At 71.4% G+C, this 44441-nt stretch carries 46 protein-coding genes and 3 pseudogenes; 9 read left to right on the plus strand and 40 right to left on the minus strand.

The window, feature by feature from the left end:
- The coding region (locus ACRDTB_RS17540; protein WP_431431535.1) for a cobyric acid synthase at positions 1–644 on the minus strand (644 nt) is incomplete at its 3' end.
- 78 nt (positions 645–722) lie between these two features.
- Here ACRDTB_RS17540 and ACRDTB_RS17545 point away from each other — a divergent pair.
- Positions 723–1619 (plus strand): hypothetical protein, encoded by an 897-nt coding sequence (locus ACRDTB_RS17545; protein ID WP_431431537.1) that lies wholly within the window; start codon positions 723–725, stop codon positions 1617–1619.
- On the opposite strand, the gene map is transcribed toward ACRDTB_RS17545, so the two are convergent.
- The 3 genes from map to ACRDTB_RS17560 all read right to left on the minus strand — a co-directional run bounded on the left by map (position 1606) and on the right by ACRDTB_RS17560 (position 5231).
- Complete coding sequence (gene map, locus ACRDTB_RS17550) at positions 1606–2463, minus strand: type I methionyl aminopeptidase (RefSeq protein WP_431431539.1); 858 nt, start codon at positions 2461–2463, stop codon at positions 1606–1608. The two genes, ACRDTB_RS17545 and map, sit on opposite strands and share 14 nt — an antisense overlap.
- A gap of 74 nt (positions 2464–2537) precedes the next feature.
- Complete coding sequence (locus ACRDTB_RS17555; protein WP_431431542.1) at positions 2538–4346, minus strand: penicillin-binding transpeptidase domain-containing protein; 1809 nt, start codon at positions 4344–4346, stop codon at positions 2538–2540.
- Positions 4347–4376: 30 nt separating this feature from the next.
- The gene (locus ACRDTB_RS17560; protein WP_431431545.1) at positions 4377–5231 is read right to left on the minus strand and encodes a GNAT family N-acetyltransferase; all 855 of its coding nucleotides are present in this window, start codon (positions 5229–5231) and stop codon (positions 4377–4379) included.
- Between the two features lie 144 nt (positions 5232–5375).
- Here ACRDTB_RS17560 and ACRDTB_RS17565 point away from each other — a divergent pair, with 144 nt between their 5' ends.
- Positions 5376–5741: a YciI family protein gene (locus tag ACRDTB_RS17565; protein WP_431431548.1), complete on the plus strand. Its 366-nt coding sequence runs from the start codon at positions 5376–5378 to the stop codon at positions 5739–5741.
- 58 nt (positions 5742–5799) lie between these two features.
- Complete coding sequence (locus tag ACRDTB_RS17570) at positions 5800–6363, plus strand: dihydrofolate reductase family protein (RefSeq protein WP_431431551.1); 564 nt, start codon at positions 5800–5802, stop codon at positions 6361–6363.
- 17 nt (positions 6364–6380) lie between these two features.
- Here the strand turns inward: ACRDTB_RS17570 and ispG are convergent, their stop codons facing one another.
- The 3 genes from ispG to dxr are packed head-to-tail and all read right to left on the minus strand — an operon-like array spanning position 6381 to position 10006.
- On the minus strand, positions 6381–7535 hold the full coding sequence (gene ispG, locus ACRDTB_RS17575) for a flavodoxin-dependent (E)-4-hydroxy-3-methylbut-2-enyl-diphosphate synthase (RefSeq protein ID WP_431431552.1): 1155 nt from the start codon (positions 7533–7535) through the stop codon (positions 6381–6383).
- A 10-nt stretch (positions 7536–7545) separates the two neighbouring features.
- Positions 7546–8769, minus strand: a complete 1224-nt coding sequence (locus ACRDTB_RS17580) for a M50 family metallopeptidase (RefSeq protein ID WP_431431554.1) — start codon at positions 8767–8769, stop codon at positions 7546–7548.
- Positions 8770–8773: 4 nt separating this feature from the next.
- Positions 8774–10006 carry a 1-deoxy-D-xylulose-5-phosphate reductoisomerase gene (gene dxr / locus ACRDTB_RS17585; RefSeq protein ID WP_431431555.1) on the minus strand — a complete coding sequence of 411 codons (1233 nt, stop codon included), beginning with the start codon at positions 10004–10006 and terminating at the stop codon, positions 8774–8776.
- A gap of 102 nt (positions 10007–10108) precedes the next feature.
- Between dxr and ACRDTB_RS17590 the strand changes: the two genes are divergently transcribed.
- Positions 10109–10372, plus strand: a complete 264-nt coding sequence (locus ACRDTB_RS17590; RefSeq protein WP_431431557.1) for a DUF2631 domain-containing protein — start codon at positions 10109–10111, stop codon at positions 10370–10372.
- Positions 10373–10424: 52 nt separating this feature from the next.
- On the opposite strand, the gene ACRDTB_RS17595 is transcribed toward ACRDTB_RS17590, so the two are convergent.
- The 3 genes and pseudogenes from ACRDTB_RS17595 to ACRDTB_RS17605 form a co-directional block, all read right to left on the minus strand.
- Positions 10425–10784, minus strand: coding sequence for an arsenate reductase family protein (locus ACRDTB_RS17595; protein WP_431431558.1), 360 nt, complete (start codon positions 10782–10784; stop codon positions 10425–10427).
- Positions 10785–10809: 25 nt separating this feature from the next.
- Positions 10810–11076: an amphi-Trp domain-containing protein gene (locus ACRDTB_RS17600; RefSeq protein WP_431431560.1), complete on the minus strand. Its 267-nt coding sequence runs from the start codon at positions 11074–11076 to the stop codon at positions 10810–10812.
- A 171-nt stretch (positions 11077–11247) separates the two neighbouring features.
- Positions 11248–11562, minus strand: a pseudogene (locus ACRDTB_RS17605) (23S rRNA (adenine(2503)-C(2))-methyltransferase RlmN); the annotation flags it as partial.
- Between the two features lie 91 nt (positions 11563–11653).
- Here ACRDTB_RS17605 and ACRDTB_RS17610 point away from each other — a divergent pair.
- Both ACRDTB_RS17610 and ACRDTB_RS17615 read left to right on the plus strand, forming a co-directional pair.
- Complete coding sequence (locus ACRDTB_RS17610; RefSeq protein WP_431431562.1) at positions 11654–12115, plus strand: prevent-host-death protein; 462 nt, start codon at positions 11654–11656, stop codon at positions 12113–12115.
- Positions 12112–12537, plus strand: coding sequence for a cytotoxic translational repressor of toxin-antitoxin stability system (locus ACRDTB_RS17615; RefSeq protein WP_431431564.1), 426 nt, complete (start codon positions 12112–12114; stop codon positions 12535–12537). Before ACRDTB_RS17610 ends, ACRDTB_RS17615 begins: the two co-directional genes overlap by 4 nt.
- An 11-nt stretch (positions 12538–12548) precedes the next feature.
- On the opposite strand, the pseudogene ACRDTB_RS17620 reads toward ACRDTB_RS17615, so the two are convergent.
- Positions 12549–12903 (minus strand): annotated as a pseudogene (locus tag ACRDTB_RS17620) (23S rRNA (adenine(2503)-C(2))-methyltransferase RlmN); the annotation flags it as partial.
- A gap of 372 nt (positions 12904–13275) precedes the next feature.
- Positions 13276–14382: a 23S rRNA (adenine(2503)-C(2))-methyltransferase RlmN gene (gene rlmN / locus ACRDTB_RS17625; protein WP_431431566.1), complete on the minus strand. Its 1107-nt coding sequence runs from the start codon at positions 14380–14382 to the stop codon at positions 13276–13278.
- A 115-nt stretch (positions 14383–14497) separates the two neighbouring features.
- Here rlmN and ACRDTB_RS17630 point away from each other — a divergent pair, with 115 nt between their 5' ends.
- Complete coding sequence (locus tag ACRDTB_RS17630; RefSeq protein WP_431431568.1) at positions 14498–15247, plus strand: PadR family transcriptional regulator; 750 nt, start codon at positions 14498–14500, stop codon at positions 15245–15247.
- A 3-nt stretch (positions 15248–15250) separates the two neighbouring features.
- On the opposite strand, the gene ACRDTB_RS17635 is transcribed toward ACRDTB_RS17630, so the two are convergent.
- The 6 genes from ACRDTB_RS17635 to rpsB all read right to left on the minus strand — a co-directional run bounded on the left by ACRDTB_RS17635 (position 15251) and on the right by rpsB (position 20038).
- Positions 15251–15976: a class I SAM-dependent methyltransferase gene (locus ACRDTB_RS17635; RefSeq protein ID WP_431431613.1), complete on the minus strand. Its 726-nt coding sequence runs from the start codon at positions 15974–15976 to the stop codon at positions 15251–15253.
- Positions 15977–16028: 52 nt separating this feature from the next.
- Positions 16029–16916, minus strand: a complete 888-nt coding sequence (locus ACRDTB_RS17640; RefSeq protein ID WP_431431570.1) for a phosphatidate cytidylyltransferase — start codon at positions 16914–16916, stop codon at positions 16029–16031.
- A 13-nt stretch (positions 16917–16929) separates the two neighbouring features.
- Positions 16930–17487 (minus strand): ribosome recycling factor, encoded by a 558-nt coding sequence (gene frr / locus ACRDTB_RS17645; RefSeq protein WP_431431572.1) that lies wholly within the window; start codon positions 17485–17487, stop codon positions 16930–16932.
- Between the two features lie 32 nt (positions 17488–17519).
- Entirely contained in the window at positions 17520–18254 is a 735-nt protein-coding gene (gene pyrH, locus ACRDTB_RS17650; protein WP_431431574.1) for a UMP kinase, read from the minus strand.
- Between the two features lie 93 nt (positions 18255–18347).
- Positions 18348–19163: a translation elongation factor Ts gene (gene tsf / locus ACRDTB_RS17655; protein WP_431431614.1), complete on the minus strand. Its 816-nt coding sequence runs from the start codon at positions 19161–19163 to the stop codon at positions 18348–18350.
- A gap of 38 nt (positions 19164–19201) precedes the next feature.
- Positions 19202–20038: a 30S ribosomal protein S2 gene (gene rpsB / locus ACRDTB_RS17660; RefSeq protein ID WP_431431576.1), complete on the minus strand. Its 837-nt coding sequence runs from the start codon at positions 20036–20038 to the stop codon at positions 19202–19204.
- Positions 20039–20391: 353 nt separating this feature from the next.
- Between rpsB and ACRDTB_RS17665 the strand changes: the two genes are divergently transcribed.
- A complete protein-coding gene (locus ACRDTB_RS17665; RefSeq protein ID WP_431431578.1) occupies positions 20392–21048 on the plus strand; it encodes a M23 family metallopeptidase in 657 nt (218 codons plus the stop codon).
- On the opposite strand, the gene ACRDTB_RS17670 is transcribed toward ACRDTB_RS17665, so the two are convergent.
- The 20 genes from ACRDTB_RS17670 to ACRDTB_RS17765 form a co-directional block, all read right to left on the minus strand.
- Positions 21045–21896 (minus strand): FliA/WhiG family RNA polymerase sigma factor, encoded by an 852-nt coding sequence (locus tag ACRDTB_RS17670; protein WP_431431580.1) that lies wholly within the window; start codon positions 21894–21896, stop codon positions 21045–21047. The two genes, ACRDTB_RS17665 and ACRDTB_RS17670, sit on opposite strands and share 4 nt — an antisense overlap.
- 43 nt (positions 21897–21939) lie before the next feature.
- Positions 21940–22962 carry a tyrosine recombinase XerC gene (locus tag ACRDTB_RS17675; protein WP_431431582.1) on the minus strand — a complete coding sequence of 341 codons (1023 nt, stop codon included), beginning with the start codon at positions 22960–22962 and terminating at the stop codon, positions 21940–21942.
- Between the two features lie 59 nt (positions 22963–23021).
- Positions 23022–24116 carry a DNA-processing protein DprA gene (gene dprA / locus ACRDTB_RS17680; RefSeq protein ID WP_431431616.1) on the minus strand — a complete coding sequence of 365 codons (1095 nt, stop codon included), beginning with the start codon at positions 24114–24116 and terminating at the stop codon, positions 23022–23024.
- 1886 nt (positions 24117–26002) lie between these two features.
- Positions 26003–27529, minus strand: a complete 1527-nt coding sequence (locus ACRDTB_RS17685) for a YifB family Mg chelatase-like AAA ATPase (protein WP_431431584.1) — start codon at positions 27527–27529, stop codon at positions 26003–26005.
- Between the two features lie 76 nt (positions 27530–27605).
- The gene (locus ACRDTB_RS17690) at positions 27606–27986 is read right to left on the minus strand and encodes a YraN family protein (RefSeq protein ID WP_431431586.1); all 381 of its coding nucleotides are present in this window, start codon (positions 27984–27986) and stop codon (positions 27606–27608) included.
- A gap of 88 nt (positions 27987–28074) precedes the next feature.
- Complete coding sequence (locus ACRDTB_RS17695; protein ID WP_331084111.1) at positions 28075–28398, minus strand: DUF2469 domain-containing protein; 324 nt, start codon at positions 28396–28398, stop codon at positions 28075–28077.
- On the minus strand, positions 28395–29153 hold the full coding sequence (locus ACRDTB_RS17700) for a ribonuclease HII (RefSeq protein ID WP_431431618.1): 759 nt from the start codon (positions 29151–29153) through the stop codon (positions 28395–28397). Before ACRDTB_RS17700 ends, ACRDTB_RS17695 begins: the two co-directional genes overlap by 4 nt.
- A gap of 20 nt (positions 29154–29173) precedes the next feature.
- Complete coding sequence (lepB, locus tag ACRDTB_RS17705) at positions 29174–30169, minus strand: signal peptidase I (protein WP_431431588.1); 996 nt, start codon at positions 30167–30169, stop codon at positions 29174–29176.
- A 102-nt stretch (positions 30170–30271) separates the two neighbouring features.
- A complete protein-coding gene (gene lepB, locus ACRDTB_RS17710; RefSeq protein WP_431431590.1) occupies positions 30272–31357 on the minus strand; it encodes a signal peptidase I in 1086 nt (361 codons plus the stop codon).
- Positions 31358–31403: 46 nt separating this feature from the next.
- On the minus strand, positions 31404–31763 hold the full coding sequence (gene rplS / locus ACRDTB_RS17715; RefSeq protein ID WP_431431592.1) for a 50S ribosomal protein L19: 360 nt from the start codon (positions 31761–31763) through the stop codon (positions 31404–31406).
- A 165-nt stretch (positions 31764–31928) separates the two neighbouring features.
- On the minus strand, positions 31929–32675 hold the full coding sequence (trmD, locus tag ACRDTB_RS17720) for a tRNA (guanosine(37)-N1)-methyltransferase TrmD (protein ID WP_431431594.1): 747 nt from the start codon (positions 32673–32675) through the stop codon (positions 31929–31931).
- Positions 32675–33193 carry a ribosome maturation factor RimM gene (rimM, locus tag ACRDTB_RS17725; protein WP_431431596.1) on the minus strand — a complete coding sequence of 173 codons (519 nt, stop codon included), beginning with the start codon at positions 33191–33193 and terminating at the stop codon, positions 32675–32677. Before rimM ends, trmD begins: the two co-directional genes overlap by 1 nt.
- Positions 33194–33433 carry an RNA-binding protein gene (locus ACRDTB_RS17730; protein WP_431431597.1) on the minus strand — a complete coding sequence of 80 codons (240 nt, stop codon included), beginning with the start codon at positions 33431–33433 and terminating at the stop codon, positions 33194–33196. It lies immediately after the preceding gene.
- Positions 33430–33909: a 30S ribosomal protein S16 gene (gene rpsP / locus ACRDTB_RS17735; protein WP_431431598.1), complete on the minus strand. Its 480-nt coding sequence runs from the start codon at positions 33907–33909 to the stop codon at positions 33430–33432. The genes ACRDTB_RS17730 and rpsP overlap by 4 nt, the downstream gene beginning before the upstream one ends.
- A gap of 148 nt (positions 33910–34057) precedes the next feature.
- A complete protein-coding gene (locus tag ACRDTB_RS17740) occupies positions 34058–34810 on the minus strand; it encodes a CPBP family intramembrane glutamic endopeptidase (protein ID WP_431431600.1) in 753 nt (250 codons plus the stop codon).
- A 173-nt stretch (positions 34811–34983) separates the two neighbouring features.
- Positions 34984–36048 (minus strand): amidohydrolase family protein, encoded by a 1065-nt coding sequence (locus ACRDTB_RS17745; RefSeq protein ID WP_431431602.1) that lies wholly within the window; start codon positions 36046–36048, stop codon positions 34984–34986.
- A 112-nt stretch (positions 36049–36160) separates the two neighbouring features.
- On the minus strand, positions 36161–37717 hold the full coding sequence (gene ffh / locus ACRDTB_RS17750) for a signal recognition particle protein (RefSeq protein ID WP_431431604.1): 1557 nt from the start codon (positions 37715–37717) through the stop codon (positions 36161–36163).
- Positions 37718–37765: 48 nt separating this feature from the next.
- Positions 37766–40198 carry a [protein-PII] uridylyltransferase gene (locus ACRDTB_RS17755; RefSeq protein ID WP_431431606.1) on the minus strand — a complete coding sequence of 811 codons (2433 nt, stop codon included), beginning with the start codon at positions 40196–40198 and terminating at the stop codon, positions 37766–37768.
- Positions 40198–40536 carry a P-II family nitrogen regulator gene (locus tag ACRDTB_RS17760; RefSeq protein ID WP_075128704.1) on the minus strand — a complete coding sequence of 113 codons (339 nt, stop codon included), beginning with the start codon at positions 40534–40536 and terminating at the stop codon, positions 40198–40200. Before ACRDTB_RS17760 ends, ACRDTB_RS17755 begins: the two co-directional genes overlap by 1 nt.
- Before the next feature lie 4 nt (positions 40537–40540).
- Positions 40541–41836: an ammonium transporter gene (locus tag ACRDTB_RS17765; RefSeq protein WP_431431608.1), complete on the minus strand. Its 1296-nt coding sequence runs from the start codon at positions 41834–41836 to the stop codon at positions 40541–40543.
- A 167-nt stretch (positions 41837–42003) separates the two neighbouring features.
- Between ACRDTB_RS17765 and ACRDTB_RS17770 the strand changes: the two genes are divergently transcribed.
- Positions 42004–42624: a (2Fe-2S)-binding protein gene (locus ACRDTB_RS17770; RefSeq protein ID WP_431431609.1), complete on the plus strand. Its 621-nt coding sequence runs from the start codon at positions 42004–42006 to the stop codon at positions 42622–42624.
- Here ACRDTB_RS17770 and ACRDTB_RS17775 read toward each other — a convergent pair.
- Together ACRDTB_RS17775 and ACRDTB_RS17780 are read right to left on the minus strand one after the other, a co-directional pair.
- Positions 42600–44132, minus strand: a complete 1533-nt coding sequence (locus ACRDTB_RS17775) for a bifunctional phosphatase PAP2/diacylglycerol kinase family protein (RefSeq protein ID WP_431431611.1) — start codon at positions 44130–44132, stop codon at positions 42600–42602. The two genes, ACRDTB_RS17770 and ACRDTB_RS17775, sit on opposite strands and share 25 nt — an antisense overlap.
- Positions 44133–44269: 137 nt before the next feature.
- A pseudogene (locus tag ACRDTB_RS17780) lies at positions 44270–44441 on the minus strand (IS30 family transposase); the annotation flags it as partial.

The following is a 44441-nucleotide window of genomic DNA, read 5'->3' on the forward strand; positions in this document are numbered from 1 at the left end:
CCGGTCAGCTCGGTCAGCCCCGTGAGGCCCGGCGCGAGCAGGTCGAGCGAGCCGCGGAACTTGTTGATCACGAAGCCGGCGACGAGCGCCTGGTCGGCCGGGTCCAGCACGGCGAGCGTGCCGAACAGGTGCGCGAGCACGCCGCCGCGGTCGATGTCGCCGACCACGAGCAGCGGCAGCCCGGCGGCCCGCGCCAGGCCGAGGTTCGCGATGTCGCGAGAGCGCAGGTTGATCTCCGCGGGCGAGCCGGCGCCCTCGCACACCACGACGTCGAACTCCGCACGTAGACCATCCAGTGTGGACATGACCACGTCGAGCAGCTCGAACCGCCGGTAGGACAGCGCGTCCGCCACCCCGACCGGCCGGCCGAGCACCACGACCTGCGAGCTGTCGTCCGCGCCGGGTTTGAGCAGGACCGGGTTGAACCGCACGCTGGGCTCGAGCCCGCAGGCCGCCGCCTGCATGGCCTGCGCCCGGCCGATCTCGCCGCCGTCCGGCGTCACGACGGAGTTGTTGGACATGTTCTGCGCCTTGAACGGCGCGACCCGCACGCCCTCGCGCGCGAGCCAGCGGCAGAGCCCGGCCACCAGCACACTCTTGCCCGCGTCCGAGGACGTTCCGGCGACCAGCACCGCTCCACGCATCCCGCCATCCTCTCCCGCGCCGGACCGCGCCACGGTCCTCCCGCCGGGCGACTCGCGTCACCTGCCATCATCGCGGGCATGGCCGCGTCCCCGATCACCATCGTCCTCGTGCACAGCCCGTTCCTCGGGCCGGCGAGCCTGCGCCCGCTCGCCGACGCGCTCGCCGCGCACGGCCGCGACCTGCTCGCCGGGCCGGACATCGACGTGGTCCTGCTCGACCTGCGGCCCAGCGTGGTGTCCGCGCCGGTGCACCAGGTGCTGGTCGGCGCGTTCGCGGATGCCATGAGCGAGCGTGCGAGCGAATCATCGGACACCGGGCGACCGCGAGCGGCGTCACCGAGCCTGCGAGGGGACGTCGGGAGCGAGCGTGCGAGCGAATCATCAGACACCGGGCGACCGCGAGCGGCGTCACCGAGCCTGCGAGGGGACATCGGAAGCGAGCTTGCGAGCGAGACATGGCCCACCGGGCCGGTCGTGCTGGTCGGGCACAGCGGCGCCGGCCCGCTGCTGCCGGCGTTCGCCGACGCGCTGGAGGACACCGTCACCGGGCTGGTGTTCGTCGACGCCGGGCTGCCGACACCGGGCCGGACCTGGCGCGACACGGTGCCCGCGGAGCTGTACACGCAGCTGAAGTCCGCGTCCCGGGAGGGCCGGCTGCCCCGCTGGCAACGGTGGTTCGACCCGGACCCGCTGGTCGAGCTGGTCGCCGACGAGGAGCTGCGGGCCCAGATCGCGGACGAGGCACCCGAGGTGCCGGTCGCGTTCCTCAAGGAGCCGCGGCCGGACGTCGAGTGGTCCGGTCCGGCCGGCTACGTGGCGCTGTCCGAGCCCTACGCCGAGGACGTCGCCGGGGCCGAGGCGCTCGGCTGGCCCGTGCGCCGGCTCGACTCCCACCACCTGGCGCCGGCCACCGACCCCGATCCGGTCGCGGTGGCAGTGCTGGAGGTGCTCGGCGAGCTGCTCAGGGCAGGGTGAGGATCTCGGCCCCGCCGTCGGTGACCACGAGGGTGTGCTCGAACTGGGCGGTCCAGCTCTTGTCCTTCGTGGTGACCGTCCAGCTGTCGTCCCAGATGTCGTAGTCGATGCCGCCGAGGGTGATCATCGGCTCGATGGTGAACGTCATGCCCTTCTCGATCGGCGTGTCGACGCTGGGCTCCTCGTAGTGCAGGATGACCAGCCCGCTGTGGAAGGACCGGGCGATGCCGTGCCCGGTGAAGTCGCGGACGACGCCGTAGCCGAACCGTTTGGCGTACGACTCGATCACGCGGCCGATCACGTTCAGTGCCCGGCCGGGGCGGACGGCCTTGATGGCGCGCATGGTCGCCTCGTGGGTCCGCTCGACGAGCAGCCGGACGTCCTCGTCGACGTCACCGGCGAGGAAGGTCGCGTTGGTGTCGCCGTGAACGCCGCCGAGGTAGGCGGTGACATCGATGTTGACGATGTCGCCGTCCTGGATCTGTGTCGTGTCCGGGATGCCGTGGCAGATCACCTCATTGAGAGAGGTACAGCACGACTTGGGGAAACGCCGGTAGCCCAACGTGGAGGGGTAGGCGCCGTGGTCGAGGAGGAACTCGTGCACCACGGCGTCGATGTCATCGGTGATCGCGCCTGGCTTGACGGCCTTGCCGCCCTCCTGGAGTGCCTGCGCGGCGATCCTCCCGGCGACCCGCATGGCCTCGATGGTCTCGTCGGTCTGCACCCACGGCTCGGTGTTGCGTTGTGGCGCGGGCTTGTCCACGTACTCGGGACGCGCGATGGACGACGGAACCTGCCGACGCGGCGACTGGACGCCGGGCTTGAGCGGAGCACGTACGGGCATGGCCCCACCCTACGATGCGCTGCTCGGGGCCCGGTGCGGAATGGGCAGCGTCCGGCGTCGTGGCGGGCGGACCGTCAGCGGAGTGCGGCGAGGAAGCGGGTCGCCGCCGCCACCGCCTTGGCCGACTGGCCGGCGTCGGTGATCAGGATGGCGAAGGCCAGGTCGTCCCGGAAGCCCACGTACCAGCCGTGTGCGCGCTTGCCGTCGCCGAACTGGGCCGTGCCCGTCTTGCCGCGGACGTCCGGGTACGGCGCGAGCGCGGAGGTTCGCTGGGTGACCTCCCGCATCATCGCGTGCATCGCGGTCAGGACCTGCGGGTCGACCGGCTCGGGGTCCACCGTGTCCGACTCCGTGCGGGAACCGGCCAGCAGCGTCGGCGTCGGCATCGTGCCCGCGGCGACCGTCGACGCGACCAGGGCCATACCGAACGGACTCGCCACCACCTTGCCCTGGCCGAAGCCGTCCTCCGCGCGCTCCACCACGTTCGTCGCCGGCGGCACGGAACCGGTGACCGTCGTGGCGCCGCTCATCACGAAGTCGGCGCCGAGGCCCAGCCGGCGGGCGGTGTCGGTCAGCGCGGACGGCTCGAGCTTCGCCGCCAGCTCCGCGAAGGTCGTGTTGCAGGAGAACGCGAACGCGCTGTGCAGCGGGATCACGCCCTTGTCGAACTCGTCGTTGTTCGGCACCACCCGGCCGTTGATCTTCACGGTTCCCGGGCAGCCGACGCGGGCATTCGGCTGAGTCTTGCCCGCCTCGATGCCGGCGATGGCCGTCACGATCTTGAACGTCGACCCGGGCGGGTAGCGGCCGGTCAGGGCCACCGCGCCCTGCTCGTCCGCCGCCGGATTCTGGGCCACGGCCAGCAGCTCACCCGTCGACGCCTCCATCGCCACCAGCATCGACGGCGTCCGCTCCGCCGCGAGCGCCGCCTGTGCCGCGGTCTGCGACTTCGTGCTCAGCGTGACCTCGGCCGCCTCCGCGGGCTCCGCCGCCTTCGAGTACAGCTCGGACACCTCGGCGCCCGACGCGTCCGTGGTGATCACCCGCCAGCCGGCCTTGCCGATCAGCTCGTCCTCGACCAGCTTGCGGATCCCCGGAAGCAGCGTCGGCGCCACCTTCTTGTCCGCCGGGAGCAGGCGCGGCGACGCGGTGAACCGCACGCCCGGCAGTTCGTAGATCCGCGGCTTCACCCGCTCGTAGTCGTTGGAGCGGAGCGCGACGACCTGGTAGGGCTGCCCCTCCGGCACCTCGCTCGCACCGTCCAAAATAGACTTCTGGGTGATCGTCCGGTCGAACCCCGCCAGCGCCGTGGCGAGCGAGCCGGCCACCGCGCCCGGGTCGCCGCCGGTCTTCCCGGGTTCGAACAGGACGGAGACGACACGGTCGGGCGACATCAGCGGGATGCCCTCGCGATCCAGCACCGGCGCCAGCTCCGGCTGCTCGTTCTGCACCGCGATCGACTGCTGCGCGGCCAGCTCGGGGTGCACGACCGTGGTGGACCAGTGCACCTTCCACGCGTCGTCCTGCTGGCGCAGCTCCATCCGGCCCTCGTACTCCCACCGGCGGTCGTGCCCGAAGTCCCACGTGACGTCGAACCTCGCCTTCGCCGTGGTGTCGCTGGTCTCGACCTCGCCCAGCTGCGCGGCGACCGCCTCCGGCGCCAGCTCCTCCCGCAGGACGGCCAGCAGTGCCTTCGCCGAGTCGGGCGAGTCGGTCAGGTTCGCGGCCGCCGCGCCGTCGCCCCGAGCGAACGCGCCCAGGTAGTCGTCGGCGACGTCCTGCGGCTGCGGCCCGGAGTCGCCGAAGAGCCCGCACCCGGCGACGGGCGCGACGAGCAGGACGGCGGCGAGCAGGACGGCGGCGCGGCGGAAGACAACAGGCACGCGGGCGAGTATGGCCGACCCCACCGACAACTAGAAAAGCACGGTCGCGTACTGCCCGACCCGCGTGAAGCCGATCCGGTGGTAGGCCGACTGCGCCACCGCGTTGTAGGCGTTGACGTACAGGCTCGCGGTGCGCCCGAGCCCGCGGACCAGCCGGTCCACGACGGCGGCGGTGCCGGCCGTGCCGAGTCCGTGCCCGCGCCGGTCGGGATGCACCCACACGCCCTGGATCTGGCCGACCGCGTTGGACAGCGCGCCGATCTCCGCCTTGAACACCACGTCGCCGCCCTCGAACCGGGCGAACGCACGGCCGGCCGCGATCAGCTCGGCGACCCGGGCGCGGTAGCTCGCCCCGCCGTCGCCGATCCGCGGATCGACGCCGACCTCCTCGATGAACATCGCGACCGCCGCCGGCAGGTAGCGGTCGAGCTCGTTCGGGCGCACGGGGCGGACCAGCGGGTCCGCCGGGATGCGGGGCTGCCTGCCGGTCGACATCAGCGGCTGGTCGTCACGCACCTCGCGCGCCGGGCCCCAGTCGAGCTCCAACTCGGACCACAGGCCGAGGACCTGCTCGGCCGGCCCGACGACCGACGAGCACATCCGCCGCCGGCGCAGCGCCCGGTCGGCGAAGGCCCGCAGCGCGGACCGGCTGCCCTGCAACGGGATCAGGTTCGAGCCGGCGAAGCAGAGGGAGTCCAGCCGGCCGCTGCGGAACCCGCGCGGCTCGCAGCCCCACAGCTCACCGCCCAGCCGCCACGGGTCCATGCCGAGCGTCTCGATCCGTGAGGCGACCATGCAGGACGCGACCGGGTCCGCCGTGAGCATCGCGCGCACGGCCATCCGATCCCGCTCGTCGAGCAGCCGCGCTCCAGCAAGCCGCAACACGTGGTCAAGCGTGCCAGATGTCCGGCTCCCGGGACAGCAAAGACCCGCCGGCCGCGAAGCGGGCCGGAAATTCCACCGATGGTGTCGATTTGGCGCCGCTCGCCTCGACGTGTCAGTGCGGAACCCGAACGGAAGGAGCCCGCCATGCGGTTCATGGTCCTGGCCACGCCGGCGGAGGGTGCCCCGCCCACGGCGGCCGCGCTATGGCGGTACAACGAGGAGCTGGTGCGGGCCGGCGTGCTGCTCGTCTCGGACGGGCCGGCCTCCAGCGCGCGCGGCGCCCGGGTCCGGTACACCGGCAGGCGGGTGGTGTTCGAGGAGGGCGACGACCGGTCGTCGACCGCCTACTGGCTGATCGAGGTCGCCTCGCGCCGGGAGGCGGTCGAGTGGGCGCACCGCTGCCCGTGCACCGGTGAGGTCGAGATCCACCGGGTCCGCGAGCCGGCCGAGTTCACCGCGCTCAGCCCCGAGCACGAGGACTACCTGCGGGCACAGATCGCGCACCGATGAGTTTCGGGTGCCGGCATGGTCGGTATACATGAGACCGACACGCTGGGAGGCTGGCACCGTGCGAAAGCTGATCTACTCGATGAACATGTCCCTGGACGGCTACGTCGCCGCGCGCGGCGACGACATCGGCTGGAGCGGGCCGAGTGTCGAGCTGCATCAGTGGTTCAACGACCGGGCGCGCGAGATCGGTATCTCGCTGTACGGCCGCAAGCTGTGGGAGCTGATGAGCTCGCACTGGCCGACCGCCGACAAGCAGCCGGGCGCGACGCCCGTGGAGATCGACTTCGCCCGCGTCTGGCAGAAGACGCCGAAGGTGGTGTTCTCGTCGACCCTCGACCGGGTCGACGGGAACGCGCGCCTGGTCACCGGCGACGCCGTCGCCGAGATCACCCGGCTGAAGGCCGAGGACGGCGCCCCGATGGAGATCGGCGGCGCCATCCTCGCGGGCACGGCGATGCGCGCCGGCTTGATCGACGAGTACGAGGTGGTCACCCACCCGGTTCTGGTCGGCGGCGGCACACCGTTCTTCAGCTCGCTCGACAGCTGGGTGAACCTGCGCCTGCTGGAGACGCGGACCTTCCCGGAAGACGTGACCCTGTCCCGCTACGAAACCAAGCGCTGACCGAGTCGGTGCGGTGGTCAGCCGACGGTGACCACCGGCTCGCCGGGGGCGGACCCGCCGGACTCCTCCGCGATGCGCATGGCCTCCTCGATGAGCGTCTCCACGATCTGGTGCTCGGGCACGGTCTTGACGACCTCGCCCTTCACGAAGATCTGGCCCTTGCCGTTGCCCGACGCGACCCCGAGGTCGGCCTCGCGCGCCTCACCCGGGCCGTTCACCACGCAGCCCATCACCGCGACCCGCAGCGGCACCTCCATGCCCTCCAGCCCCGCGGTCACCTCGTCGGCCAGCTTGTACACGTCCACCTGCGCCCGCCCGCACGACGGGCACGACACGATCTCCAGCTTGCGCGGCCGCAGGTTCAGCGACTGCAAGATCTGCGTGCCGACCTTGACCTCCTCGACCGGCGGCGCGGACAGCGACACCCGAATCGTGTCGCCGATCCCCTGCCGCAGCAGCGCACCGAACGCCACGGCCGACTTGATCGTGCCCTGAAACGCCGGCCCCGCCTCGGTCACGCCCAGGTGCAGCGGGTAGTCGCACTGCTCGGCGAGCAGCTCGTAGGCCCGGACCATGGTCACCGGATCGTGGTGCTTCACCGAGATCTTGATGTCGTGGAAGTCGTGCTCGGCGAACAGGGACGCCTCCCACATCGCCGACTCCGCCAGCGCCTCCGGCGTCGCCTTGCCGTGCTTCTTCAGCAGGCGCGGGTCGAGCGAACCGGCGTTCACCCCGATGCGGATCGGCGTGCCGTGATCGCGCGCCGCGGCGGCGATCTCGCGCACCTTGTCGTCGAACTTCTTGATGTTGCCGGGGTTGACCCGCACGGCCGCGCAACCCGCCTCGATCGCGGCGAACACATAACGCGGCTGGAAGTGGATGTCCGCGATCACCGGGATCTGCGACTTCGCCGCGATCGCCGGCAGCGCTTCGGCGTCATCCTGCGACGGGCACGCCACCCGGACGATGTCGCAGCCGGTCGCGGTCAGCTCGGCGATCTGCTGCAAGGTCGCGTTCACGTCGGCGGTGTTCGTGGTGGTCATCGACTGCACCGAGACCGGGTGCTCGCTACCGACACCGACCTTGCCGACCTTGAGCTGCCTGGTCGCGCGGCGCTCCGCCAGCACGGGCGGCGGAGTCGCCGGCATGCCCAGCATGATGCCTTCGGTCATGACACCAAGCCTACTGAGGTAGGCGAATCGGGTTGACGATGTCCGCTGTGACGGTCAACAAGACGACCGCACCGCCGATGAGGATGAACACCATCGTCACCGCGGACAGCTTGGAGTAGTCGACCGGCCCGCCCGCCGGCTTGCCGCGCAGCCGCCGCAGCCAGTCCCGGACCTTCTCGTAGAACAGGACCGCGATGTGCCCGCCGTCCAGCGGCAGCAGCGGCAGCAGGTTGAACACGCCGACGAAGAAGTTCAGCGTGGCGAGCAGCAGCAGGAACAGCTCCCACAGCCCGCGCTCCACGGCGTCGCCGCCGATGATGCTGGCGCCGACCACGCTGATCGGCGTGTCGTCGGGGCGCTCCCCGCCGCCGATCGCCTCGATGACCTTCGGGATCTTCTCCGGGAACGCGAGGATCCCGTTCCAGACGCCGACGAACATCTCACCGGTGAAGCTCACGGCGCCGCCGACCCCGTCGCCAGCGCTGTAGTGGTTCACCGGGGGCGGCAGCACGTCCTGCGACAGGGACACGCCGATCGCGCCGACCTTGCCGTCGTCCGTCGAGACCTGGGCGACGTCCACGGTCAGCGTGACCGTCTCGCTCCCCCGCCTGACCACGAACTCGGCAGGGCCGGACAGGCCCTCCACCGTCCTGACCATGTCCCCCCACGACGGCGTCGGCGTGTCGTCGATCGACTGCACGACATCGCCGGGTCGCAGGCCGGCGTCCTTGGCGGGGGCGGCCGCGTCCGGCGGGCACTCGTCCGTCGACTCGCTGTTCTTGTCGACCACGCAGTCGTTGACGGTGCCGATCAGCGGCCTCGCGGTGTTGCTGTCGAAGTTCCTGAGATCCAGGTTTGGCAGGCCCATCGAGATGGCCATCAGGTAGAGGATGATGAACCCGATGATGAAGTGGGTGATCGAGCCCGCGGCCATCACCACGAAGCGCTTCCACGTGGCGTAGCGCCACATCGCCCGCGGCGCCTCCTCCGCGGTGACCTCGTCGAGCGCGGTCATGCCGGCGATGTCGCAGAACCCGCCGGCCGGGATCGCCTTCAGGCCGTACTCGGTGTCACCGCGGCGGAACGACCAGATCGTCGGGCCGAAGCCGATGAAGTACCGGCGCACCCGCATCCCGAACATCTTGGCCGCGCCCATGTGGCCGGCCTCGTGCAGCGCGATGGAAACGCATATTCCGAGCGCGAAGAGGATGATCCCCAGGATCCACGCGAGCACGTCGTCAGTCCTCTCCCCGCCCGGTGGTCCCGAGCTCAGCCGTTGCCCCGAGCCGCTGCCTGGCGTGGGCGCGGGCCCAGCTCTCCGCGGCGAGCACCTCTTCGACCCCGGACGGCTCGGCGTGCCAGCCGTCCGCGTCGTCGAGCACTCGGTGCACAGTGTCCACAATGTCGGTGAAGGCCGTGTGTCCTTCCGCGAAGGCGGTGACCGCCTCCTCGTTCGCCGCGTTGTACACCGCAGGCAGGCAGCCGCCCGCCTCGCCGGCCTGCCGCGCGAGCCGCACGGCCGGGAAGGTGTCGTCGTCCAGCGGCTCGAACGTCCAGGCGGACGGGTCGCCGAACGTGACCGGGCGGGCCGCGGCCCGGACGCGGTCCGGCCAGCCGAGCGCGAGCGAGATCGGCAGCCGCATGTCGGGCGGGCTGGCCTGGGCGAGCGTGGAGCCGTCGGTGAACGTGACCATCGAGTGGATCATCGACTGCGGGTGGACGACCACGTCGATCCGCGCGTAGGGCACGCCGAACAGCAGGTGCGCCTCGATCAGCTCGAGGCCCTTGTTGACCAGGGTCGCGGAGTTGATCGTGATCACCGGGCCCATGTCCCACGTGGGGTGCGCCATCGCGTCCGCGACGCTCACGCCGGCCAGGTCCGCACGGCGCCTGCCGCGGAACGGCCCACCCGACGCGGTCAGCACCAGCCGGTCGACCTCGGTCTCGTGGCCACCACGCAGGCACTGCGCGATCGCCGAGTGCTCGGAGTCGACCGGCACGAGCTGGCCCGGCTTGGCGGCACGAAGCACCAGCGGGCCACCGGCGATCAGCGACTCCTTGTTGGCGAGCGCGAGTGTGGCGCCCGTGGCCAGCGCGCGCAGCGTCGGCTCGAGCCCGCGGGAGCCGGTGATCGCGTTGAGCACGACGTCAGCGGCCGTCGAGTCGATCAACTCGGCGACCGCCTCGGGACCGGCGAGGATGCGGGGCATCGGGAACCCGCCGCGCTCGTAGCCGCGCCGCTTGGCCTCCGCGTACAGCGCGAGCTGGACGTCCTCGGCGGCGGTCGAGCGGGAGACCGCGACGGCCCGCGCACCGGAGGCGACGGCCTGGGCGGCCAGCGTCGCCGGGTCGGCGCCGCCGGCCGCGACACCCACCACCTCGAACCGGTCGGGGTTGGCCGTCACCACGTCCAACGCCTGGACACCGACCGAGCCCGTGGAGCCGAGAACGAGGACGGTACGTCTGGTCATCGCCGCCCATTGTTCCTGATGGGTGCCGAGCGCCCTCCGCACGGGCGGTGTCGGGACCGTGTGGGAACATGTGCGTAAGAATCGCAGGTGCAGGGAGGGAACGTGGCTCGCTCACAGCTGGAGAGGCGGCCGAGGAACGCGGTCGACCCGCATGAGGAGCCGTCCGCCGAATGGGGCTGGCACGGCCGGTTCCCCCGGGGCCGCGAGATCGGCGGCTGGATCTCCGCTATCGCGATGTTCATCATGGCGTTCGTCGGCAACAACGTGGCGCAGACCGAGCGGCTGTGGCTGCTCGCCGTCGGTGTCGGCCTGGTCGCGCTCCTGGTCGGGTACCGGGTGCGCCAGCGCACCGCCTGGCGCCGGTAGCGGCGGTCCGTCGGCGAGGGCGTTGCGAGGACGCCATCGCCGGACGTTCGGGTCATCCGCGCAGCACCGACCGCACCGACTCCGGTGAGCGGCCGACGACCGCCGTGCCGTCGTCCGCGGTGATGATCGGCCGCTGGATGAGGATCGGGTGCTCGACCATCGCCTCGATCCACCGCCCGCGATCGGCCGCCGTCCGCGGCCAGTCCTTGAGGCCCAGCTCGGCGGCGACCGCCTCCCCGGTCCGCTCGACGTCCCACGGCTCGAGTCCGAGCCGGCCCAGCACCTCGCCGAGCTCGGCCGCGGTCGGCGGGTCCTCCAGGTAGCGCCGCACGGTGTACCGCGCACCCGCCTCGTCCAGCATGGACAGCGCCGAGCGGCACTTCGCGCACCTCGGGTTGACCCAGATCTCCACGTCGCTCCTCGCCCTGGTCCCGCGGTCAGACCACGCGGTCCCCGTCGTCGGCGTCGGAGTCGTCCAGGGTCCACTTGAGCTGGAACTCGATCTCCTCCTCGCCGTCGCCGCGCTCGTGCTCGATCGAGAACTGGGCACGCGCCGGGACGCGGATCCGCTCGTTCGCGATCTGGATGCGGAAGGACGTCTCCGTCTCCAGGGCGTCGGCGAGACGGCGCAGCTTCGCGACCACCTCGGCCGTGGAGTAGATGCGCTCGATGTCGCGCGCGGTGTCGGCCACCTGACCTCCCATCTCCGGGCGCCGCTCTTCCCGGGCGCCGATGCGTCATTCAACCGTGCCGCGACGGCCCGGGTTCCCCGGGGCCGGGCATGCGCACCTCGTCGTTCGGCATGTGCTACCACACCGTCGCCACGATGAGCCTCCGGAGCGAGGCGCGGCCGGCGGGCTACGCCGATCGGCGGCCAGGTGCTCACGCAGCCGCTTCGCGAGCAGGTCCGCCCGCCACGGCCGGTCGTTCACGTCGCGGATGAGGGCGTACTCGATCGACACCCGGCGACCCGTGGTGTCCGCGTAGTACCGCGCCGCCGCCAGGACCTCGTCCACCGACCAGCGCGTGTTCACCGGCACCAACGTGTCCCGCAACTCGTCGTCCGGCGTGTGCGGCGACACCGTCGACACCGTCACCGCGCGCTGCGAGACACCCAGCCCACCCGGCGCCGGATCACAGATCCGGTGCACCGCGTCGACCGCACGACGGTAGTTCGCCGGCGGCTCGCCAGTGACAACGGACTGGCAACGGACTGACAACTGCCACTTCTGCCGTCCGCTCAACTCAGCCAGCCTGACGTACTTAGCGTACTTGACGTACTTGGCCGACAGTGAGACGCTGCTGATGACCGATTGGGAGGCCGGCATGTCCGCTGTTCACTACGACAGCTACACCGAGGCTCGCGCACACCTCAAGGACCTGCTGGACGCCGCGGAGAGGGGGCGCGTCGCCACGGTTCGGCGCGACTCAGCCACGACCGCCGTGGTGGACGTCGAGCGCCTGCGCCACTTTCTCGCATCGATCGTTCCGCCGCGTGCCCAGGTCGTTCCGGAGGCCGATGGCTGGTCGGTGTTCATTCCAGGATTGCCGGTGGCCGCCGATGGTGCGTCGTTCGACGAGGCGATCGACGAGATGATCGATGCTCTGCGGGAGTACGCGGAAGACTGGCAAGAACGTCTGCTGGACGCTCCGAACCATCGGGACCACTGGGGACTGGTCCAGTTGATCAGCTTCAGCACTGACGACCAACTCCGCGACTGGCTCGTCGGTGCCGCGCGGTGACCTGGCCTCAGCCGACGCGCAAGGACCACGAGACCTTCTGTCAGATCGAGCAATGGCGTGACGTGCGAAACGCTCGGGGTCGAACCGGAACACATCACGTCACCTATGAGCTCGACCTCGTCGACGGCAGGATCTTGCGGACACGCATCTCCCACCCGGTGGACCGCAGCGACTACGGGCAGAGTATGTGGAAACACATCCTCCGTGATCAACTCGAGGTCAGCGATTCGCAGTTCTGGGCCTGTGTGAAAGATGGCGCCAAACCTGACCGTGGACTGCCCGAGCCGCCGGCAGCGGCGCTACCTGCTGACCTCGTGTACATGCTGCTCTCGCGCGTCGGCCTCAGCGAGTCTGAAGTGGCTGGCATGAGCAAGGACGAGGCGATCGCCAGGCTGCAGCGCCACTGGACCGAACACACGTAACACGGATGACAAGCGGCGATTTCCTTGCCGCGCGTGTCGCGGACGGTGCAGGCACTCCCCCGGCGTCGGGTTCAACGGGATCACGTTCACATGCACCAGCTGCGCCAGATGCTCACGCAGCCGCGTCGCCGGCGGATCTGCCCGCCACGGCTGGTCGTTCACGTCACGGACCAGCGCGTACTCGATCGACACCCGGCGGCCCGTGCTGTCCGCGTAGTACCGCGCCGCCTCAAGCACCCCGTCCACCGACCACCGCGTGTTCACCGGCACCAGTGTGTCGCGCAACTCGTCATCCGCGGTGTGCGGCGACACCGCCGAGCGGACCGGCGCCGGGTCGCAGATCCGGTGGACCGCGTCGACCACCCTCGGTAGCCAGCCAGCCCACCTCTCGCAACGGACCTACTTACGATGATCTTGGTCGCCGTCGGGCGAGCCACGCCCGACCGCTGGCGCTCAGCTTGTGACGAGGTCGTCGACGAGATCGTCGAGCAGGAGCTCCTCCTCGATACGGACGCTTGGGCCATGGCCGGGGCGAGATCGGCGTCCCACCGGGCGGCCACCCGAGCGCCTGTGAGTGGCCGGCCGGACTGCCCGGCCAGCATCCGGAGCACCTGCAGCACGGCAACGCTCGGTTGTCCGGACGTGCACACCGGCGGATGGCGGACGAGCTGGCGCAGAGTGAGAACCGCCGGCTGGCCGGCGTCCCGGAGAGCGTTCAGGGCCTGCCCTGTCGCCTGCTCAGCCCTCGGCGGCGGCGAGCTGCCCACAAGCAGCGGCGATCTCCTGACCACGGGTGTCACGCACCGTGCACGCCACTCCCCCGGTATTGACCCGCCGCACGAACTCACGCTCCACCGGCTTCGGGGACGCGTCCCACTTTGAACCCGGCGTCGGGTTCAACGGGATCACGTTCACATGCACCATCTGCTTCAGGTGCTTCCGCAGCCGCTTGGCCAACAGGTCTGCCCGCCACGGCTGGTCGTTCACGTCCCGGATCAAGGCGTACTCGATCGACACGCGGCGACCGCTGACGTCCGCGTAGTACCTGGCGGCCTCCAGCACCTCGTCGACCGACCAGCGAGTGTTCACCGGGACCAGCGTGTCCCGCAGTTCGTCGTCCGGGGTGTGGAGCGACACCGCCAAGCGGACCTGCATCTTCTCGTCAGCCAGCTTCCGGATCGCCGGCGCCAAACCCACCGTCGACACCGTCACCGAACGCTGCGCGATCCCCAGGCCATCTGGGCGCGGATCAGTGATCCTCCGTACCGCAGCGATCACTCTCCGGAGATTGCCTAAAGGTTCGCCCATGCCCATGAACACGATGTTCGACAGCCGGCCCGGCGTGCCGAGCTCGCCGTCGCGCATGGCGGCGGCCGCGGCACGTACCTGGTCCACGATCTCCGCGGTCGACAGGTTGCGCTGCAGCCCGCCCTGACCGGTCGCGCAGAACGGGCACGCCATGCCGCAGCCGGCCTGGCTCGACACGCACAGCGTGACGCGGTCCGGGTAGCGCATGAGCACGCTCTCCAGCAGCGTCCCGTCGTGCGCGCGCCACAACGTCTTGCGCGTGGTGCCCTCGTCGCAGCTGACGTGGCGGACCACCGACAGCAGCGGCGGCAGCAGCCCCTCGGCGAGCCGGCCCCGACTCGCGGCCGGGATGTCGGTCATCAGCTCGGGATCGGCGGTCAGCCGGGCGAAGTAGTGGTGCGAGAGCTGGTTCGCGCGGAACGGCTTCTCCCCCAGCTCGGTCACCGCCGCGCGCCGCTGCGCGGCGGACATGTCGGCGAGGTGTCGTGGCGGGAGGCCGCGTTTGGGCGCGTCGAAGACGAGGGGAAGTGCGGTCATGGCGCCGCCATTCTCCCATGAGGCCGAATCCGGGAATGAGGTTGTATCGCGATACGTTCCGATATATCGTAAACCTATCGCGATACCACGCGATGACTACAGGGAGGAAATGATCATGCGTCCATCATTCGGACATCGAGAGCATCACCACCGTCGCGGGCGGCCGTCGTTCGCCGACCCGCACGCGGCCTTCGGCCCGGAGGGGCCGTTCGGGCCGGAGGGGCCGTTCGGGCCGCCACAGGCGCACGGGCCGTTCCCGCCGCCACCGCCACCGCCCCAGCCGCCGTACGGTCCGCCGTGGCCAGGCATGCCGGGCTTTCCCGGCTACCCGGATGCGCGCGACATGCGACGCGGCGGGCGGCGCCGGGGTCCCGGGGGTGGCCGGCGCAGCAGGCGCGGCGACGTTCGGGCGGCGATCCTCGCCCTGCTCGCGGAGCGACCCATGCACGGCTACGAGATGATCCAGGAGATCACCGAGCGCAGCGGCCAGTTCTGGCGGCCCAGCCCCGGCTCGGTCTATCCGACGCTGCAGCTGCTGGCCGACGAGGGGCTCATCAGCAGCACCGAGGGCAGCGGCGGCAAGCGCCGCTACGAGCTCACCGACGAGGGGCGCGAGGCGGCCCAGAAGCACGCCACCGCTCCCCCGTGGGAGGAGATCGCGCAGGACGTCGACCCCAACGACGTGCACCTGCGCAACGCGATCGGCCAGCTCATGGGCGCGACCATGCAGGTCGCGCACGCGGCCTCGGAGAACCAGAAGCAGCGCGCGATCGAGGTTCTCAACGAGGCCCGGCGGGAGGTCTACGCGATCCTCGGCGAGGTCGAGCCGCCCCCGGTCGCCGACAGGGACGAGGAGGAGGACTGAGCCTCACGGCCTGAGCAGCCCGGCCGGCCTACGCCGGTGCCGCACCCGGTAGCCGACCGGCACGCTCAGGCCGACCACCTCGGCGAGCGCGCGCTCGGCCACCCTCGCGGAGAACTCGATCCGGAACACCGCGGCCAGATCGGCACGGTCGGCGAACCGCCAGACCGTCTCGACCTGGCGGCTGGCGAAGCCCTGGCGGTCGAAGAACTCGTCCACCTCCACGATGTCGTAGCGCGGCAGGTCGGCGCGCATCCAGTCGCCGTAGGGCCGGTGCCGCACGTCGAGGTCGACGATCAGGAGCGAGCCGCCGGGGCGCAGCACCCGGTCCGCCTCGGCGAGCCCCGGTTCGCAGCCGGGGCCGAAGAAGTACGCGGTCCGCGCGTGCACCACGTCCACGCTCGCGTCCGGAAGCGGCATCCGCTGGGCCGAGCCGGCCAGCACCGCGACGGTGTCCAACCGGGCTACGCGGGCGCGGGCGCGGCCGACCAGCGGCGGATGCGGCTCGACGCCGACCACCCGGCGCGCCGTCTCGGCGAAGCGGGGCAGGTGGAAGCCGTCCCCGCAGCCGACGTCCACGACGTCCTTGCCGCTCCAGTCGACCAGGTGGCCGAGGACCCGCCAGATCTCGCCGTCGGCGTCCTGTGCGCGGTTCTCGACCTCGTAGACCTCGGGCCAGTGCCAGATGTTCGGGCTCGGCACGGTGTCCTGCCCGCGCCGGACCTCGCCCATCACCCTGGCGAGCGCGCGCCCCACCATTCCCACGTCCACCAGCAAACCAGGCTCAGTGCGGTACGAACAGCCGCAGCAGCAGCCACGAGATCACCGCGGCCGGCAGCAGCGAGTCGAGCCGGTCCATCACCCCGCCGTGGCCGGGCAGCAGCTGGCCCATGTCCTTGATCTTGAGGTCCCGCTTGATCAGCGACTCGACCAGATCGCCGATGGTCGCCGTGCACACGAGCGCGGCGCCGAACAGCGCGCCCTGCCACCACTGGCCGTCCAGCAGCAGCGTGACCGACAGGATTCCGGCGACGACGCCCACGACCATCGACCCGGCGAAGCCCTCCCACGACTTCTTCGGGCTGATGACCTTGGCCATCGGGTGCTTGCCGAGGAACACGCCCGTGATGAAGCCACCGGTGTCCGAGCAGACCACGAGGATCAGGAAGCACAGCACCCGTGCCACGCCGTCCTCGGGCACCACGAGCATCGCCGCGAACGAGGCGAGCAGTGGCACGTACGCGGCGGTCAGCACCGACGCGCTGAGGTCTCGCAGGTAGCCGTCGATGCCGCCGGCGAAGCGCCAGACCATGCACGCGAGGACCGTCAGCACGAACCCGGCGAGCAGGCCGTTGCGCTCGAATGGCCACGACAGCCACACCATCGCCTGCCCGCCGACGAGCACCGGCCAGACCGTGACCCGGATGTCCGAAGCCCGCTTGAGCGCGCCGGCCAGCTCGTAGGTGCCGACCGCGACCGCCACCGCCACGACGCCGACGAAGATCTGCCGCACGGTGAGCAGCGAGACCAGCACGGCCGCACCGAGCACGACGCCGACGGCGATCGACACCGGCACGTTGCGGCCGGCACGCGACCGCGCGGCGGCCGGTTCGGCGGGGTCGGGCCGTTCTCCGGCCGCGTCGGCGGTTTCGCCGGTCCTGTCGTTGGTCACTGGAGCGAACTTCTCAGACTTCGAGCAGTTCGGCTTCCTTGTGCTTGACGAGCTCATCCACCTGCGCGACGTACTTGTCGGTGATGTGCTGGAGCTCCTTCTCCGCGCGGACGACCTCGTCCTCGCCCGCCTCGCCGTCCTTGACGATGCGGTGTAGCTCCTCGTTGGCCTTGCGGCGCACGTTCCGGATGGCGATCTTGGCGTCCTCGCCCTTGCTCTTCGCCACCTTGACCATCTCGCGGCGGCGCTCCTCGGACAGCTGCGGGATGACGACGCGGATGATCGTGCCGTCGTTGGTCGGGTTGACCCCCAGGTCGGAGTCGCGGATCGCCCGCTCGATCGAGGCCAGCTGGCTCACGTCGTAGGGCTTGACCACCGCCATCCTGGCCTCCGGGATGGAGATGCCGGCGAGCTGGTTCAGCGGCGTCGGCGAACCGTAGTAGTCGATGACGATGCGCGAGAACATGGCCGGGTTCGCACGGCCGGTACGCACCGTGTTGAGCTCCTCCTTTGCCACCGACACGGCCTTTTCCATCTTCTCCTCGGCGTCGAGGAGTGTCTCGTCGATCAAAGCTGCTCCTGTTGTTGTCTCCCCGGCCGCTGTCAGGGAGTGCTGACGACCGTGCCGATCCTCTCACCACGCACCGCGCGCGCGATGTTCCCCTCGACCAACAGGTTGAACACGATGATTGGCATGTTGTTGTCCATACAGAGGCTGAACGCCGTGGCGTCGGCGACCGCCAGCCCCTGTTCGAGCACTTCGCGGTGGGTGATGTGCTCGAACATCTTCGCGTCCGGCGTCGTCTTGGGGTCCGCGGTGTAGACCCCGTCGACGGACTTCGCCATGAGCACGACCTCGCAGCCGATCTCCAGCGCGCGCTGAGCGGCCGCGGTGTCGGTGGAGAAGTAGGGCATGCCGACGCCGCCGGCGAAGATCACGACCCGGCCCTTCTCCAGGTGCCGCTCGGCACGGCGTGGGATGTACGGCTCGGCCACCTGGCCCATGGTGATCGCGGTCTGGACCCGGGTGTCGATGCCGAGCTTCTCGAGGAAGTCCTGTAGCGCCAGACAGTTCATGACGGTGCCGAGCATGGCCATGTAGTCGGCGCGGTCCCGGTCCATGCCACGCTGCGAGAGCTCCGCGCCGCGGAAGAAGTTGCCGCCGCCGATGACCACGGACATCTGCACGCCGTCGCCGACGACCTCGGCGATCTGGCGGGCCACGGCCTGGACCACGTCGGGGTCGACGCCCACCTCCCCGCCGCCGAACATCTCGCCGCCCAGCTTGAGCAGCACACGTCGGAACCCGTGGCCCCTGCCCTGCCCCTGGCCTTCCATCACGTCCTCCCTCGCGTCCGACTTACACAGGACTGTGCCCCGCCCTCGGCGAACGCGAGGGCGGGGCACTGCCTGGGGTCCGGGATGCTCCGATCAGGACTGGCCGATCTCGAAGCGGGCGAACCGGGTGACCGTAACGCCGGCCGCGTCGAGCACGGCCTTGACGGTTTTCTTGGAGTCCTGCACGGAGGACTGCTCGAGGAGCACGGCGTCCTTGTAGAAGCCGTTGACCCGGCCCTCGACGATCTTGGGCAGCGCCTGCTCCGGCTTGCCCTCCTCGCGGGCGGTCTCCTCGGCGATGCGCCGCTCCGTGGCGATGACGTCGGCGGGGATCTCGTCCCGGGTGACGTAGCGCGGCTTCATCGCGGTGATCTGCATGGCCGCGCCACGAGCCGCCTCCGTGTCGTCGCCGGTGAACTCGACGAGCACGCCGACCGTCGGCGGCAGGTCGGGGTCGCGGCGGTGCAGGTAGGTCGCGACCGCACCGTCGAACACGACCATCCGGCGCAGCTCCAGCTTCTCACCGATCTTGGCGGACAGCTCCTGCACGGCGTCGGCGACCGGCTTGCCGTCCAGCTCGGCCTGTGCGAGCGCGTCGAGGTCGGCCGGCTTGGCGGCCTTCGCGACGTCGACGATCTTGTTTGCCAGCCCTTGGAAGTCGGCGTTCTTCGCGACGAAGTCGGTCTCGCAGTTCAGCTCGACCATGACGCCGCCGTCCGCGGCGACGAGACCGTTGGCCGTGGTGCGCTCGGCACGCTTGCCGACGTCCTTGGCGCCCTTGATGCGCAGGATCTCGACGGCCTTGTCGAAGTCGCCGTCGGCCTCGTCGAGGGCGTTCTTGCAGGCCATCATGCCGGCGCCGGTGAGCTCACGGATCCGCTTGACGTCGGCCGTGGTGTAGTTCGCCATCGTGGCTCTATCCATCCTTCTTTCGCTGTGCTGGTGGCTCAGGACTCGGTGGGCGTCTCGGCCGGCTTGGACTCGCCAGCGGCCGGTGCGTTCTGGCCCACGAGGAGCTCCTGCTCCCACTCGGGCAGCGGCTCGTCGGTGGCGACGGCCGGCTTGTCCTCACCGTCCGGCACGCCGTTGCGCACGCCCGCGCGGGCCATGAGGCCGGCGGCCGCGGCCTCGGCGACGACCTTGGTCAGCAGCGCGGCCGAGCGGATCGCGTCGTCGTTGCCGGGGATCGGGTAGTCGACCTCGTCGGGATCGCAGTTGGTGTCGAGGATCGCCACAACGGGGATGTTGAGCTTGCGTGCCTCGCCGACGGCGATGTGCTCCTTCTTGGTGTCGACGATCCACACCGCGGAGGGGACCTTCGCCATGTCCCGGATGCCGCCGAGCGTGCGCTCGAGCTTGTCCTTCTCGCGGGTGAGCATGAGGATCTCCTTCTTGGTGAGACCCTGGAAGCCGCCCGTCTGCTCCATCGACTCGAGCTCCTTGAGCCGCTGGAGGCGCTTGTGGACAGTGGAGAAGTTCGTGAGCATGCCGCCCAGCCAGCGCTGGTTGACGAACGGCATCCCGACCCGCAGCGCCTCGTTGGCGATGGCCTCCTGGGCCTGCTTCTTGGTGCCCACGAAGAGGATCGAGCCCCCGTGCGCGACGGTCTCCTTGATGAACTCGTACGCGCGTCCGATGTAGGACAGGGTCTGCTCGAGATCGATGATGTAGATGCCGTTGCGCTCGGTGAGGATGTAGCGCTTCATCTTCGGGTTCCAGCGGCGTGTCTGGTGCCCGAAGTGGACGCCGGAATCGAGCAGCTGCTTCATGGTGACGACGGCCATGGCCTGCTTCGCACCTCTTCTGTCTGCGCGCCGGGTGTCCCCCACGGCGCGATGTCGGTTGTCGCTCCCTCTGCCTTCGAGAGGTCGCCCTGGTACCGGTACCGGCAGCCGGACCCGTATCTCGATCTTCTTGTCGTGATTCGGGACCGCCGGATGCCGCTTTGCCGTAGCTGGTGCACCGGTACGCGAAGTCGACCCGTGTTGCCACGGATCGCGCATTGCAGTCTACGCGGTCACGGAGACGGCCTTCGACCAGGCCACCCCGGTGCCGTCATTTGTCCACAACCTGCCCGCCTGTCCACAGATTCTCACCACCGGCCCCAACCATCGGACGCCCGCACGAGGCTGGACCCATGACCGGTCCCCCACGTCCCCGCCCGTCCGTCCTGGTGCTCGCCCTGGTCACGGGTCTGGCGACGATCGCCTCGCCGGCGCTGCTTGGCGTGGCCTCGGCGCCGGTCGCACCGCCCGTCACCCCGGCCGTCTCCGGTGTTCCCACCGTTCCCACCGGTTCCGCCGTTCCCGGCGTTCTCGCTCGGTCGACGGCTGGCGAGGTGGATCCGCGTGCCGGGCCACCCACACCGCCGGCCGGCGTGCGGTTCGGGTGGCCGCTGGCACCGCCACATCCGGTGGTGCGGCCGTTCGACGCGCCGTCGACTCCGTACGGCCCCGGCCATCGCGGCGTCGACCTCGGCGGGACGGCCGGCGAGGCGGTGCTGGCGGCCGGCGCGGGCGTGGTGGTGTTCGCGGGCCAGCTGGCCGGCCGGGGCGTGGTGTCGGTCGACCACCCCAACGGCCTGCGAACCACCTACGAGCCGCTCACGTCCGCGGTCAAGGCCGGCCGGCGGGTGGCGGCCGGCGCGGTCCTGGGCCACCTCCGACCGGGCCACGCGAGGTGTCCCGGCGCGTGCATGCACTGGGGCGTGCGCCGGGGTGAGGCGTACCTGGATCCCCTGACGCTGGTGGCCACGGGGCATGTCCGGCTGCTGCCGTGGGAGGAGGGGAGCTAGACCTCGGACTTCTCGAGCAGCTTGGCGCGCAGCCGCAGCACCGCCCGGGTGTGCAGCTGGCAGACCCGCGACTCGGTGACCCCGAGGACCCGACCGATCTCCGCCAGCGTCAGGTTCTCGAAGTAGTACAGCGTCACGACGACCCGGTCCCGCTCGCTGAGGTGCGCGATCGCCTCGGCGAGCTGGCGGCGGTTGTCCTGGTCGACCAGCAGCGCGACGGGGTCGAGCGCCTCCGGGTCCTCCAGGATGTCGGCCAGCGGCGTGGAGCCACGCCCGGCCGCGGCCAGCTCGTCCAGGGCGACGACGCTGGTGAGCTGCAGCTGGGCGTACACGTCGCCGAGCTCGGCCACGGTCAGCCCGAGCTCTTCGGCGAGCTCCGCGTCGGTCGGCGTGCGACGCAGCTGGGCACCGAGCCGCTCCAGCGCGTGCTCGACCTCGCGGGCCCGGCCGCGGACTGACCTCGGCACCCAGTCCTGCGCGCGCAGGTCGTCGAGGATGGCGCCGCGGATGCGCTGCATGGCGTAGGTCTCGAACTTGAGCCCACGCTCCGGCTCGAACTTCTCGATGGCGTCGACGAGGCCGAAGATGCCGGACTGGATCAGGTCGGCGACCTCGACGTGTGCGGGGAGCCCGGTGCCGACCCGGCCGGCGACGTACTTGACGAGCGGCGCGTAGTGCAGCACGAGGCGGTCGCGCAACTGCTGCGCGCGATGCTCGCCGAACGCACGCCACAGGGCGACGATGCCTGCCTCGACGTCGTCGAACGTCCGCTGATCGCCTGGGAGGACACCGGCACGCTCGCCAACGCCGAAGCTCACGGCATGACCGTTGGTCGTCCCTACCGGCATGCCGGTGGGCATCGACCCCGGTGTCCCAAATCCTTTCCCTGGCTCATCGGGAACGAGGGTGGGCTCGGTCATGTATTGCCTTCAGCCGGTCGACGGTCACGTGCGTGTAAAGCTGGGTGGTAGCGAGCGTAGCGTGACCAAGGAGCTCCTGGACGCTCCGAAGATCCGCACCACCTTCGAGCAAATGTGTCGCGGCAGAGTGACGCAGGCCGTGTGGCCCCATGACGGGAGCACCCGGAACCGCACCCAGCGCATCGTGAACGATACGTCGAACGCTTGCCGGTTGGAACCTGCCGCCGCGAGCACCCAACAGGAGCGCAGGTGGGGACGTCGGCCGGACCAGCGCCGGTCGCCCGTGTTCGAGCCAGTCCCGCACGGCCCGCCCGGCCGGCTCGCCGAACGGCACGGTCCGCTCCTTGCCGCCCTTGCCGAGGACCACGACGACCCGCCGGTCGAGATCGACATCACCCACGTCCAGGCCACACAGCTCGGACACCCGCACGCCGGTCGCGTACAGGAGCTCGAGCAAGGCGTGGTCACGCAGCGCGACCGCGTCCTGCTCGGCGGCGCCGGACCCGGACGCCCGCAGCAGGTCGTTCGCCTGGTCCTGGCGCAGGACGGACGGCAGCACCCGGTGCGGCCGGGGCGACGCCAGCCGCGCGCCCGGGTCGGTCGCCAAGTGGCCACGCCGGTGCGCCCAGGCGGTGAACGTCCGGGCCGCCGCCGACCGCCGGGCCAGCGTGGTCCGGCTGGCCCCGCCGGTGCGCAGTGCGGCGAGCCACGCCCGCAGCACGTGCAAGTTGAGCGCCTCGACCCCGCGCCCCCGGCTCCGGTCGACACCGCTTGGTGCATCGTCGCCCGAGTCGATCACCGGTAGGCCGTGCTGGAACCCGAGGAGGGAGACGGCATCGCCGACGTACGCGCGCACGGTGTGCGCCGACAGCCCGCGCTCGAGAGCGAGGTGCCGCTCATAGGCGTGCACGACCTCGTGGACCGGTGGCGGCAGCTCGTCGCGGATCCGGTGGAGGTCGACCCGCTTCCGGCGCGCTGACGAAGATCGGGGCACAGCTTCGACGTTCCGCCATGACCGGGGACGGAGTCAAGCACCGCCACGCCGCCATGTTGTCAGTCAGGTGCCTGGCGCCATCCCTCCTCACATCGTTCGGCGAGTCCGGTGAGCTCGAGTTCGGGCAAGAGCGCACGGACCCGGTCGAGCGGGACCCCCGCCTCGACGGCCACCTGCGCGGTGCTGCGGGCCGCGCGCCGGCGGAGGGCCTCGTGCACGCGAAGGGCGTCGTCACCGAGTCCGTCGGTCCGACGGTGCGGGGCCTCGGGCCGGTCGGCCAGGTTCTCGCCTACCGGCCCGACCGCCTCGAGGATCTCGGCGACGGAGCCGGCGAGCATCGCGACGCCCGTACGGAGGAGGTCGTGGCAGCCGACGGACATGGCGGAGGTGATCGGCCCGGGCACGGCCATCACGACCTTGCCGAGCGCGGCGGCGGTGGTCGCAGTGTTGCGGGCGCCGCTGCGCACGCCGGCCTCGACGACCACGGTGCCGGTGGACAACGCGGCGATGAGCCGGTTGCGAACGAGGAACCGGTGCTTGGCGGGCGGGGTGCCGGGTGGGTACTCGCTGAGAACGAGGCCGCGCTCGGCGATCCGGTCGAGCAGCGCCGCGTGGCCGGACGGGTAGTCGATGTCCGCGCCGCAGCCGAGGACCGCGACGGTGCGGCCGTCGGCCGTGAGCGCGCCGCGGTGGGCCGACCCGTCGATCCCGAACGCGGCTCCGGACACGACGGTCATGCCCGCGGAGGCGAGCCCGTAGCCGACCTCGGCGGCCACGTGCTCGCCGTAGGGGGTGGCCGACCGCGCGCCCACGACGGACACGGCCCGGTCGAAGGTCTCCGCCATGGACAGCGGTCCGCGAGCCCAGAGTCCGAGCGGCAGGCCTGACCAACGCAGCCCACGGTCCGCCGCCGCGCCGAGGCACAGCAGTTGCCAAGCGGGCCACTCCTCGTCCTCGGGCACGACCAGGCGAGCACCGACGCGCTCGGCGTCGGCCAGGTCGCCTGCCGCCTGGTCGAGGTGACGTCGCGCCGACGTCTCGTGCAGGACCGCCGGTGCGACGTCGGCCGCCCGAACCCGCTCGGCCGCGCGCACCGGGCCGACCGCGTCGACCAGTCCGAGCAACGCGGTCGCCGGCGGTTCGGCCACCCGCATCAGGTAGGCCCGAGCGAGACGGATCTCCTCGCCGACGGGCTGGGTCGCCGTGAGATCGCCTTTCGTTGGCAGATCGAGACTTTCCGACGGCCGGCTCTCCGGGCCCGTGAGTGTCTGGGGCAAGTTCGCCGAACTGGTGGCCGCGCCAGAGGTCGCCACGGCACGCTCGGTCCCGGCGGACGACTTCGCGACCTCGGGACTCGCGCACCGCGCATCCTGCCCAGCCGCCCGCCTACTGTCGACGCCACCGACCCGGCCGCGATCATCCGGAATGGACACCTGTGACTCGGCAGGGGCCTCCCCCGACCCGAGCTGCATGCGGCCTGCTCCACTACCGGTCGCGAAGGCGCGCGCGACCCCAGTGGACGACTCGGCGATCTCCGGACCGGTGCGCCGGGCCGCTGGCACGGACGACTCCAACCCACCCGCGACACCACCGACCCGACCACCAACCGCCGAAACCGAACCCGGCGACTCGGCGCGATCCTCCTCCGGCGCCTGCGGCATGCGATCTGATCCACCGCGAGTTGCCTCGGCGCGTTCGGCGGCGGTGGACGACTCCACGACCCCGCCACCCCTACTCGGCGCCGCTGGCACGGATGGATCCGGCCCACTCGCGACACCATCGCGCCACTCACCAACCGCCGCAACGGAGCCCGGTGACTCGGTGCGGTCCGGCCTCTGCGGTGTGCGGTCTGATCCGCGGTGGGATGCCGGGGCGCGTTCGGGGTCGGTCGACGGCCCCGTGGTCCCGGGACTCGGGCGCTCCGCCTCCGGCGCCTGCGGCACGCGACCTGATCCACCGCGAGATACATCGGCGCCGCCGGGATCGGTCGACGACTCCACGACCCCGCCACCCATACGCCGCCCCACCGGCACAGGTTCCAAACCACCCGCGACACCACCGACCCGACCACCAACCGCCGAAACCGAGCCCGGCGACTCGGCGCGATCCTCCTCCGGCGCCTGCGGCATGCGATCTGATCCACCGCGGGATGCCGCAGCGCGTTCGGCGTTGGTCGACGGCCCCGTGGTCCCGGGACACGGGCGCTCCGCCTCCGGCGCCTGCGGCACGCGACCTGATCCACCGCGAGATACCTCGGCGCAGCCGGGATCGGTCGACGACTCCACGATCCCGGAACTCGGGCGCTCCGCCTCCGGCGCCTGCGGCACGCGACCTGATCCACCGCGAGATACCTCGGCGCCGCCGGGATCGGTCGACGACTCCACGATCCCGGAACTCGGGCGCTCCGCCTCCGGCGCGGACGGATCCGGATGTGATCCCGCGTCACCGTGTACCCGATCACCATCGGCATCTACTCGACCGCTGTCGGCCGGAGGGGGTATCGGCTGGTCGGTGAGCCGGGCCCTTGGTTCGGATGGCGTGCGGTTCACGGCGCAGCGGGTGGAGAGAGCGCGCTCGGCGGCGCTCGGTGTTGGGGCCGGTGTCGGGTTGGGGGTGGGCAGGTGGTTCTTCGGGCGCGACGGCTCCGGACAGAACGGGGTCGGCCTGGGGGTGGTGTCTTCCGTTGGTTCGCTCTTCGTCGGGCCCGGGGTCGATGCCTCGGCTCGGCGCGGGTTCGGTTCGGCGGGCAGGCAGCTCGTCGCGCCGTGGGTGGCCACCGCGCCTTCGGCACCAGAGGACGACAGCTCGCTGTTCGGACGCAACAGTTCGGACGCGGCACCCTTCGGTCGTGCGGCCGCCGACTGCGCTTGGTTGCGCCGGGACGTGGTGTCTCCCGATGGTGGTTCAACGCCGGACGCGGCAGGGGCCGATGCTTTGGCGCCCTGCTCCGCCGGTTCTGATGGTGGGTGATTCGCGGGGGTGTGAGTGGGCAGGGGACTTTCGGCGGCGGGGCGGGTCGGCGGGGTCGGGTCAGTGGTGGTCATGCGGCTCTCCGGTCGCGGAATTCCAGGGCGGCTGCTACGTGGTCGGCTTCGGGGCGGTCCGCTTCGGCCAGGTCGCTCAGGGTCCAGGCGACTCGCAGGCAGCGGTCCGCGCCTCGGGCGGTCACCGCGCCGGTGTCGAGGACCCGGTCCAGCAGGGCGGTGACCTTGCGGGGTAAGGCGAACTCGCGACGGAGGACGGGTCCTGGCGCCTTGGAGTTCGTCAGCCAGCCGTACTCGTTCCACCGGTCCGCGGCTCGACGCCTCGCCTTGTCCACCCGGGCGCGGACCACGGCGGTCGACTCGGGTGTGGACACCTCCGCACTCGACATCGCGGTGATCGGGCGCATGCGGACCCTGAGGTCGACGCGGTCGAGCAACGGGCCGGACAGGCGGCCCAGGTAGCGCCGCTTCGCATGCGGCGAGCAGGTGCAGTCGAGCTCTCGCGGTGGCGCGCAGGGACACGGGTTGGTGGCCAGGACCAGCTGGAAGTTCGCCGGATAGCGAGACACACCGTCACGACGGGCAAGGCGGATCTCGCCCTCCTCCAGCGCGGTTCGCAGCGCTTCCAGGCGGTGCGGGCCGAACTCACAAGCCTCGTCCATGAACAATATGCCGTGGTGCGCCTGGCTGATCGCGCCCGGTTTCGCCATGCCGACGCCACCGCCGACCAGCGCCGGGACCGACGTGGAGTGGTGCGGCGCGACGAACGGCGGGACGGTGACCAGCGGTGAGTCCGGTGCCAGGGAGCCGGCGATCGAGTGGATCGCGGTGACCTCCAGTGCCTGCTCGCCGTTGAGCGGAGGCAGGAGGCCAGGCAGGCGCTTGGCGAGCATGGTCTTGCCGGTGCCGGGCGGGCCGATGAGCAGCAGGTGATGGCCACCGGCGGCGGCTACCTCCAGCGCCCAGCGGGCCTCGGGCTGGCCGAGGACGTCGGCCAGGTCGGGCGCCTCGGCGGCGGTGTTGGCGGCGGTGGCCTGCTGCTGGCTCTCGGGGCGCTGGAGCCCGTCGGACTCGCCACGGAGCCACGCCAGAACCTCCAGCAGGCTGTTCGCCCCGCGCACGTCGAGGCCGGTGACCAGGGCCGCCTCGGACAGTGCCGACGCGGGGACCACGGCGCGACGCAGGCCCGCGCGGCGGGCGGCCAGGAGGCCGGGCAATACACCGCGGACGGAGCGGATGCGGCCGTCGAGGGCGAGCTCGCCGATGAGAGCCATGCCGGTGAGGAGCTCCGGCGGGACGCGGTCGGCGGCGGCCAGGACCGCGCAGGCGAGTGCAAGGTCGTAGCCGGAGCCGCCCTTCGGGAGGGCGGCCGGCGACAGCGCGAGCGTCACGAGCTCGCCGGGCCACTCCTCGCGGCTGTTTCGGATGGCGGCGCGGACGCGCTCCTTGGCCTCGTTGAGGGAGGCGTCTGGCAGGCCGACGATCTGTGTGCGTGGGCGGCCGCCACCGATGTCGGCCTCGATCTCGACGGCCACGCCGTCGACGCCGAACAGAGCGACGGACCACGCTCGCGCTAGCGGCATCGTCGCCCACCTCCCGCCGCGCTGAGTGGCGCGGAGAGCCGGGAGGAGGGGAGGTGCGGAGTGTGCGGCGGGCGCATCAGAAGGCGCCCTTCAGGTGTTGGATCCTCGGGGGCTCGCCTGGAGGCCAGGTGATCGAGATGATGTCGAAGCGTTCCTCGCACCAGCCGACGTCGTGGGCGGTGCGCCAGCGTCTCGACACGCGGCGGATGCGGTTGGCCTTCTCGTCGGTCACGGCTTCGGCCGGGTGGCCGAAGTTGGTGCCGGACCTCGTCTTCACCTCGCAGATGATCAGGCGGCGTCTGTCCGTGGCGATGAGGTCGAGCTCGCCTTCCGGGCAGCGCCAGTTTCTGCCCAGCACCACCAGGCCACGGCTTTCCAGATAGCGCGCGGCCAGGTCTTCCCCGCGCACGCCGGTGCGGAGATGCGGAGCAGGTGGGCGGGTCGTGTCAGCCGTCATGGCATCGACGTTGCCGTGCGGGAGCGGCGGGTGCCAGCGGCTGGTCGGGAACTGTGGACAGGTCGGCAGGTTGTGGATAACGCGCGGGTCAGGCGCCGAAGGGACCCTCTTCCGGCAGCCGGAGGTCTGGCTTGTCCAGTTCCTCGACGTTCACGTCCTTGAACGTGATCACCCGGACGTTCTTGACGAAGCGAGCCGGACGGTACATGTCCCAGACCCACGCGTCGGACATCCGCACCTCGAAGTACACCTCGCCGTCGGAGTCGCGCACCTGCACGTCCACCCCGTTGGCCAGGTAGAACCGGCGCTCGGTCTCCACGACGTAGGAGAACTGGCCGACGATGTCGCGATACTCCCGATAGAGCTGCAGCTCCATCTCGGTCTCGTACTTCTCGAGATCCTCCGCGCTCATGCGGTTACGCGCTCCTCGGGATCGACGGGGGCGGACCCCCCATTCTGAACCACGGCGGCCGCCGCCACACTCAAGGCCACCGGATGTGGCGCGTACAGCCCGTGCGCCATCCCGGCCGCGGCCACGTTCACGAACGACCACCGGTGGACCGCGCTCGGCCCGTGCTCGTCCAGCGTCGCCCCGTGCTCGCGGGTGCAGTAGCCCTTGTGCTCGTCGAACCCGTACACCGGTAGCTCGTCGTGCAGCTCGGCCATGATCCGGTCGCGGGTGACCTTCGCCAGCACCGACGCCGCGGCCACGCAGGCGACCGCCTGGTCACCCTTGACCACCGGCATGCTCGGGGCGGTGAGGCCCGGCACCCGGAACCCGTCGATCAGCACGTACCCAGGATGCGTCCGCAACCGCGCGATCGCGCGGCGCATGCCCTCGATGTTGGACACGTGCACGCCGATCAGGTCGACCTCCTCGACGGGGACGATCACCACGGCGTAGTCCAGGGCCCTGGACACGACCAGGTCGAACATCCGCTCGCGCGCGGCGGCGGTCAGCAGCTTGGAGTCGGTCAGGCCCTCGAACCGGGCCGCGTCGCCCGGCTTGAGCACGCAGGACGCGACGACGAGCGGCCCCGCGCACGCACCCCGGCCGGCCTCGTCGACGCCGGCGACCGGACCGAGCCCGCGCCGGTCCAGGGCGGCCTGCAGCCCCCAGGTGCCGGAGTCGCGCCGCAGCACGGCCCGCGGTGGGCGGGACTCCAGCCAGTCCAGTAGGGCCAATGTCACGGTTCGTCTCCAGCGGATCTCGCAGTGCCGACGGTGCTGCTCCGGAGCGCGGTGCGCACCCGCCGACCCAACCACAGGGTCGGCCACGCGGCGAGCAGACCGCCACCGAGCGGTATGCCGTACTGCAGGCCGTATCCCATGGCCGCCGCTACGCCGGCATCCTGCGGGTTGTCGTCGCCGACGCCCTGCCAGCGCGACGGCGGCAGCACGACCCAGCGCACCTTGCCGATGACATTGTCCACCGGCACCAGACCGTTGCGTCCACCCCCGCCCTGGTACCGGGAGTCGCTGGAGTTGTTGCGGTTGTCCCCCATCACGAACAGCATGCCCTCCGGCACCGTGATCGGATCGAACGACGCCTGGTGCGGCTCGGCGGTGGGGGTCCAGTAGACGTAGGTCTCGTCGAGCGGCTCTCCGTCAACCACCACGTGGTTCTTCTCGTCGCAGCACTCGACCCGCTGCCCGCCGACCGCGACGACCCGCTTCACCACGTCGTCCTCGTCCGGCGACGCGAGGCCGAACGCGGCACCGATGTCCTGCAGCCACGAGACGAACGCGTTGCTGGACCGGCTGGACCGGAACTCCGACTGATTCCACGTGCCCGGCCGTTCGAACACCACGACCTCCCCGGGCTCCGGTTCGCCGAACTCGTAGACGAGCTTGTCCACCAGCACGCGGTCGCCGTAGCAGCCGGGACAGCCGTGCAGGGTCTGCTCCATCGACTCGGACGGGATCACGAACACCCGCGCGACGAAGGTCTGGATGAGCAACGCGAGCAGGAGCGCGACCCCGATCAGGATCGGCAGCTCCTTCCAGAACGAGCGCGGTCTCCTGCCCTTCCTGCGCCGCCTGCCCTTCTGCTCGGCAGCAGGCTCGGGCGAATCTTCGGCGGGTGCCTCGTCGGCGTCTCCGTCGCGGCGCTCCTGGTGGGTCGGGTCGTCCCCCTCGTCCTCGTTGTCCCTGTTGTTGCCGGAGTGTGCGACGTCGACCACGCCGTGCAGACTACCGGTGCGCCACGCGCGTCCCGTGGCCCCGCGCCCGCGTGGCGGAGCGGATCACCCACCCGGAACAGGGGTGACGAACAGGACCAACCGCTAGCGGCCCGACGGCCGCGTGTCGTCGGGTGGTGGACCGCCCGCGCTCGGTGGGTCGTTGCCGCCCGGCGGGAGAACCATCGACCGGACCCGGCGGCTCGCCCACAGCACCGGCCACGCGAAGACGAGGCCGAAGCCGGCGGGGATGCTCTGCTGCCAGACCGGCGCGCCCAGCGCGAACGGGATGCCGCCCTGCGGGTTGTGGTCGCCGACGCCCTGCCAGCGCGCGGGCGGCAGGACGACGTAGCGCGCCTTGCCGATCACGTTGTCGACGGGGACCACACCGCGGATGCCGCCGCCGCCCTGGCAGCGGGAGTCGCAGGAGTCGCTGCGGTTGTCGCCCATGACCCAGAGCGTGCCCTCGGGCACGAGCACCGGGTCGAAGCGCTGCTGGGCGTCTGGCCTGCCGTTCTGCCAGTAGACGTACGGCTCGTCGAGCGGGCGGCCGTCGACGAGCACCCGCATCCTGTCGTCGCAGCACTGGACGGTCTGGCCACCGACCGCGATCACCCGCTTGACGAAGTCGCGCTCATCCGGCGGCGCGAGGCCGACCAGGGCGCCGACCTGCTGCAGCGCGTTGGTGACGACGTTGCCCGACGGCGGCTCCTGGATGTCGTTCTCCGTCCAGGTGTTCGGGCCCTCGAAGACGACCACGTCGCCGGGCTCGGGATCGGTGAACGCATAGGTAAGCTTGTCCACCAGCACGCGGTCGCCCGTACATCCTGGGCAGCCGTGCAGCGTCTTCTCCATCGAGCCGGACGGGATCGAGTACACCCGGCCCAGGAAGTGCTGGATCAGGAACGTCAACAGCAGCGCGACCGCGAACAGGGTCAGCAGCTCCTGCCATAGCGGCTTCTTCCGCAGCGGCCGGCGGTGCTTGCCCCGCTTGGACTTCGGGTCACCGTCGGAGGGGCCACGCTCCGGGCGTACGCCGTTGGGACGTACGCCGTTCGGATAGCCGCCGTTGTAACGGCCCGGTGCGTCTGGCCGCCATGCCCTCGTCTCGGTGAACTCATCGATCCTCGGGATCAGGTCGGTGCGCTCCGGGTCGTCCTCCGGCGACTGCGCGTGCACGGGGATGGCCACGTGACCAGGTTACGGTAGATCTCCGCAGGTGGGTGTTAAGGAGGGGTCAGGAGGTTCGCGCGGTCTCGCGCTTCTCCTTGATCTTGGCGGCCTTGCCCCGGAGTTCACGCAGGTAGTAGAGCTTCGCCCGGCGCACGTCGCCTCGCCGATCGACCTCGATTCGCGCGATGTTCGGCGAGTGCACCGGGAAGGTCCGCTCCACGCCGACGCCGAAGGAGATCTTGCGCACCGTGAAGGTCTCCCGGATGCCACCGCCCTGCCGGCGGATGACGGCGCCCTTGAAGATCTGGACCCGCTCACGGGAGCCCTCGATGACGCGGACATGCACCTTCAGCGTGTCGCCCGGGCGGAAGTCCGGGATGTCGGAGCGCAGCGACTTGGCGTCCAGGGCATCCAGGGTGTTCATCGGTTTGTCCGTCCTCGTGTCGTTCTTACGTCCCCCGGGGCGCGCGGCCGTTTGACCGTCCGTAGTCAACCGTTGGGGAAGTCAACGTGGTGTGCGCCGAGGCGGCACCCGGCCGCGGCAACTCGACAAGTATGTCACGTCCCCTCGACGCGGCCGCTCGGGGGATCAGTCCGTCTCGCGCAACCGTTCCAGTACGGCCCGGTCGTGCTTGTCGAGCGCGTCCTCCGGGAGGGCGTCGAGCAGGTCCGGACGCCGGTGGAACGTCCGGGCGAGCGCCTGGTCGCGGCGCCAGCGGTCGATCGCGCCGTGATTGCCGGACCGCAGCACCTCGGGCACCGCGAGGTCGCGCCACACCTCGGGCCGGGTGTAACTGGGGCCTTCGAGCAGGCCGCCGGAGAACGAGTCCTGCTCGGCCGAGGCCGGGTTGCCGAGCACGCCCGGCAGCAGGCGGGCGACGGCCTCGACGATCACCATGACCGCGACCTCGCCGCCGACGAGCACGTAGTCGCCGATGGACACCTCGTCGACGGGCATCCGGCGGGCGGCGTCGTCGAGCACCCGCTGGTCGATGCCCTCGTAGCGGCCGCAGGCGAACAGCAGCCAGTCCTCCCGCGCGTACTCGCGGGCGAGCGCCTGGGTGAACGGGCGGCCGGCCGGGGTCGGCACGACCAGGCGGGGCCGGCCGGAGGCGCACAGCTCGTCGAGGGCCGCTCCCCACACCTGGGGCTTCATGACCATGCCGGGGCCGCCGCCGTACGGGCTGTCGTCGACCGCCTTGTGCACGTCGTGGGTCCACCGGCGCAGGTCGTGCACCTCGAGGGCGAGCAGGCCACGCTCGATCGCGCGGCCGAGGAGTGCCTGGCGCAGTGGGTCCAGGTACTCGGGAAAGATCGTGACGACGTCGATGCGCACTAGCCCAGCAGGCCTTCGGGTGGGTCGAGCACGACGCGACGGCCCGCCACGTCGACCTCGGGCACGATCTCCCGCACGAACGGGACGAGCGCCTCGGTGCCCTCGGTCAAGTCCACGACGAGCAGCTCGCCACCCGGGCCGCGGGCGATCTCGCGAACCGTGCCGACCTCGGTGCCGTCGGCCAGCATGGCGGTCAGACCCTCCAGCTCGTGGTCGTAGAACTCGTCGGGGTCCTCGCTCGGCGGCAGGTCCGCCGCGTCGACGAGCAGCCGCGCACCGCGGAAGGTCTCGGCGACCGTGCGGTCTCCGACCTCCTCGAGCCGGACCAGCAGGCGACCCGAGTGCGCGCGCACGGATTCCACCGTGACCGGGCGGACGGAACCGTCCCGGAGCCGTGCGGTGAGCACGGCCCCGGTGGCGAAGCGTTCGTCCGGCGAGTCGGTGTGGATGACGACCGCCAGCTCGCCGGCGATGCCGTGAGCCTTGGCCACCCGGCCGACGAGCAGCTGATCGGCCATCTACTGATCGGTGTCGACGACGTCCACTCGAATGCCGCGACCGCCGATGCCGGCCATCACGGTGCGCAGCGCGGTGGCGGTGCGACCACCACGACCGATCACCTTGCCGAGGTCCTCCGGGTTGACGTGCAACTCGAGCGTGCGACCGCGGCGCGTGGTCACCAGCTCGACGCGGACGTCGTCCGGGTTGTCGACGATGCCGCGCACCAGGTGCTCGAGAGCGTCAGCGAGGAAACTCACGACGCGTCCTTGGCACCCTCATCCGGCGACTTCTCGGCCTTCTCGTCGGCCTTCTTCTCGTCCGCCTTCTTGGCATCGGCCTTCTTGGCGCCACCCCGCTTCTTCGGGGTGGTGGCCTCGGTGGTGGGCTCCTCGCCGGCGGCCTTGAGCGCGGCCTCGAACAGCGCCTGCTTGGTCGGCTTCGGCTCGGCGTGCTTCAACGTGCCCTCGGCACCCGGCAGCCCCTTGAACTTCTGCCAGTCGCCGGTGATCTCCAGGATCCGCTGCACCGACTCGGTCGGCTGCGCGCCGACGCCCAGCCAGTACTGAGTGCGCTCGGAGTCGACCTCGATGAAGCTCGGCTCCTCCTTGGGGTGATACCGGCCGATCGTCTCGATCGCCTTACCGCTGCGACGGGTACGGGCATCGGCGACGATGACGCGGTAGTACGGCGCCCGGATCTTTCCCAGACGCTGCAGCTTGATCTTGACTGCCACGGGTTGTGGTGCTCCTCTGATCACGGTTGCGGGCGCCGGTCGTCCGTGTGGGGTTACGGAAGGCTGGAGCCCCAAGTTGGTGGCGCCATGGCGCGGTGAGAGGGTCCGGCCACGACGGACAGCCGCTTATTCTGCCAGACGGTCCCCCTCAGGCGGGCATCACCCCGACCGCCACCAGCAGCACGGCCAGCGCGGGCAGGAAGTTGTTGACCTGGTGGGCCACGATGCTCGCGCCGAGCCGGCCGGTGAACAGCCGCGCGAGCCCGATCGGGATGCCGATGACGAGCAGCAGCGAGGTACGCAGCGGCTCGAGGTGGCTGACCGCGAAGATGACCGTGGTGAGGGTGAACACCGCCCAGCGGCCCCATCCGAGCCGCTCGAGCGCACCCCACAGCAGCCCGCGGTAGATGATCTCCTCGCAGACCGGGCCGACCAGCCAGACGAACAGGAACAGGGCGATCGCGGCGCCCAGCGGCATCCGCGCGTTGTCCACGAGCGCGCCGACCGCGGACGTGGCGTTCTCCTTGCCGACGACGTTGGTCCACACGACCGCGGCGAGCGTGGTGCAGACCAGGCCCAGCACGCCGAACTTGAGACCGGTGCGGAGGTCGTCGCCCTGCAACGAGAGGCGCAGGTCTATCCGCGGGCCGTTGCCGCGCAGCCTGGTGACCAGCAGCGCGACCGCGGCGGCGAGGACCGTGGGCACGATCGTGCCCACGAGCGCGACGGTCGCGGAGTTGCTCGACTCGGGCGCGACCTCGGAGACGACCGCGCCGATGACCACGGCCGAGAGCACGAAGACGGCGAAGACGAACAGGAACGCACCGAACCCCCAGCGGTGTGTCCGAACCGGGGACTCGGCGACGGTGGTTGTCTCCGTCGCTTCCCGTTCGGTGGTCACCACGCCGAGAGTAGTCCGTTCACGACGAATCAACCCGGCAAGCTGGGCTGACGCGTTCCCGGCCGGCGTGGTACACGGTTCGGGCGACGCGTGTGTCGTGGGCGCGGCGCCGGGCCGGACTCCCGTTGCCCCGTGGCGGTTTCGCGGCGGCTCAGCGGCGACTCAGCGGCGACTCAGCGGATGACGCGGCCCCGCAGGACCACGCGCTTGGGGGTGCGGAGCGCGTTCAGGTCGGCGCGCGGGTCCTCGTCGTAGGCGATGATGTCGGCGGCCGAGGACTCCTGGATGCCGGACCAGCCGAGCCAGCCACGGGCGTGCCAGGACGCGGCCCCGAGCGCCTGCTCGGTGGTCATGCCGGCCTCGTGCAACGCGATGACCTCGTCGACGAGGCGGCCGTGGGCGATGCCGCCGCCCGCGTCGGTGCCGGCGTAGATCGCGATGCCGGCCTCGATCACCTTGCGGGCGGTGGTCCGGACGCGGGCGTAGAGGTCGAGCATCTGACCGGCGTAGCGCGGGTACTTGCTGGCGCCGGCCGCGATGCCGGGGAAGGTCTCGATGTTGATCAGGGTGGGAACGAGCGCGGTGCCGTGCTCGACCATGGCGGCGATGGTGTCGTCGGTGAGGCCGGTGCCGTGCTCGATGCAGTCGATGCCGGACTCGATCAGGCCGGGCAGCGCGGCGGCGCCGAAGACGTGCGCGGTGACGCGGGCGCCGGCGTCGTGGGCGACCTTCATGGCCTCGGCGAGCACGTCGTCGGGCCACAGCGGTGCGAGCTCACCGAGGTCACGGTCGATGTAGTCGCCGACGAGCTTGACCCAGCCGTCGCCGGTCGCGGCCTGCTCGGCGACCGCGGCCGGGAGGTCGGTGGGGTCGCCGACCTCCTCGGCGATGTCGCGGATGTAGCGCTTGGGGCGGGCGATGTGCCTGCCGGCGCGGACGAGGCGCGGCAGCTCGAGGCGTTCCTGCAGCGGGGAGGTGTCCATCGGGGAGCCGCAGTCACGGATCAGCAGCGCGCCGGCATCGCGGTCGGTCCTGGCCTGCTCGGCGGCGGCGTCGAGGTTCTCCGCGGCGATGCCGACGTGGCAGTGGGCATCGACGAGGCCGGGCACCAGGAAGCCACCGTCCACAATGGTCTCGGCGCCGGCGACGGCCTCCGTCCTGATGCGACCGTTGACGATCCAGAGGTCGCGCTCCTCGTCCTCGGGGAGCACGACACCACGCATGTGCAACGCCGTCATGGGGCCCGATTGTGCCTCACCGAAGCCGAACGATCATGCCCGCGTCCGACATGCGGCGGGCACCGTCAGCACGAGGAGGGGACTCGCGTGCGAGAGCGGGGGACTCGCGGGGTTAGTTCTCCTTGCCCTTGTCCTTGGGGAGTTTGAACTTCTTCGGGTCGAACCCGGGCGGGAACTGGTCCAGGCCGGACAGGCCCGGGGGGAGCTCGTCGAGGCCGGGGGGCATCTTCGACAGGTCCGGCATACCGCCGGGCGTCATGCCGGGCAGGCCGCCGCGGACCCGGGGTGGCGTGGGGCCGCGGCCCTTACCCTTCTTCCCCTTCTTGCCCTTCCGCGACTTGCTGCCACGGCTCGAGCCCGGCAGGCCGAAGCGGCCGGCCATCTGCTGCATCATCTTGCGGGCCTCGTAGAACCGGTTGACCAGCTCGTTGACCTCGCGCACGGCCACGCCGGAACCACGTGCGATGCGCTGCCGCCGGGACGCGTTGATGATCTTCGGGTTGCTGCGCTCGGCCGGGGTCATGCCGCGGATGATCGCCTGGAGGCGGTCCAGGTGCGTGTCGTCGACCTGGGCCAGCTGGTCCTTCATCTGACCCGCACCGGGCAGCATCCCGAGCAGGTTTCCGATCGGGCCCATCTTGCGGACCGCCAGCATCTGCTCGAGGAAGTCCTCCAGCGTCAGCTCGCCCGTGCCGATCTTCGCCGCGGCCTGCTCGGCCTGCTCCGCGTCGAACGCCTGCTCGGCCTGCTCGATCAGCGTCAGGACGTCGCCCATGCCCAGGATGCGCGACGCCATCCGGTCCGGGTGGAACGCGTCGAAGTCCTCGAGCTTCTCGCCGTTGGACGCGAACATGATCGGCTGACCCGTGACCTCGCGGACCGACAGCGCGGCACCACCGCGCGCGTCGCCGTCGAGCTTGGTGAGCACCACGCCCGTGAAGCCGACGCCGTCGCGGAACGCCTCGGCCGTGGTCACCGCGTCCTGGCCGATCATCGCGTCGACCACGAACAGAACCTCGTCGGGCTGCACGGCCTCGCGGATGTCCGCGGCCTGGCGCATCATCTCCTCGTCGACGCCCAGCCGGCCGGCGGTGTCGACGATGACGACGTCGTGCTGGCGCCGCTTCGCCTCGCCGATCGAGCGCCCGGCGACGTCCACCGGGTCGCCCACGCCGTTGCCGGGCTCGGGCGCGAACGTCGGCACGCCGGCCCGGTCGCCGACCACCTGCAGCTGGGTCACCGCGTTGGGCCGCTGAAGGTCGCACGCCACGAGCATCGGCGTGTGGCCCTGCCCGACGAGGTGCTTGGCGAGCTTGCCGGCCAGCGTCGTCTTACCGGAGCCCTGCAGGCCGGCGAGCATGATCACGGTCGGCGGCGTCTTGGCGAGGTTGATCCGCCGCGTCTCGCCGCCGAGGATCGCGACGAGCTCCTCGTTGACGATCTTGACGACCTGCTGCGCCGGGTTCAGCGCGCCGGACACCTCCGCGCCCTTGGCACGTTCCTTGACGTTGGCGATGAACGTGCGCACCACGGCCAGCGCGACGTCGGCCTCGAGCAGCGCGATCCGGATCTCGCGCGCGGTCGCGTCGATGTCGGCCTCGGAGAGCCGGCCCCGGCCACGCAGGTTCTGCAGAACCGAGGTGAGCCGATCGGAGAGAGTGTCGAACACGTCGTCGAGGGTAGTCGAGGTCACGAGCCGGCCGACGGCCACCGGATCTCAGCAGGCGCCGAGCACGGCCCGCTCGATCTCCCGCCGCCAGTCCGGCCCGCCATGACCCGGTGCGGTGGACGCGAAGCTGAACGAGGCGATCGCGGTCCCGCCGACCTGCATCACCCGCGCCCAGCGCACGTCCACCCCGCACTTCTCCAACGCGGCCGCCACATCGTGTAGCAGGCCCAGCCGGTCCACGGCCCGCAGCTCCAGCACGACATCCGCCGACGCCGCTCCCCCATCGGCCTCGTCGTCGAACCACAGCACCCGCGGCTTCGGCGAGTCGTCGGGCCCGTCCACACCGAGATCGGCATAGTCCCGCTCCTTCGCGGCGAGCTTGTCCGTGAGCGGCAGCGACCCCGACAACGCGCGGACGAACTGCTCCCGCAGCAGCGCCGTGTCCGGCATCGACCCGAACCGCGGCGACACGGCGAACGTGTCCACCGCGACACCGGCATGCGCGCGCACCTCAGCCGCGTGCACCCTCAGCGAGTGCAGCGCGAGCACACCGGCCGCGCGGGACAGCAGGCCCGGATCGTCCGGCGCCACCACGGTGATCGTGGCGACCCGCCCCGGGTCGACCAGAATGTCTGGCTTCCCCGACGCGGCCACGGCCGCCCCGAGCGCGCACTGGGCGTCGTCGAGCGGCTCGGGGCCGGCGTGCCGCTCACCGGCCATCGCCTGCCGGCAGCGCGCCACGAGGTCCGCCACGAGCGCCGCCTTCCAGTCCGACCACACGCCGGGTCCGGTCGCGAGCGAGTCCGCCTCGACCAGCCCGTGCAACAGCTCCAGCAGCACGGGATCACCGCCGAGCGTGTCGACCACGCGACGCACGGTCGCCTCATCGGCGATGTTGCGCCGAGTCGCGGTATGCGGAAGCAGCAGATGGTGCCGCACCATCGCGGACAGCGTGGCCACGTCCGCGCGCGGCAGGCCCAGCCGCTCGCCGACCTGGGTGGCGAGCGCGGCACCGACGACGGAGTGGTCGGTCGAATACGCGGAGCCGCGGCCCTTGCCGATGTCGTGCAGCACCGTGCCGAGCAGCAGCAGGTCCGGCCGGGACACGTCGGTGACCCGCCGGGCGGCGTTCGCGGTGGCGGCCACCAGGTGCCGGTCCACCGTCCACACGTGCGCGGCGTCGCGCGGCGGCAGGTCACGCACCGCGCCCCACTCGGGGAACAGCCGGGCCCACAGCCCGGTCCGGTCGAGCGCCTCCACCACGTCGATCAGCCCCTCGCCCGCACCGAGCAGCGACACCAGCTCCTGGCGAACCTCGGCCGGCCACGGCGCGCGCGGCTCCGGGGCGGCCTCGCCGAGCCGGGTCAGCGCGGCCGGGGCGATGGGCCGGCCGGTCCGCGCGGCCGCGGCCGCCACGCGCAGCAGCAGGCCGGGATCCTTGCCCGGGTCGACGTCGCGGGCCAGCGACACCTCGTCGCCGTGCAGCACCACGCCGTCGGCCAGCGGGCGGCGGGCCGGCGTGCGGCGCAGCACGCCGAGGACCTTGCGCGGCCCGGGCTGGCCCACCCGCAGGGCGACGTCCAGCGCGTAGGCGACCGCGCGGCCGGCCCCGGACAGCGCCCGGGCCAGTGTGAACCGGTCGCCGATGCCGAGTGCCGCGGCGATCTCGTCGCCGTCCTGGGGCATGAGCACGTCGCGCGGCCGGCGGGCGACGCGGCGCAGCTCCGTACGCGTGTCGAGCAGGAGCCGGCGGGCCGCCGACACCTCGCCGGCAGGCCGGTCGACCAGCTGGGCCAGCGCGAGCGCGTCGAGCATCGCGAGGTCCCGCAGCCCGCCGCGACCGTGCTTGAGGTCGGGCTCGACCCAGTGCGCGACCTCGCCGCTGCGCGCCCACCGCGTCCGCGTGGAGCCGACGATCTCGTCGAACCGCCGGCGTACCCCGGTGCGCCACGCGTCGCGGGCCTCGTCGGCGAGCCGCCTGCTCAGCGTCTCGTCGCCGGCCACGTGCCGCGCGTCGAGCAGGCCGAGCGCGGTGCGGAGGTCCTTGCCGGCGACGTCGAGTGCCTCGCCGACCGTGCGGACGGAGTGGTCGAGTCCGACGCCGGAGTTCCACAGCGGGTACCAGAGCCGCTCGGCGACCTGGTCGATCGCCTGACCACCGAACGACTGTCCACTATGGACGAGAATGAGGTCGAGGTCGGAGTAGGGCACCAGCTCGCGCCGGCCGAGCCCGCCGACCGCGACCAGCGCCACGCCCGCCCGGTTCGCGGCGATCCCGGCCTGTGCGGCATGTACGGCCAACCAGAACTCGTGCAGGTCGGTCAGCGCCTCGCGCAGCACGTCCGGCGCCAACCGTCCGATGTGGAGCCCGCGCTCGTCGGCGCCGGCGCCCAGCAGCCGGTCGCGCGCGAGCACGAGGTCCGCGGCGGTGGGGACGACCGGCACCGCACGGCCGGCCGCCCCCTCCCCCCGGAGCGTCATCAGAGCGCGTCTGTGCCGCGCTCCCCGGTGCGCACCCTGACCACGGTGTCCACCGGCGTCACCCAGACCTTGCCGTCGCCGATCTTGCCGGTCCGGGCCGCCTCGACCACCGCGTCCACGACCTTGTCGCCCAGCGTGTCGTCGACCAAGACCTCGACCCGCACCTTCGGCACGAAGTCGACCGAGTACTCGGCACCGCGGTAGACCTCGGTGTGGCCCTTCTGCCGGCCGTAGCCCTGCACCTCGCTGACCGTCATGCCGAGCACGCCGACCTGCTCCAGCGCCGCCTTCACGTCGTCGAGCGTGAACGGCTTGATGATCGCCGTCACCAGCTTCATGGCGTCAGCCTTCCTTGCTCGCGCTTGCCGGGAGCTTGCCGGCCAAGGTGTTGGCCGCGTTGGAGATCGAGGAGGAGCCGCCGCGCAGCCCGGAGAAGTCGTAGGCTGCCTCCGCGTGCTCGACCTCGTCGATACCGATGGCCTCGGCCTCGGCGCTGAGCCGGCCGCCGCGGAAGACGGCCCTGATGATCAGGCCAAGGATCGCGGCGACCACCAGCGAGTAGATCAACACCGCGAACGCGCCGACCGCCTGCTTGCCGAGCTGGGTGAACCCGCCGCCGTAGAACAGGCCGTCCGCGCCACCGTCGTTCACGCCGGCCGTACCGACGAAGCCGATCATCAGGGTCCCGATCAGGCCGCCGACCATGTGCACGGCGACCACGTCCAGGGAGTCGTCGAAGCCGAGGCGGTACTTGACGCTGACCGCCAGTGCGCACACGGCACCGGCGATGAAGCCGATGGCCAGGGCGCCCCACGTGTCGACGAACGCACACGCCGGGGTGATCGCGACCAGACCGGCGACCACGCCGGACGCGGCGCCCAGGCTCGTCGGCTTGCCGTCGCGGACGCGCTCCAGCAGCAGCCAGCCGAGCATCGCGGCGCAGGTCGCGGTGAAGGTGTTGATGAACGCGGTGCCGGCGACGTCGTCCGCCGCCAGCGCCGAACCGGCGTTGAAGCCGAACCAGCCGAACCAGAGCAGGCCGGCGCCGAGCATCACGAACGGCAGGTTGTGCGGCTTCATCGACTCCTTCGGCCAGCCGGCCCGCTTGCCGAGCACGAGGGCGAGGCCCAGCGCGGCAGCGCCGGCGTTGATGTGCACCGCGGTCCCGCCGGCGAAGTCCTGGACGCCGAGGTCGAAGATCCAGCCTCCCTCGGCCCAGACCCAGTGCGCCACCGGGAAGTAGACGATCGTGGCCCACAGGGCGGCGAACAGCAGCCACGCGCCGAACCGGACCCGGTCCGCGATGGCGCCCGCGATCAGCGCGACGGTGATCACGGCGAACATGCCCTGGAACGCGACGAACGCGGTGCCGGACAGCGCCTCGCCGCCCATCAGGCCGCTGAGGCCGACGTACTCCGACGGGTCACCGACGATGCCGCCCCTGTCCGAGCCGAACGCCATGGAGAACCCGTAGACCACCCACAGCACGCCGATGAGCCCGATTGCCCCGAAACACATCATCAGCATGTTGAGGACGCTCTTGGTACGCACCATGCCGCCGTAGAAGAACGCCAGCCCCGGCGTCATCAACAACACCAGGGCGGCACTGGTGAGCAACCAGGCCGTGTTCCCTTCCACGCTCACTCCTCCTCTATGACCGCAACCTTGTCGAGGAGCATCGGGAAGAGCTGTTTCGCAGGATCGCGCCGCACGTTTCGCCACCGTGAACTGTCCGCGCGTTCGTGTTACGAGCACGTTTCCCGGCCGGTCATGGCTACCCTCGCGTCATCACCGAGCTGATCCCCGTGACCGCCTCGGCCGTCACCGACCCGACGTGGCTCGCCGCGCAACTCGCCGCGACCGCCCGCCGCTACCGGCTGGACCGGCCGGCGTCCGTCGGTGTGCTGTGGTGGTACTCGGCCAGCTCGGTGCTGCTCGGACCGCCGGCCGAGTCGCTGGTGCGGGGCGGGCCGGTGGCCGATCCGGCGCTGGCCGCCGTGACGTTGTTCCTGCATCCGGACGGGAGGGTGCTGGACGCCCGGTCCTCGGCCGCGGTGCCCGCCGACGCGCTGGGCGAACGCCTGGCGGGCGCGCTGTCGGCGGCCGTCACGGCGGTGGCCGCCGGGAGCGGGGCACCCGAGCCCGCGCTGTGGGCTGTCGCGACGGACTCGCTGGCGAACCGCGTCCTGTGGGCGGGTGGCAGCGAGGCCGCCGCGGTCGCGCTCGCCGCGTCGGCCGGGCCGATGCCGGTGCCGCGGTACGTGTCGGTGGGCGGCACCCGGGTGGTGCGGCGGGCGTCGTGCTGCCTCATCTACGAGGCGCCGGGCGAGCGGAAGTGCGTGAGCTGCCCGCGCCAGCACCCCGACGAGCGGTACCGGCGGTTGCGGGAGATGCTCGGCGGTCAGGCCGGCGGGACCACGCGGTAGACGGTGAGCACGCCGGGTCGGGTGTGGAAGGTGAAGCGGCGGCCGGGCGGGCCGACCTCGCCGTCGGCGGCGATGCGCTCCCGGCCGGCAAGGATACGGATGTCGGTCCGGGTGGCGTCGTAGTGCCGGTACACGTGGCTCGTCCGCAGCGTGCCGGTGAGGGCGGCCAGCACGAAGCGGGCGCGCGAGTACGGCAGATCCGCCCGCAGGTAGCGGACGTCGAGCAGGCCCGAGGCCATGGTCGGGCGGCGGGCCGCCCCGAAGCCCTTGGGCTGGTACGAGCCGTTGCCCACGAACAGCATCCACACGAGGCGGCGTGAGTCGTCGAGCAGGATCGGGACGGGCCGGGCGTGGCGCAGTACGCGGATCATCGCGAACGCGGCGGCGAGCCACCGGGGATGGGTCGTCTCGAGCTTCTCCCGCAGCCGCACCATCTCCGGGTAGCCGCCGATGCTCGCGGTGTTGATGAACCGCAGGCGCTGCCGTGCGCCCGGGCCGTTCTCGACGAGCACGTCGGCCACGTCGACCCGGATCGCTGAGCCGACCTGTGTCGCGTCGGCGATGTCGGCGAGGCCCTCGATGCCGAGGTCGCGGGCGAAGTGGTCCAGCGTGCCGGCCGGCACGACGACCAGCGGCAGGCCGTGGCGGACCGCGAGGTCGGCCACGCGGGTGACGGTGCCGTCGCCACCCGCGGCGGCGAGCGCGCGGTAGTCGCCGATCCGCTCCTCCAGGGTCGTGATGACGTCGACTCCTGGGTCGACGCGGATGATGTCGGCCTTGGGCCACCTGGCGAGGATCTCGTGTGTGCGGTCGACCGACTCCGCGCCCGAGCTCGGGTTGACCACGACCGCCAGGCCCTCGCCCTCCCCCAGCTCCACGGCGTCGACGGCCGGCTCGCGCCGCTCGGGCAGGCCGGTGCCGTGCGGCCACCAGTGCCGGGTGGCGAGGGACGCGGCGACCCCGATGGCCGCGCCGGCCGCGACGTCGCTCGGCCAGTGCACGCCGGTGTGCACGCGGGAGTAACCGACGGCGGCGGCCAGCGGGAGCACGAGGGCGCCGACTCCCTTGTGCTCCATGACCGCCGCCGAGGCGAAGGCGAACGCGGACGCGGAGTGACCGGACGGGAAGGACGACGAGCGCGGCCGCCGGGTCATCCGCCGGGGCACGGGCAGCAACTCGGCGGCGGGCCGCCGGCGCGGGAAGAGCCGCTTGCCCACGAGGCTCGCGGAGAAGCTGGCGCCGCCGATCGCGGCCAGCCCGCGCAGCCCGGCGCGGCGCGTGGCGCCCTCGCGGGCCACCAGCAGCGCGGCGATCGCGAACCAGAGCTTGCTGTGGTCGGCCAACCGGCCGAGCCGCCGGAAGAACGCGTCGAACCCGCTGGGCGGCAGCTCGCCGCTGCGCCGCACGAGCTTCGCGTCGACCCGGCCAACCCGGAGGTAGGACCGGCGGGTCCGGTCCACGACACGCCGCGCGGTCGCGAACAGGCCTCGCGCGATGCGACCGATCACGCTTCCAACGCTATCGACGCCGCGGCGCCAGCACCGATCGGCGATACCTGTCGGCCCTCGCCGGCGAGCTGGAAATCGGGGGTCGGTGGATTCATGTGGTTGTTGCAACATGCTTGTTGGGACGGTAGCTGGTTGGGTTTTTCTTTGGGGCTGAGCCGGTTCAGGGTTGTGCGGGGGCGGTCGTTGAGTTCGGCGGCGACGGTGGCGAGGTGGCTGGTGGTGTGGACTGAGAGGTCGGTGCCGTGGGGGAAGTACTGGCGGAGCGGGCTGTTGGTGTTCTCGTTGCTGCCGCGCTGCCACGGGGAGTGC

Source organism: Actinophytocola sp. (assembly GCF_050699935.1).
GTDB lineage: Bacteria > Actinomycetota > Actinomycetes > Mycobacteriales > Pseudonocardiaceae > Actinophytocola.

Coding starts and splice junctions, on each gene's coding strand:
- ACRDTB_RS17670 (WP_431431580.1), bottom strand. CDS start 21,896: ATGCCGGTAGGGACGACCAACGGTCATGCCGTGAGCTTCGGCGTTGGC.
- ACRDTB_RS17545 (WP_431431537.1), top strand. CDS start 723: ATGGCCGCGTCCCCGATCACCATCGTCCTCGTGCACAGCCCGTTCCTC.
- ispG (WP_431431552.1), bottom strand. CDS start 7,535: ATGACCGAAGGCATCATGCTGGGCATGCCGGCGACTCCGCCGCCCGTG.
- dprA (WP_431431616.1), bottom strand. CDS start 24,116: ATGCGGGTGGCCGAACCGCCGGCGACCGCGTTGCTCGGACTGGTCGAC.
- ACRDTB_RS17690 (WP_431431586.1), bottom strand. CDS start 27,986: ATGACGGCTGACACGACCCGCCCACCTGCTCCGCATCTCCGCACCGGC.
- rpsB (WP_431431576.1), bottom strand. CDS start 20,038: ATGGCCGTCGTCACCATGAAGCAGCTGCTCGATTCCGGCGTCCACTTC.
- ACRDTB_RS17760 (WP_075128704.1), bottom strand. CDS start 40,536: ATGAAGCTGGTGACGGCGATCATCAAGCCGTTCACGCTCGACGACGTG.
- ACRDTB_RS17695 (WP_331084111.1), bottom strand. CDS start 28,398: ATGAGCGCGGAGGATCTCGAGAAGTACGAGACCGAGATGGAGCTGCAG.
- dxr (WP_431431555.1), bottom strand. CDS start 10,006: ATGACCAGACGTACCGTCCTCGTTCTCGGCTCCACGGGCTCGGTCGGT.
- pyrH (WP_431431574.1), bottom strand. CDS start 18,254: ATGGAAGGCCAGGGGCAGGGCAGGGGCCACGGGTTCCGACGTGTGCTG.
- ACRDTB_RS17665 (WP_431431578.1), top strand. CDS start 20,392: ATGACCGGTCCCCCACGTCCCCGCCCGTCCGTCCTGGTGCTCGCCCTG.
- ACRDTB_RS17630 (WP_431431568.1), top strand. CDS start 14,498: ATGCGTCCATCATTCGGACATCGAGAGCATCACCACCGTCGCGGGCGG.
- tsf (WP_431431614.1), bottom strand. CDS start 19,163: ATGGCGAACTACACCACGGCCGACGTCAAGCGGATCCGTGAGCTCACC.
- ACRDTB_RS17685 (WP_431431584.1), bottom strand. CDS start 27,529: ATGCCGCTAGCGCGAGCGTGGTCCGTCGCTCTGTTCGGCGTCGACGGC.
- ACRDTB_RS17635 (WP_431431613.1), bottom strand. CDS start 15,976: ATGGGCGAGGTCCGGCGCGGGCAGGACACCGTGCCGAGCCCGAACATC.
- map (WP_431431539.1), bottom strand. CDS start 2,463: ATGCCCGTACGTGCTCCGCTCAAGCCCGGCGTCCAGTCGCCGCGTCGG.
- ACRDTB_RS17600 (WP_431431560.1), bottom strand. CDS start 11,076: ATGGGAGGTCAGGTGGCCGACACCGCGCGCGACATCGAGCGCATCTAC.
- ACRDTB_RS17565 (WP_431431548.1), top strand. CDS start 5,376: ATGCGGTTCATGGTCCTGGCCACGCCGGCGGAGGGTGCCCCGCCCACG.
- ACRDTB_RS17745 (WP_431431602.1), bottom strand. CDS start 36,048: ATGACGGCGTTGCACATGCGTGGTGTCGTGCTCCCCGAGGACGAGGAG.
- rplS (WP_431431592.1), bottom strand. CDS start 31,763: ATGAACACCCTGGATGCCCTGGACGCCAAGTCGCTGCGCTCCGACATC.
- rimM (WP_431431596.1), bottom strand. CDS start 33,193: ATGGCCGATCAGCTGCTCGTCGGCCGGGTGGCCAAGGCTCACGGCATC.
- ACRDTB_RS17755 (WP_431431606.1), bottom strand. CDS start 40,198: ATGACGCTCCGGGGGGAGGGGGCGGCCGGCCGTGCGGTGCCGGTCGTC.
- rlmN (WP_431431566.1), bottom strand. CDS start 14,382: ATGACCGCACTTCCCCTCGTCTTCGACGCGCCCAAACGCGGCCTCCCG.